General features: G+C 65.9%; 45 protein-coding genes (2 of these 45 cut by a window edge). 15 read left to right on the top strand and 30 right to left on the bottom strand.

Going from position 1 to position 57,671, the window contains the following annotated elements; translation table 11 throughout:
- The 11 genes from WS78_RS30945 to WS78_RS30890 form a co-directional block, all read right to left on the bottom strand.
- Window positions 1-1,906 carry the 5' portion of a fimbria/pilus outer membrane usher protein gene (locus tag WS78_RS30945; RefSeq protein WP_226377329.1) on the bottom strand. The gene continues 695 nt to the left of window position 1, outside the view, so the window shows 1,906 of its 2,601 coding nt (coding positions 1-1,906); the start codon lies at window positions 1,904-1,906; its stop codon lies off the left edge, out of view.
- Between the two features lie 179 nt (window positions 1,907-2,085).
- Complete coding sequence (locus WS78_RS30940; protein WP_038747563.1) at window positions 2,086-2,820, bottom strand: fimbrial biogenesis chaperone; 735 nt, start codon at window positions 2,818-2,820, stop codon at window positions 2,086-2,088.
- 127 nt (window positions 2,821-2,947) lie between these two features.
- Entirely contained in the window at window positions 2,948-3,475 is a 528-nt protein-coding gene (locus WS78_RS30935; RefSeq protein WP_038747437.1) for a fimbrial protein, read from the bottom strand.
- Window positions 3,476-3,690: 215 nt separating this feature from the next.
- Window positions 3,691-3,948, bottom strand: coding sequence for a hypothetical protein (locus WS78_RS30930; protein ID WP_038747434.1), 258 nt, complete (start codon window positions 3,946-3,948; stop codon window positions 3,691-3,693).
- A gap of 119 nt (window positions 3,949-4,067) precedes the next feature.
- Window positions 4,068-4,382 carry a hypothetical protein gene (locus WS78_RS30925; protein WP_038747431.1) on the bottom strand — a complete coding sequence of 105 codons (315 nt, stop codon included), beginning with the start codon at window positions 4,380-4,382 and terminating at the stop codon, window positions 4,068-4,070.
- A 131-nt stretch (window positions 4,383-4,513) separates the two neighbouring features.
- Complete coding sequence (locus WS78_RS30920) at window positions 4,514-6,649, bottom strand: peptidase domain-containing ABC transporter (RefSeq protein WP_038747428.1); 2,136 nt, start codon at window positions 6,647-6,649, stop codon at window positions 4,514-4,516.
- Between the two features lie 66 nt (window positions 6,650-6,715).
- On the bottom strand, window positions 6,716-7,975 hold the full coding sequence (locus WS78_RS30915) for an HlyD family secretion protein (RefSeq protein WP_059576945.1): 1,260 nt from the start codon (window positions 7,973-7,975) through the stop codon (window positions 6,716-6,718).
- A gap of 35 nt (window positions 7,976-8,010) precedes the next feature.
- A complete protein-coding gene (locus WS78_RS30910) occupies window positions 8,011-9,363 on the bottom strand; it encodes a TolC family outer membrane protein (RefSeq protein WP_226377262.1) in 1,353 nt (450 codons plus the stop codon).
- Between the two features lie 125 nt (window positions 9,364-9,488).
- Complete coding sequence (locus tag WS78_RS30905) at window positions 9,489-10,175, bottom strand: response regulator transcription factor (RefSeq protein WP_197419374.1); 687 nt, start codon at window positions 10,173-10,175, stop codon at window positions 9,489-9,491.
- Window positions 10,176-10,922: 747 nt separating this feature from the next.
- The gene (locus WS78_RS30895) at window positions 10,923-14,648 is read right to left on the bottom strand and encodes an ATP-binding protein (RefSeq protein WP_059576952.1); all 3,726 of its coding nucleotides are present in this window, start codon (window positions 14,646-14,648) and stop codon (window positions 10,923-10,925) included.
- A 32-nt stretch (window positions 14,649-14,680) separates the two neighbouring features.
- Window positions 14,681-15,307, bottom strand: coding sequence for a response regulator (locus WS78_RS30890; protein ID WP_059576955.1), 627 nt, complete (start codon window positions 15,305-15,307; stop codon window positions 14,681-14,683).
- A gap of 403 nt (window positions 15,308-15,710) precedes the next feature.
- Between WS78_RS30890 and WS78_RS36640 the strand changes: the two genes are divergently transcribed.
- A complete protein-coding gene (locus tag WS78_RS36640; RefSeq protein ID WP_157131166.1) occupies window positions 15,711-17,216 on the top strand; it encodes a hypothetical protein in 1,506 nt (501 codons plus the stop codon).
- 198 nt (window positions 17,217-17,414) lie between these two features.
- Here WS78_RS36640 and WS78_RS30880 read toward each other — a convergent pair whose 3' ends face one another.
- The 12 genes from WS78_RS30880 to WS78_RS30825 all read right to left on the bottom strand — a co-directional run bounded on the left by WS78_RS30880 (window position 17,415) and on the right by WS78_RS30825 (window position 35,720).
- The gene (locus tag WS78_RS30880; RefSeq protein ID WP_052145062.1) at window positions 17,415-18,161 is read right to left on the bottom strand and encodes an EAL domain-containing protein; all 747 of its coding nucleotides are present in this window, start codon (window positions 18,159-18,161) and stop codon (window positions 17,415-17,417) included.
- 374 nt (window positions 18,162-18,535) lie between these two features.
- A complete protein-coding gene (locus WS78_RS30875) occupies window positions 18,536-21,784 on the bottom strand; it encodes a hybrid sensor histidine kinase/response regulator (protein WP_059576968.1) in 3,249 nt (1,082 codons plus the stop codon).
- Window positions 21,784-22,449, bottom strand: a complete 666-nt coding sequence (locus WS78_RS30870) for a response regulator transcription factor (protein ID WP_038747402.1) — start codon at window positions 22,447-22,449, stop codon at window positions 21,784-21,786. Before WS78_RS30870 ends, WS78_RS30875 begins: the two co-directional genes overlap by 1 nt.
- Before the next feature lie 198 nt (window positions 22,450-22,647).
- Window positions 22,648-23,061, bottom strand: coding sequence for a hypothetical protein (locus WS78_RS30865; RefSeq protein WP_038747557.1), 414 nt, complete (start codon window positions 23,059-23,061; stop codon window positions 22,648-22,650).
- An 885-nt stretch (window positions 23,062-23,946) separates the two neighbouring features.
- A complete protein-coding gene (locus WS78_RS36635; protein WP_156437378.1) occupies window positions 23,947-24,987 on the bottom strand; it encodes a hypothetical protein in 1,041 nt (346 codons plus the stop codon).
- Window positions 24,988-25,174: 187 nt separating this feature from the next.
- Window positions 25,175-28,804 carry a YadA-like family protein gene (locus WS78_RS30860; RefSeq protein WP_059576973.1) on the bottom strand — a complete coding sequence of 1,210 codons (3,630 nt, stop codon included), beginning with the start codon at window positions 28,802-28,804 and terminating at the stop codon, window positions 25,175-25,177.
- A gap of 557 nt (window positions 28,805-29,361) precedes the next feature.
- Window positions 29,362-30,048 carry an OmpA family protein gene (locus tag WS78_RS30855; protein ID WP_063889433.1) on the bottom strand — a complete coding sequence of 229 codons (687 nt, stop codon included), beginning with the start codon at window positions 30,046-30,048 and terminating at the stop codon, window positions 29,362-29,364.
- A 49-nt stretch (window positions 30,049-30,097) separates the two neighbouring features.
- Entirely contained in the window at window positions 30,098-30,358 is a 261-nt protein-coding gene (locus WS78_RS30850) for a hypothetical protein (protein WP_038754894.1), read from the bottom strand.
- A gap of 444 nt (window positions 30,359-30,802) precedes the next feature.
- Window positions 30,803-31,783 (bottom strand): fimbrial protein, encoded by a 981-nt coding sequence (locus WS78_RS36630; RefSeq protein WP_059576976.1) that lies wholly within the window; start codon window positions 31,781-31,783, stop codon window positions 30,803-30,805.
- Window positions 31,774-34,260, bottom strand: coding sequence for a fimbria/pilus outer membrane usher protein (locus WS78_RS30840; protein ID WP_059576980.1), 2,487 nt, complete (start codon window positions 34,258-34,260; stop codon window positions 31,774-31,776). The genes WS78_RS36630 and WS78_RS30840 overlap by 10 nt, the downstream gene beginning before the upstream one ends.
- Before the next feature lie 57 nt (window positions 34,261-34,317).
- Window positions 34,318-35,088 carry a fimbrial biogenesis chaperone gene (locus WS78_RS30835; protein ID WP_059576983.1) on the bottom strand — a complete coding sequence of 257 codons (771 nt, stop codon included), beginning with the start codon at window positions 35,086-35,088 and terminating at the stop codon, window positions 34,318-34,320.
- Window positions 35,089-35,189: 101 nt separating this feature from the next.
- Window positions 35,190-35,720 carry a fimbrial protein gene (locus WS78_RS30825; protein WP_052145213.1) on the bottom strand — a complete coding sequence of 177 codons (531 nt, stop codon included), beginning with the start codon at window positions 35,718-35,720 and terminating at the stop codon, window positions 35,190-35,192.
- Window positions 35,721-36,419: 699 nt separating this feature from the next.
- Between WS78_RS30825 and WS78_RS30820 the strand changes: the two genes are divergently transcribed.
- Complete coding sequence (locus WS78_RS30820; protein ID WP_156432504.1) at window positions 36,420-38,345, top strand: kelch repeat-containing protein; 1,926 nt, start codon at window positions 36,420-36,422, stop codon at window positions 38,343-38,345.
- 406 nt (window positions 38,346-38,751) lie between these two features.
- Here WS78_RS30820 and WS78_RS36625 read toward each other — a convergent pair whose 3' ends face one another.
- Window positions 38,752-39,147 carry a hypothetical protein gene (locus WS78_RS36625; protein ID WP_156437494.1) on the bottom strand — a complete coding sequence of 132 codons (396 nt, stop codon included), beginning with the start codon at window positions 39,145-39,147 and terminating at the stop codon, window positions 38,752-38,754.
- Window positions 39,148-39,358: 211 nt separating this feature from the next.
- On the opposite strand from WS78_RS36625, the gene WS78_RS30815 reads away from it, so the two are divergent.
- Together WS78_RS30815 and WS78_RS30810 are read left to right on the top strand one after the other, a co-directional pair.
- Window positions 39,359-40,063 (top strand): PadR family transcriptional regulator, encoded by a 705-nt coding sequence (locus WS78_RS30815; RefSeq protein ID WP_038754909.1) that lies wholly within the window; start codon window positions 39,359-39,361, stop codon window positions 40,061-40,063.
- A 38-nt stretch (window positions 40,064-40,101) separates the two neighbouring features.
- The gene (locus tag WS78_RS30810; RefSeq protein ID WP_038754911.1) at window positions 40,102-40,929 is read left to right on the top strand and encodes a siderophore-interacting protein; all 828 of its coding nucleotides are present in this window, start codon (window positions 40,102-40,104) and stop codon (window positions 40,927-40,929) included.
- A gap of 229 nt (window positions 40,930-41,158) precedes the next feature.
- Here the strand turns inward: WS78_RS30810 and WS78_RS36620 are convergent, their stop codons facing one another.
- A complete protein-coding gene (locus tag WS78_RS36620; protein WP_156437495.1) occupies window positions 41,159-41,392 on the bottom strand; it encodes a hypothetical protein in 234 nt (77 codons plus the stop codon).
- Between the two features lie 362 nt (window positions 41,393-41,754).
- Here WS78_RS36620 and WS78_RS30800 point away from each other — a divergent pair, with 362 nt between their 5' ends.
- On the top strand, window positions 41,755-41,991 hold the full coding sequence (locus WS78_RS30800) for a hypothetical protein (protein ID WP_059576999.1): 237 nt from the start codon (window positions 41,755-41,757) through the stop codon (window positions 41,989-41,991).
- A gap of 22 nt (window positions 41,992-42,013) precedes the next feature.
- On the opposite strand, the gene WS78_RS30795 is transcribed toward WS78_RS30800, so the two are convergent.
- Window positions 42,014-42,610, bottom strand: a complete 597-nt coding sequence (locus tag WS78_RS30795) for an undecaprenyl-diphosphatase (RefSeq protein WP_038754915.1) — start codon at window positions 42,608-42,610, stop codon at window positions 42,014-42,016.
- A gap of 475 nt (window positions 42,611-43,085) precedes the next feature.
- On the opposite strand from WS78_RS30795, the gene WS78_RS30790 reads away from it, so the two are divergent.
- From WS78_RS30790 to WS78_RS30755, 8 genes are all read left to right on the top strand, one after another.
- Complete coding sequence (locus tag WS78_RS30790) at window positions 43,086-43,826, top strand: acetoacetate decarboxylase (RefSeq protein ID WP_038754918.1); 741 nt, start codon at window positions 43,086-43,088, stop codon at window positions 43,824-43,826.
- Between the two features lie 46 nt (window positions 43,827-43,872).
- Window positions 43,873-44,658 carry a 3-hydroxybutyrate dehydrogenase gene (locus tag WS78_RS30785; RefSeq protein WP_060820302.1) on the top strand — a complete coding sequence of 262 codons (786 nt, stop codon included), beginning with the start codon at window positions 43,873-43,875 and terminating at the stop codon, window positions 44,656-44,658.
- Entirely contained in the window at window positions 44,655-45,905 is a 1,251-nt protein-coding gene (locus WS78_RS30780; protein ID WP_059578405.1) for a DUF3734 domain-containing protein, read from the top strand. The genes WS78_RS30785 and WS78_RS30780 overlap by 4 nt, the downstream gene beginning before the upstream one ends.
- 64 nt (window positions 45,906-45,969) lie before the next feature.
- Window positions 45,970-46,434: a hypothetical protein gene (locus WS78_RS30775; RefSeq protein ID WP_059578409.1), complete on the top strand. Its 465-nt coding sequence runs from the start codon at window positions 45,970-45,972 to the stop codon at window positions 46,432-46,434.
- Between the two features lie 190 nt (window positions 46,435-46,624).
- The gene (locus WS78_RS30770) at window positions 46,625-47,485 is read left to right on the top strand and encodes a GNAT family N-acetyltransferase (protein ID WP_059578412.1); all 861 of its coding nucleotides are present in this window, start codon (window positions 46,625-46,627) and stop codon (window positions 47,483-47,485) included.
- A gap of 32 nt (window positions 47,486-47,517) precedes the next feature.
- A complete protein-coding gene (locus WS78_RS30765; RefSeq protein ID WP_059578416.1) occupies window positions 47,518-48,444 on the top strand; it encodes a 2-hydroxyacid dehydrogenase in 927 nt (308 codons plus the stop codon).
- A gap of 535 nt (window positions 48,445-48,979) precedes the next feature.
- Window positions 48,980-50,380 (top strand): aminotransferase class III-fold pyridoxal phosphate-dependent enzyme, encoded by a 1,401-nt coding sequence (locus tag WS78_RS30760; protein WP_059578419.1) that lies wholly within the window; start codon window positions 48,980-48,982, stop codon window positions 50,378-50,380.
- Window positions 50,381-50,530: 150 nt separating this feature from the next.
- Entirely contained in the window at window positions 50,531-51,025 is a 495-nt protein-coding gene (locus WS78_RS30755; protein WP_442854599.1) for an Lrp/AsnC family transcriptional regulator, read from the top strand.
- A 219-nt stretch (window positions 51,026-51,244) separates the two neighbouring features.
- On the opposite strand, the gene WS78_RS30750 is transcribed toward WS78_RS30755, so the two are convergent.
- From WS78_RS30750 to WS78_RS30735, 4 genes are all read right to left on the bottom strand, one after another.
- Window positions 51,245-52,093 (bottom strand): PhzF family phenazine biosynthesis protein, encoded by an 849-nt coding sequence (locus WS78_RS30750; RefSeq protein ID WP_081990079.1) that lies wholly within the window; start codon window positions 52,091-52,093, stop codon window positions 51,245-51,247.
- A gap of 64 nt (window positions 52,094-52,157) precedes the next feature.
- Entirely contained in the window at window positions 52,158-52,784 is a 627-nt protein-coding gene (locus WS78_RS30745; RefSeq protein ID WP_059578423.1) for a glutathione S-transferase family protein, read from the bottom strand.
- Window positions 52,785-52,923: 139 nt separating this feature from the next.
- Window positions 52,924-53,601 (bottom strand): methyltransferase family protein, encoded by a 678-nt coding sequence (locus tag WS78_RS30740; protein ID WP_059578426.1) that lies wholly within the window; start codon window positions 53,599-53,601, stop codon window positions 52,924-52,926.
- 471 nt (window positions 53,602-54,072) lie between these two features.
- Window positions 54,073-54,990 carry a LysR substrate-binding domain-containing protein gene (locus WS78_RS30735; RefSeq protein WP_038754599.1) on the bottom strand — a complete coding sequence of 306 codons (918 nt, stop codon included), beginning with the start codon at window positions 54,988-54,990 and terminating at the stop codon, window positions 54,073-54,075.
- Between the two features lie 114 nt (window positions 54,991-55,104).
- Between WS78_RS30735 and WS78_RS30730 the strand changes: the two genes are divergently transcribed.
- Both WS78_RS30730 and WS78_RS30725 read left to right on the top strand, forming a co-directional pair.
- Window positions 55,105-56,250 carry a tartrate dehydrogenase gene (locus WS78_RS30730; protein ID WP_269434505.1) on the top strand — a complete coding sequence of 382 codons (1,146 nt, stop codon included), beginning with the start codon at window positions 55,105-55,107 and terminating at the stop codon, window positions 56,248-56,250.
- A 56-nt stretch (window positions 56,251-56,306) separates the two neighbouring features.
- On the top strand, window positions 56,307-57,671 hold the 5' portion of the coding sequence (locus WS78_RS30725) for an NAD-dependent succinate-semialdehyde dehydrogenase (protein WP_038754606.1). The gene runs 108 nt beyond the window's last position; 1,365 of the gene's 1,473 nt are visible here — the first part of the coding sequence; its start codon is at window positions 56,307-56,309; the stop codon falls past the right edge of the window.

Here is a 57,671-nt window from a genome sequence, read left to right as displayed (position 1 = left end):
TGTAGTGCGAGCGGTACAGCACCGACCCGTTGGCGCCGACGTCGCGGCTCGAATTGCGCGTCACGCCGACGCTGTAATCGAGCGAGCTGTCTTTCAGCGCGGTGCCGTTGACGGTGGAACGCACGCTGGTGCCGTCCGATCCGTTGGTCACCGCCATGTTGAGCGTCGGCGCGCGCGACTTGCCGCCGAGCGGCACCGACAGCGACAGCATGTAGAGGTTTTCCATCCGCCCAAGCGACGTGCGGCTGCGGCTGATCGAAGCCGTATAGCCGAGCGCGCGAAAATTGTTGCTGTAGCCGATCTGGAACTGGGTATCGCTGCCCGAACGGTCCCAGAAGTTCTGGCTGTAGCCGCTGACGTAGAGATTGCCGGCACGCGAGCCGAAGCCCTGGCTTGCCGTGACCGACAGGCGATTGCGCGGCCTGCTCGTCACCCACGAGGTATCGCTCAGCGTGCCGCGCCGCGCCTGATCGCTGTATTGCAGCGCGTTTTGCAGGTCCATGTAGCCCGACGACGAGAAGCGGTACGCCGCCACCGACAAATTGCTGTTGGTGGCGGTGATCAGCTTGCTGTACGTCGCACGCACGCTGGTGCCGTTGCGCCTGAAGCCGGCGGCCGACGCCCACGACTTGGTCACGTCGAGCGCGAAGGCGCCCAAGGGCGTGCTGAACGCGCCGCCCGCGAGCACGGCCCCATAGTCGTTCGTGACCTGGGCTCCCGCATACGCGGTGAAGCTGTTGGACAAGCCTCGCTGCACGGTTGCCTGAATCACCCTCGGCAGATAGCTCAACCCGCCGTACCGCACCATACCGGCGACCACGCTGTAGCGCGTCCTGCCGGGGCGCAGCAGTTGCGCGACCGACGCGTAAGGCACCTTGAACTGCTGCACGCGGCCGTCCGCCTCCGTCACCGTGACGTCGAGGTTGCCGCCGTAGCCGGTGGGGTACAGATCGTCGATCACGAATTCGCCCGGCGCAACCGAGGTCTCGTACAGCACCGCGTCGCCCTGGCGCACCGTCACGCGCGCGTTGGTTTGCGCGATGCCGCGCACGACCGGCGCGTATCCGCGCATCGACTCCGGCCACATCTGATCGTCGGTGGCGAGCTGCACGCCGCGGAACGCGAAGGTGTCGAAGATTTCGCCGCTGGTATTGGATTCGCCCAACGTCACGCGCGCCTTCAGCGGCGTGATGTCGCGCTGCACGTAGGTCCGGATCGAGCTGTAGCGTGAAGGTTCGCGTTCGCGCCACTGGTAGGAGCCGCTATGGCGAAACATCCAGCCGCCGACGTTGAAGCCGGCATTGATGCCGACGTAAGCCGACTGCTGCGTCAGGTTGCCGGATTCGCTGCGGTAAAAGGTGGCGTTGTAGCCCAGCATGCCCGCCGTGACGCCCGAATCCCACAGCGCCGGATCGACGTAGCCTCGCGCATGGCGGCGTATCAACGCCTGCGGCAGGCTGACGTCGAGACGCAGCTCCGCTGTGTCGAGGCTGGCGCGCGCATCGTCGGACAGCGCCTCGATGCTGACGCAGCCGGCCGCGTCGGCCAGCCGCGCGAGCGTGTCCGCGGGCACCTGTGCGGGGTCGATGGCCAGGCGGTCGAACAGCGTGCGCGACACGCAGACGCGCGCGGCGCCGCCGTCGGAGCCTTCGGAGCCGTCGCCCTGCTTGACGGTAACGGTTTCTCGGCCGATGAAGCGATCCGCCACGTAGACGTCCACGCGGTACTCGCCGGGCAGCAGCGGATTACCGTTGGCGAACCGGGACAAATCGACGGTCTCGCCCGAACCGGAGCGCAGGAAATTCTGATCGAAGCTCGCGCTGGCGAGCGTCGCCGTCGGCTCGCGCCGCGGCGCGGAAGCGGATGCGCCATCGCTCGCGGCCGACGCACACTGCGCCACGCTCATGCTGGCCAGCAACGCCGCTGCGGGAAGTGGTTTGAGAACCGGCAGGCGCGCGCGAGCGCGCCCCGCCCTCGCACGGGCCGAGTGATTGATATCCATGGTGACTGAAGGTTGAAGTGCGTCGCGCCGGGCGCCGCCGCCGGCTGTGGGGCAAGGCGCGGCGCGGAGCGAAACCGGGGGTGTCAGGGCGTGCCGAGGGTGCTTTCGCCGCGCGCAATGCCGCCGTAGTCGGTGATATAGCCGAACGCCACGCGCGCCTTCTCGAGCTGTGCCGGAAGCGACGAGGCGAAACGGAACAGATGGGTCGCGCCCGGCGCGATCATCGCCCCCTCGCCGGCAATGACGGATTTGCCTTCGGGGCCGATCTCGACCGTCGCGATATTGACGTAGTAAGCGCTGGGATTGCTCGCCAAGACGCCTTGAACGCGCCCGTTGCCGTCGCGCTGCACCTGCCATCGCACCTGTTGCGCGGCGGCCATCGCCCCTTCGTCGGTCAACGCCGCGGGCCGCAGGAATATCTTGACGCGCGAACGGATGGCGAGCTGCATCAGGTTTTCACCTTCGACGGCCTTCGGCCTGGGCGGAATGTCGAGCACGTTCAGCCAGTAGAGCGATTCCTTGTCCTCGGGCACGTCGTCGCCGAGAAAGGAGAGCCGCAACGTCTGCCCCTTGCCGGGTTCGACGCGGGAAATCGGCGGCGTGATGACGAACGGCGCGTCCGCCTTGTCGGGCGTCGCCGTCGTGTCGCCGCGATCGACCCATGCCTGAACCAGTGCGGGCTGATCGCCCCGATTGTTCATGCGCACGGACACTTCGCGCCGCCCCTCGGGATAGATCACGCGCGTGCCGAACAGAACGATGTTGGCTGCCGCCTCGGTGCTGACGACAAGGGCAAGGGAAAGGACGAAGAGATGCAACCGCGAGCGGCCGCGCTTCGGCGTTCTGAATGAGAGCATAGTGAATTCCAGCCTACGAAGGAGGGCTGGAATAGCCCCCCTTGCCGTAAAAGGCTCCATGCAGACGACGGAGCCTCGCCGACGGTGCTTACAGATAGTCGATCGAGTAGGTCACCGAAGTTTGAACGTCACCCGCGGTGGCGGCGCCGGTCGCGTAGTACTGAGCGCCGTAGACCAGCGTTGCCGCGCCGTCCGTCAGAGCGGAAGCGGCATTGCTGCGCTGCGACTCGTCGCCCGCTTGCAGCACGACGCCGTCCGCGTTCAGCAGTTGAACCTGCACTTGCGTGGCGGAACCGTTGTTGTTCAGGTTGCCGCTCGTGGCGTCGACGTTCGGGCCCGCCTCGAAGAAGGCGCGGACTTGCGTGGCGTCGCCGGAGCACTCGCTCAGCGCGATCGTGAAGTTGGTCGCGCCCGCCGTGCTGCCCTTCGTGCTCAGCGTGCTTGCCGACACCGTCGGAAGCTGAACGGTGGCGTCCTGGTTACCGCCGTTCACGCTGATCGTGCAGGTCTGCGCCTCGATTGCGCCATTGAACGTGATGGTGCCGTCCGATGCGTGAGCGGCCATGGGCAGTGCGAGAGCGGCGGAAAGAATGCCGAAGGCGATTTTCTGGTTCATTCGATTTACGTTTTCCGTTTGATTGAACAGGGTTTGATCGTTGTCGCGCCATGCGTGGCATTGCGGACAACGATTCATTCTGTTCCATTATTCGGAGTCCTTAAATCGCAAAACGTCCAAATACGCAACGCAGAAGACAGCGGCGGCGACAGCGTCATGCCCCCTCGCGCTCGCGTGCCGCGGCGCGAGGGGGACGATGCGGACAGGCCGTCGGATCAGCGACGTGCGAGCGACAGCAAGCCCGCGCCGATGCCGCCGGCGAGCAGTACGCCGCCGACGAGCAGCGCCGCGGCAACCTTGCCGAAGGTGTCGCCCAATCCGGCCGCGCCGCCCGTCAACTCCGGCGGCTCCCTCACGGTGAGCTCGGCGTTCGACGCCGGACGAAACATCGCCATGATCGAGCTCGTCGTGATATCCGACCAGCTCCACGCGCCTGCGACGTTCGCCGTTTCCATGTAGTTGAGTTCGCGCATTTTCAGCTCCTTCGTTAGCGTCGGATCGTCTGGACTCCGACGTTGTGACACGGAGCCGTCTCGTCCCCGGCACTTGGCGTGCAGCGGTCGCGCCGCGCGGGACAAGACGGCCGCCGGATTTACTTCAGTGCCGGATAGGTCGGATCGAGCAGGCTGTTCATGTTCTCGTTGAACCACGACGCCGTCGGGGCCCAGTCGTTCATGAGGCCGTAAATGGCGCCGCCCACGAGGCCGACGATCGCACCGGCGATTGCACCGACGCCGGCCGAAATGATGCCCGCGCCCACGATGCCGCCCGTGCTGCCGCCCGTCACGCCGCCCTTGAAGAAGCCCGTGCCGAAGCCCGTGAGCGCACCGAGAACGCTGGCACCCAGACTCGACCAGAAGCCTGCGCCGGCGACATGCTCCAGTTCCATCACGGTCAGTTCACGCATTGAAATACTCCTTTTGAAATAGTGGATTGGCGAACAAAGAAAGGCCGGTTCGCCGGCGGCTCGAATCGTCAGCGGGCTCGTCGGTCGCGCGCCGATGCGCACCGATGCGCGACGCGCGTCCGACGCGCGCCTCACCGCGTCGCGACGGGCAACGGTACGAACGCGGCGCGCCCGTTTTCCAGCAGTAAGGCCCGCTGCGCGCTGCGGATGGTTTCGGGGCGATGGGCGATCAGGATGCGCGTGATCGGCATCGCGCTGACGGCCTCGTTGATCGCGAGTTCGCGTGCGACGTCGAGATGGCTCGTGGCCTCGTCCAGCACCAGAATGTCCGGACGCCGATACAGCGCGCGCGCCAGCAGCACACGCTGACACTGCCCGCCCGACAGGGACGATCCCATGTCCCCCACCAGGCTCTGATAGCCCATGGGCATCGCGGCGATGTCGTCGTGGATCTGCGCGAGCCGCGCCGCGTCCTCGATCCGCGCCAGATCCGGTTCGAGATCGAAGAAGCCGATGTTGTCCGCGATCGAGCCCGCGAAGAGAATGTCGTCCTGCATCACGCAACCGATGCGGTCGCGGTAGTGCTGCAAGCCGATGTGGCGAATGTCGACGCCATCCACCGCGATCGTGCCCTCCTGAGGTTCGAGCAGCCCCAGCAGCAGCTTGGCCAGCGTGGTCTTCCCCTGCCCCGAGGGGCCGACGATGGCCACCGATTCGCCGGCGGCGATATCGAACGAGCAGCCGTCGAGCACCCACGGTTCGCCTTCCGCGTAGCGATAGCGCAAATTGCGAACGGAGATCGCGGGCGGCGCATCCCGTTGCGTGCTCGGCATGTGCGCGACGCTCCCTTCCATGTCGGCCTCGACATCCGTCAGCACGATATCGGCGAGGCGCTCGCCGTACAGCCGCAGCATGCGGAAATCGATCAGCGCGTCGATCAGGCCGGAGCCGCGTCCGATGAACTGATCCGCAAAGCTGATGTAGGCCACCAGCATGCCGGCGGAGAAGCTGCCGTCGATGACCTGCTGCGCGGCCAGCCACACGAGCGCGACCCGGCCCATACCGGAAACCAGTCCGTGAACGGCGGAGAAACCGATGGACAAGCGCTGGATCGCGATTCCCTTGTTCGCGGTCTCGACCATCGCATTGGCGTAGATCGCCACGCGCTCGTCCTGCTTGTTGGCGAGCTTGATGGCTTGAACGCCGCGGATCGATTCCAGCAATTGAGTCTCGGTCCGCGCCGCGTAGACGATCTGGTCTTCGTTGGCCTGCCGGAACGGACGGTACGCGACGGCGCGCAGCAGCGCGTATGCGGCGAACAGCGCGATCACGAGCCAGGTCAGCGTGCGGTTGTAGACGAACAGCATGCCCAGCGTGACGACGGCCATCACGCCGTCGAGCAAGGTGCCGACGAAACGCGAGGTCAGCGTGCTCTGGATCGTGCCCACCGCACCGAAGCGCGACACCACGTCGCCGATATGGCGCTGCTCGAAATACGTCATCGGCAACCGCAGCAGATGCGCGCAGACATTGGCGCTCCATTGCACGCTGAGCAGGCTCGAGAACCATGTCACGACCCACGAGCGCAGCGCCGTGATGGCGGTCTGGAACAGCGCCACCATCGCGAAGCCGATGCCGAGCAGCGTCAGGAGATCGCGATCGGACGAAACCAGCACGTGATCCATCACCCACTGCATGTAGAACGGCGTCAGGATGCCGAACAACTCCAGCGCGACGGACAAGGTCAGCACCTGGACGAATGCCGAGCGCACGCCGAGCACGCTGCCGATCAGCCGCAGCATCGAAATCGATTCGCGCTCGCGCTTGCGTTCGAACGCGGCGGTCGGCAGCAATTCCAGCGCGACGCCGGTGAAGCAGCGCGAGACTTCGTCCATCGGCACCTTGCGCGCGCCGCGCGCGGGATCATGGATGACGATGTGATCGCGCTCGACGCGCTTGAGCACCACGAAATGGCTCATCTCCCAATGCAGGATGCAGGGCCGCCGCAGTTGGCCGAGCTCGCCCAGCTCGAGCCGCAGCGCGCGCGACGCCAGCCCGAGGCGCTGGGCTATGCGCATCACGTCGCCGAGCGTGGCGCCCTTGAGCGACGTGGTGAAGCGCTGACGCAGATGCATCATGTCGATATCGTGGCCGAAGAATCCCGCCACCATTCCCACGCAAGCAAGCCCGCATTCGGCCGCTTGCGTTTGCAGGATCACTGGCAGCCGGCGTCCCCAGCCAAAGCGCAAGGCATTCAGAATACTCATCGTTCGGATTTCAGTGCCGGCATGCGCGCCGCGAGCGGCAAGCCGGTGGTTCGTGACAGTTCGGTTTCAGGCGCTCGCGCGACGGCCGAGCGCGTAGATCGGCTCCAGCACCCATTCGATCAGCGTGCGACGGTCGAGCAGGAGATCGGCATCGAGCGCCATGCCGGGACGCAGGCGCTCCGTGCGGTCGTAGACCGCGATGTCCTGACGATCCAGCGCGACGGTCAGCCGGTAGTGCTGCTCCTGCACGTTCGGTTGGCCCGTCAACGCCGCGACTTCCTGCGGCGACAGCGCGCTGCGCGACACGCCCGACACCCGGCCGAATTGCTGGCCGAATTTCTGGTAGGGATAAGCCTCGTAGCGCAGCACCACGGTCTGCCCCGGATGAATGAAGCCGATGGCGCGGCTCGGCACCATCAGTTGCGCTTCGAGCTTGCCGTCGGCGGGCAGCACCGACACCGCGGTCTGTCCGGCGCTGACGATCTGGCCGACCTTGAACAGCATCGCCCCCACCACGCCGTCGGCCGGTGCGCGCAGCACGACGGAGCGGCGCGCTTCGTTCTCGACGATGGCCTGTTCGGTTTCCGCCAGCTTGCGTCCGGTTTCGTTGCGCTGCTGCCGTGCATTCAGCGGCTGCTCGCGCAACTGCTGTCGCACCTGGATCAACTGGCCCTGCACGTCGAGCCGCGCGCGCACGGAATCCTGCAGGCGAGCCTCCGCGTCGAGCACGCTGGCTTCCTGCTGATCGACCTGCGAATTCGACGCATAGCCTTGAGTTCGCATCATCGCCAGCTTCTCGAGCTGGCTGCGGGCGAGCTCCACCTGGCGCACGCGGTGCGCGTGCTGCAGTTGAAGTTCGCGCAGTTGGCCCTCCAATGTCGCCGCGCGATCCTTCAGCCCGCGAATCGCTTCGTCGGCCAGCACCGTCTGGCCGCTCAGATCGCTCCGGAGCCGCTCGCGCTGCGTCTCGAGCTGGGTGCGAACCATCTCGCGGGCGTCGCCCAACGAAGTCGTCACCTCAGCCGACACCGTGACTAGCGGCTCGCCTGCGCGCACGCGCTGGCCTTCGCGGGCCTCGATCTTTTCCACCGTGCCGGTGACGGGCGGGCTGACATTGAGCACGCCGGCGGTGGGCACGATCTGCCCCATCACGCGTTCGCGCTTCGTATACGTGCCGAGCGCCATGAACGCCGCGACGGAAACGGCGATGACCGCCACGATGGCGATGAGCAACCAGCGGTAAGGCGGCGAGTACAGCGCAACCGTGCCGATCAGCTTGCCCTTGCCGGCTTCGAGCGCCTCGGGGCGAAACAGTGAGTCAGACATGACAATCCATCAATGAAACCTCGGGCCGCATGCGCCTAGCCGACGGTCAAACATCCAAATTCGTTCAGGTCGTCCTGAGCGATCGTGCCCAGCACGGCCGACAATTTCAGCCGCGCGGTGATATAGCGAAAGCGCGCATCGGCAAGATCCCGCGCCGCCTCGAAATACTTCTGCTGCGCCGTCAGCTCGTCGACATTGGTGCGCAGCCCGACTTCGCGGCCGTAATGCGTCGACTCGACGCGGCTGCGCGCGGATTCCACCGCGCGCTGCTGCGCCCTGAGCTTGGCCGCGCCGTTGACGATGCCGAGGAACGCGGCGCGCGCATCCTGGCGCGCGCGCCGGCGCGCATCCTCGAACTGATCGCGGCGCTGCGCGCGGCGGCTGTACGCTTCGCGCGACGTGGCCACCGCCGCGCCGCCGGCGAACAGCGGGATCGTCACCGTGATGCCGATCATCGACGTTCGCGTTTTCGACGTCGTGCCGAACAGCTCGTCGAGCGCGTTGCCGTTCTGCGCGCGGCTCCAGTTGCCGCCGTAGCTGCCCTGAAGGTTCACCACCGGCAAATGGCTCGCGCGCGCCGTCGTCACGTCGGCCTGCGCCTCGTCGAGCTGGAACGCGGCCGCGCGGACTTCGAGGTTGTCCTCTTCCGCACGCGCGAGCATCGGCTCCAGTTCGGCCATCGAAGGCGGCGAGCGACATACGCCGGCAAGCGGATCGACGTCGGCCGCACGCAGGCCGGTCAGCCGCTCGTATGCGCCGCCGGCGGTTTCGAGATCGTTGAGCGCACCGATCTCGCGCGCCTGCGCGTCGTCGTAATTGGCCTGAGCCTCGTCGACGTCGGTCCGGGTGCCCTCACCGATGTTCAGCGCGAGGCGCGCACGCTCGAGCTGCTGACCGAAGGTCTCCTTGGCCGCGCGCGTGGCCTGCAGCACCTCGCGCTGATACAGGATCTCGAAGAACGCATCGGAAACGTTGCTCACGAGCTGCTGCTGCGCGCTGGCGAGCTCCACCTCCGCCCCGCTCGCCTGCGCGGCGCCGCGCTGGTAGTCGGCATAGCGGCCGAGGTCGAACAGCGGCTGCGTCAGCGTGATCGCGTAGTAATGGCGCCGCACGCCGGCTGCGTACGACGCGCTCGGCTGATCCTGGCGCGTATACGCGCCCTCGAGCTGCACCTTCGGCAGCAGCCCGGCGAGCCCTTCCCAACGCTTCTGCGCGCCGGCCCGCTCGCCGTGACGCGCGGCCGAGATCGCCGCATCGAACGTGCGCGCGGCCGCCACGGCCTGCGGCAGCGTCGTCGCATGCGCGCTCGGCGCCGGTGCGGCGAACGCGAACCACAGCAGCGCCCAGCGCCCGCGCGGCAAGAAACGCGAAACGGCGGCGGCGCTCATGCCTGCGTCGGCATCGCTCGAAGCACGCAGTCTGAACGTCGCTGCGCGCGGTGAAAATCGCAATTCGTCCATTTTTTCGGATGCCGATGTGCCGCGTCGCGCCGCCGCGGCGTTCGGAGTCGCTTTCATGTCAATCCGTTTTCAGTGGCGTAGCGGATCAGGTCCGCCGTGGAATGGATGCCGAGCTTGCGCATCGCGGTGGATTTCTGCGATGCGACGGTGCTGACCGATCGCCGGTACTGCAACGCGATCTCCGACAACGAAAGCCCGGTCGCCGTCAGACGCACGACGTCGAGCTCCTTTTGCGTCAGGTTGCAATTGCGCATGTGCGCGGACTGGCCGTCTTCGATGTTCCTGCGCATGACCGGCGACAAATGGCGCGTCGCTCCCGCGTGGACGTGCATGCAGGCGCGGATGATTTCGTGCGCCGGATCGGCCTTGCCGACCAGCGCCCGCGCGCCGAGCTGCATCGCCTTCGTCAATATCGCGGCGTTGCTCTGCGCGGTCAGGACGATCACTCTGCTGCGCGGCGCCGCCGCGCGCACCGCGCGCAGCAGTGCCAGGCCGTCGTATGAGCCGCCTTGCGCGGGCATGGTGAGATCGGTCAGCACCAGATGAGTCGGCTCGCGAGTCAACGCGGAAAGGAGTTCGCGCCCGCTGCTGCACACGTGCCGCAATTGCAGCAACGGCTGCGGTTCGACGAGCAGCTTGATCGAGTGCAGGACGATCGGATGATCGTCGGCGATCGATAGCGTGATGCCTGCCATGTGAGATCCCGGATGAAGGAACGTGTGAGTCGTGCCGCCGGCCAATACGGGGCCGGCGTGAAATGAGCGGTTGTCCCACATGCCCGTCGATGTCGGCGCAGGTGCTGAATGGCTCGGACGTTATTCTTTTCTTCAGGCCCGTCGCACGCGATAGGCCGCGTCGGAAGACGCGATGACGCTTTTCCGAGAACGGCATCGGAATTTTCCGGGGCGTCGCCGGGCTCGGGTCAAGGCCGTCCTGCCCGCACGGCTCGATGGAATCTGTTCGGATCTGCCCGGCTGGCGGGCCGCCGTGCGACGGCGTTCAATGGAGAAATCGATTGTCGTCACGCGGAGCGGCCAGCCGGACCTCGCCCGGAAATCCGGATGGAGCGACAACGCTCCAGGCTGCAGGCTCGCGATATGCGCGGCGAGGCCGCGCGCGAGGCCGGCACGTTGCCGATTGCGTCGGGCGCAGGCGCGTTCGTCGCCGAACTTCGCAGCGCCGGCCGAATCGCATCGAACGTGGTTTCGTCACGCGACGCGCGGCGGCGCGCCGCGACGATCTCGCGCAAACGCGATTGCTGCACGCGATCGTCGCGATCGTCGCGACCGGTTCGCGCATTCGGGTATGAAGGATCGTGTGGCGATTCGATGCGATTCGATGCAATACGCGGCGAACACGACGTGCCGCTCGCCGCCGATTCATGATTGCAGCGCGACGAACGAAGCGAGCAACGCGGCGCGCTGCATTGAGCCTTCGGTCGATGCAGCCGCGGCGTCAGATCGGCGTCCTGCCCTGCGCAGGCCCTTTCATGCGATCGCGCGCTGCCGCAATGCGCGCAGATGCGCATGCAAGACGGCACACAGCGCGACGACGCGCGCGGCGTGCGCCCTCGATGCCGCCGTGTCGTCCTCTCGCAGACGCTGCTCCAGTTGGACGCAGCCATGCTCGAGTTCCGCCGCGCCCACGATCTGCGAACTGCCCTTGATGCGATGCGCGGTCCGGATCGCGGTTTCGACGTCGCCGTTGTCCATCGCCTGCTGCAAGGCCCGGATATCGGCGTCGTTGCTCCGCACGAGCGTGTCGATCAACGCGTTGCGCGCGTCGATGTCGTTGCCGGCGATCGCATACAGCGCGTGGCGCGCGGCAAGCGCCATCGCATCGGATGTCGGGTCCGCGGCCGCTTCCGCGGCGCGGGGGGCGACGAGCACCGCACCGCGAAGATGTGCATCGAATGCATGCGCCAGATCCAGCAGGCCGACCGGCTTGGCCAGGAACGCGGTCATGCCCGCGGACAACGCCTGCTCATGCGCTTCGGCGCGCGCGTCGGCGCTGCATCCGAAGATCGGCAAATCACGCCATCGCTCGTCCGCTCGCACCGCGGCGGTGAAGGCATAGCCGCTCATGCGCGACATCGAGCAATCGGTGAGGATCACGTCCACCGTTTCCCGTTCCAGCAGTTCGAGCGCCTGCTCGCCGTCGCCGGCCTCGAACGTTTCCTCGAAGCCTAGCGCGTGCAGCTGGCGCACCAGCAGCATGCGGTTCGGCGCGTGGTCGTCGACCACGAGCGCGCGCAGCTTGCGCGCCCAGTCTCGCGGTGTTGGCAGCGCCGGCGGCATTGCATCGTCCGACGACGCTCGCATCAGCGGAATCGAAACGCGCACCTGCGTGCCTTCGCCGAACTCGCTCTCCAGCGCGATCCGGCCGCGCATCTGAGCCACCAGCGTACCGCAGATCCAGAGCCCGAGGCCGGAGCCGTCGAGGCCGGCCCCGGCGCCCGTCACCTGCTCAAAAGGCTGAAATAGCCGGGCCTGGTCTTCCGCGCGTATTCCCACGCCGGTGTCGCGCACGACGATCTCGAGCGTCCCGCGGGAATCGTCGCGAGATTGCCATCGCAGGCTCAGGCTGATGCCGCCGCGGTCAGTGAACTTCAGTGCATTGCCCAGCAGATTGCCGATCACCTGACGCACCCGCAAGCCATCCATTTGCAGCGTCTGCGGCACGCCGGGATCGATTTCGGCGTTCAGCGCCAGGCCTTTTTCCGCGCAGAGCCGCCGATACATCAACAACAGCCGCTCGACGCAGCTCACGACGCAGGTCGGCCGGGGATCGAGCTGAAGCTGCCCCGACTCGGCCCTGGACGTGTCGAGCAAATCGTTGATGAGGCGCAGCAGCGACTGCGCGGTTTCGCGCACCGTCCAGATCGTGTCCCGGTTCGGCGCGCCTGGAAGGCCGAGCTCCAGTTCGAGCAAGCCGAGAATCGCGTTCATCGGCGTACGGATTTCGTGGCTGATTGTCGCGAGAAACGCGCTCTTGGCCCGGTTCGCGGTCTCCGCTTCGAGCGTCGCCTGCTTCAGCGCGCGCTCGGTCTGCTTGCGAAGCGTGATGTCGATCCAGCCGCCGAGCACGGCGCCGGCGCCCGAGCTCGAACACCCGAGCGGAACCGTCCAGACGAACAGATCCGAATCGCCGCCGTTGTCCGCCAAGGTTCTGTCGACGAATTGCGCCCGGCGCTCCGTCAGCGTGGCCTGAAACAATTCATCGAGCATCGCGTTCAATGCCTGTTGCCGGAGGGTCGACGCAGGCAGCGCGTCGGCGTCGACGAGCGCATCCCGCGGCAACCCGTAGGCCTCGGCGAAGGATGCATTGCAGCTGACCACGCGCCCGTCCGCCTGGCGCAGGTAGACCGCGAAGGGCAAAGCGTTGATCAGCGCATCCTGCAATGCGATCCTCTCGCGCAGCTCGCGCGCGCGGCGTCGCTGGCCGTAGCGAATCGCGCCGAGCGCGGCCGCGCTCAAGCTCAGCACGACGGACAGCGCCGTGAGCGCCTTGACGACCCGCTGCCGCTGCATGGTGGACCAACCGGCGATCACGTTGGTCGGGCGGTAGCGCATCCGGTCGCGCCGCAAGGCGTCGAGATCCTCCGGCGGCGTTGCCTGAAACACCTTGTCGAGAATGCCGAGCAACAGCTCGTTGTCGCGCCGCACCGCCATCGCAATGCTGGTGACCGACTCGTTGACCGTCGTCACCGCCTTCACCAGCCTCGCGAGCTCGTACTGCGCGATGAAATAGTTGGCGGTGGTGCCGGGCAGGGAAATCGCATCGACGCTGCCGTCGAGAAGCATGCGGAACAGCGTCGGGATATCGCGTGCCTCGACGAGCTGCGGCTCGCCGATGAGCGGTTCCGGATTGAACCGCTGGAACCCGCGCGTCTCGGGCATGATGCCGATACGCTTGCCGCCAAGATGCGCGGTGCTGGTGATAGCGCCATCGCCCGCGCGCACGAGGATGACCCAGAGCGTCTGCGCATACGGCGCGGTCGATGTCATCCAGTTCTCGCGTGCGTCGCCGATCGCGACGTTCGGCAGCAAATCGACCCTGCCGTCCGCGAGCGCCGCGAGGCATTCCCGCTGAGTGCCGAAGGACACGGGCTGGAAACTCAGCCCGGTGCGCTCGCCGATCAAGTCCATGACGTCGACGCCCAGGCCCGTGATTTTTCCGCGGCCGCTCTCGACGAACATATAGGGCGGCAGATCGATCGCGCTCGCATAGCGAATGGTGCGATGCGTCCTCACGTACTCGCGCTCCTCCTCCGTCAGCACGAGGTCTCGACGGATCTTGAAATGATTCGCCGAACCGAACCAGCGTCGCTGGATTTCGCCGGCCGTGCGAATCGGAATGGCTCGCAGCGCCGCGTTGATATGGTTGATCAGGTCCGTGTCCGCGGCGCGGGCGGCGAACACGAACGGCGGCGCGTCCACGTCGGCGAAATTGGTGATCGACAGCGGCAACTGCAATTGGTCGATCAGGTAGTTCGCTTCGGTGGCCTGGCCGATGAACGCGTCGGCCGTGCGATAGGCCACCGCTTGCAGCGCGCCGAGCGCCGTCGGATAGGCCGTGATCTTTTCGTGCCGGTAGCGGGCGCGAAAAGCCGCGTTGCCGAAATCGTCCGCCGTCACGGCATAGCTTTCCGGCGGCGCCGACGCGGATTCCATCCGGCCTTTTTCTCCGAGCACACGCACTTCGACCCGCCGGTCCGTGAAGTACGGGCGCGACCGAAGCAGGTGCCGATCGGCGTCCAGCCGAACGCCGCCGACGAGATCGACCGAGCCGCTCATCAACGCGGCTCGAGCCTGCGCGCGCGTATCGAACATCCAGATCTCGAAGCGAAGCCCGCCGGCATGCTGGATGACGTGGAGATAATCCGCGGTCACGCCTTCGTACAGGTCGCGATCGCGATACAGGTTGTACGGGACGCCGCCGTCGCGCGCGACCGCCACCCGCACCGTCCTCGGCAAATGCGGTCGGCTCCGATCACCGGGCTCCGCGGACAAGTGCCGATTGGCGTCCTCGATGCTGTGCAACTGCAGTTTGCGCGGCGGATATTCCGGGTTCGCCGTGCCCGCATGAGCGCCAACCGACGCGAAACACAAGATGGCCGACAGCCGGACGGCATTGCGGCGCCCGGCGCGGCCGATCTTCGACCAAATGCAGGATGACATCGTATTCATGTCGACGAGGCTCGCCTGCGCCATTGATCGGCGGTGCGGCTTGCCGCGAATCGTTCTCAGATCAGACCGTTCTTTTTCGCGTAATCGGCCAAGCCCACGACCGACGACACCCCGAGCTTCTCGAATATGTTGGATTTGTACGTGCTGACCGTCTTGTTGCTGATGCACAGATCCTCGCTGATCTGCCTGTTCGACGATCCGCGCGCGAGCCCGCGCAGCACCGTCAGCTCGCGATTCGTCAACCCGCCGATCCTGTTCGCGGCTTCCTGCGCTCGATCGTGGTAGAGCGCCGAAACGGCCTCGGCGGGGAAGAACAGATAGCCGGACAGGATGGTCTTCACGGCGTTGAGGATCTGGGCCATGTCGTTTCGCTTGCTCAGGAAGCCGTTGGCTCCGGCCTGGCTCGCCCGCACCGAATAGATCTTTTCGTCCATCGCGGAAAAAATCAAAACCCGGGTTTTCAGCCCTTCCGCACGAATCCGCTTCAACAAACGGAAACCGTCGCCGCCCGGGATCTCGATGTCGAGAATGGCCAACTCGATGGGGTGCTCGCGCAGGAGCGCCATCGCATCGACTGCGTTGGCCGCTTCGCGGATCGGCCCGAACTCCTGCCTTCCGGACAGCACGGTACGGATCGCCAAACCGATGGCGGGATGATCATCGACAATCAGAATGCCGGGCATCGCGGTTCCTCGGTGCGTATGCGACCACTACTGACGGCATGTGCCCTCCTGCGTGTCGGTCGAGACCGACGAGATGTCGTGAATGAAAAAAACGCGTGCCGAAGGCGCGGCCCGCCACGGCGGCCCCGAGTCATGCGGATGTTCGCGAGAGCACGAACGAAGCGGCGACAAGGGGGCGTGCCGGCGGGTATCGAGCCGCGGCACACTCGCCCTGCGTCTCGTCGTGTGGGCGGACCGGAGCGCCAAAACTGCAGCAACCGGCCGAAAGCCACGCCGCCGCTGCCGCGATCACGTGCCGGTATTGGGCCAGGGCCTTTTCACGCTGATAACGGGCTTGCGAACGTGCCGTGCCGGAAGCGTCGGCACGGCGCGTATCGCGCGGCTCCATGGCGAACGCCGATGAATGATGGCGCGGGAAATCAGTTGCCGCGTAATGCACGGGAAGCTGCCGAACGCGACGGCCCGCAACCCGCAACGCACGCCCATCTGCGCTCATGCGCTCGCGGACGAATCGCGCGGCATCCGCGCGTTTCCCGTCGATGGCGCCCAAGCACGCACGAAACGCAACGCGCCCGACACGCCGCGCCGTCGCGGCAATCGGCGAAATCGCGCAACGCACCCGCATCGCCTATCCGGATTCGACTGTACCGATCGCGAATCGACCGTTGAATCAGAGTTCTTAGAAATTTCGGCCCCACGGGCACGACGCGCGCGGCCGACGAGTCCGACGACAGCCAACGCGACAGCCAACGACGAAATCGCGAACGCGCGGCGACATGGAAGCCGCGTCTCTAACAATTGCGATTTCCGCGGTAAGAAAAGAAAGGCAATGTCTGTTCATGGGTTCGCGCTCGGCACGGCCGCGTTCGTCGAGCGGCGTCGAGCGCGTGCGCGTCGGGCAACGCGCCGCGTCGCCGGCGAGCGGCCGGGCAACGCATCCGCCTCTCCGAGCTGCGCCGGCGTGGGGTCGGGCGGCCGACGCGCGGGGCAGCCGGTCGCCACTCCGCTTTCGTCGACACCGGACGAGCCGGCTCGTGCCGATTGCAAACGGCACGCCGTCGCACCACGCACCGCCGAGGACATCGGCGCGAACGCAAGCCCGGCCTTCGGCGGAAACGTCCGACATCGGCGGGAGCGAATCCGCCGTTCAACCGTATGGAGTAAGGACAGGAAAATGAGCACGGACCTCATCGAACGTTCGCCGGTCGCGCCATTGCGCCCATCCATCGCATGCGAACTCGCAGGCAGGCTCGACGGCATTCGAGCGGCCGGGAGGCCCCGCGTTGGGTCAGCCCCGGCCCCGTATCGCCTTGTCAGCGACATCGCGCCGCGCGCGGGCCGCTTCGATCACGCGACGCCGCACTTCCTGCAAGCGCGGGAACACGCGCCGGTGCCGGATGCGCCGTTGCCGAGCGGCCGGATCTTCGAAGCTCGGATGCGGCGAGCGACCGCGCGGCGCGCCTTGTCGTACGATGCGCACGCGGCGTGCTCGTGCGCGCTTTCGTCGCGGCCCGCATGCGTTGCGTTGCGCGCGCCGAGCGGCGTATTCGGCGGCGATCCGGCGCGAGCCGACCTCGACGCGGCCCTCGACGCGCCGCCCAGGGCCGCCGCGATGTCCGTGTCCGGTCCCGAAGGACCGCTCGCGCGGCAACGGCGACGATGTCGCGCGGCGGCGCTGACGCGGCATCCGGATTCCACGCGGCTCGCCGCGCGCGACCAGGCGCGCGACAAAGTCGAATCGCCCAGCCTTTGCGCTCGCCGTGCGCGAGACGCGGCATTCGGGCTCGCATGCCGGGCGCTGCCGGCAAAGCGGCTGCCCGCGCCGTCCAGCCCGAAGAACGTCCGCGCGTGTCACGCGCGCATTGCCGAGCCGACCGAGGCGCTCTCGGGCCGCGCGAGAACGGCATGAGCGCCGTTCGCCACGACCCGCGCAGACATCGGCGCGCCGGAGTGCGGCGCGAATCGCGCCGGCCGCGTCTGACGGCAGCCCTTGCGTCGGCGCTCGCGCAGCGGATTCGGAACCTGGCCCGCAACGGTGGCCGGCCTGTCTGCCGGCGCGCCCGATCGCGATCGGCGCGATGAAACGCAAACGGCCTCGCTCGCCGCGTCAGAACGGCGGCTCGCGCAGATTCAGTTGCGACAGCGCTCTCGGATTCACGCGCTCGTGCCAGTCTTGCGCGCGCATCGGCTTGAACAGATAGGCGCCCTGCAGCTCGATATCGCGATATCGACGCAGTAGCTCCAACTGGCGCCCGTTTGCGACGCCGGACACCGTCAACGAGAAACCCAGATCGTGCGCGAGCCGCGAGACGCTTGACAATATCGCCTCCGCGGTCGGCGAACCAGGCAGACGCTCGGTGAACGATGCGCCGAACTTGACGCCTGTGACGGGCAGCACCATCAACGTCGACATCGCCGTGTGATGCGCCCCGAAATCGCTGAGCACGATGCCGTATCCTTTCTGCCTCAACCGCTTCAGGCGATCGAGAAGACTCAGCGATTCCTCCGGCGCCGACATTTCCGGCACTTCGAGCGTCAACTGGCTGCTCGAGATGTCAAATTCCGCAATCGATTGCGCGAGCCGCTCGAACACGCTTTCGGCGCACAACTGGGCGCCCGAGAACCGCATCGACAGCGCCGACACACCGCCGCCCTCGTGCTTCCAGCGCGCGAGTTGCCGGCAGGCCTCGCCCACGGCGTGGCCGGCGATCCGGGGCGCTGCGCCCAGCCGGTCCGCGACGGCGTACACGACGCGCTGAGGCAGCGCCCCCCAATCCGGATGATCCCATCGTATCGTCGCTTCGGCGCCGGTCACGGCCCCCGAACGGACGGAAACGATCGGCTGATAATCCATGACGAGCTCTCCGGCCTCGAGCGCTCGCTCGAGATCGGCCTCATCCAACGGAAGTCCCTTTTCGTGTTCCCGGGCAAAGAATGCACCCCTACGACGCGTGATGCCCGTTTCCATATCATTCTCCCAAAGACGCCGCCGTCGCGGCGGCGTCCGTCGCGGCTTCGCGCCCGCCGGAAGGCGGCCTCGCAGCACGACGCCGACGCCCGCCGGTCCGATCGCCCTCAAATCTTCAGGAAACGTTAAATCATGTCGAGCGTGAAGAGAATCACAAATCTTCGAATCCGAGCCTGAACCCGCAGCAAAGCGCGAAACTCGGCGCGGAGCCTTCCCGCAGGGGAGCGCCCCCCGATCCGGCAGGCCCCGGCGTTCGACGATCATTCGTTCGTCAGCGCCGCGACCATCCGCTCGAGCGCATCCCGAATGGCCAACGCCTGCAGCTCGATCTCGCGATTCCACTCGCCGGCTTCGCGCACGTAGCTCCGAAGCTCCTGGCATTGCTCATGCAGCGCGGAAGGCCCGAGAACGGCGATGCCGCCCGACACGCCGTGAAGCCATCGTCTCAGTTTCGGCAGCGCGCGTTCGTGCAGGATCGCGTCGAATTCCGCGATTTCTCCACCGGTCTGCGCGACGAACACCCGCGCATACGCGGCCGGCACGTTGGGGACGTCGGGCAGATCGTCCTGCGCGTCGTCTTGCGCGCGCTCGCCTGTCTGCGCGCTGCAACACGCGCGAACGACCGTCTCGAGCCCTTCCAGCGGAACCGGCTTCGCGAGGTAGTCGGTAAAGCCGCGCGCCCGGCCGTCCGCGACGTCTTCAGGACGCGCGCTCGCGCTCACCGCGTACACCGGCATCGTCATGCCGAGCTTCCTCATCTCGGCGAGCAACTGGAAGCCGTCCATCACCGGCATGTCGATGTCGGTCATCACGGCGTCCACCGGCTCCTTCGACAGCAGCGCGAGCGCCTCCTCGCCGTTCTTCGCCTCGATGACCCGCACGCCGAGCGTCGTGAGCTGATCGAACAGAAGGCTGCGATTGAGAAGATTGTCTTCGACGATCAGCACCGTGATTCCCGCCTCCGCCCCTCGGGGCGCTTGCCCGGCATCGACGAGCGCCGTGCGGCCGGCGGCGAGCATCTGCGCCGCGGATTTCACCCCCGCAAGGCTATATATGCTGATTTCCACGCCGCCGCCGTCGCGCCGTCTCGGCACGAGCGGCCCCGTCTGCCCGACCCACACGATCGAATCCGGCCTTTTCCACCACGCCCGCACTTCGGCCGGCGCGAATTCGTCGGTGGCCATCAGGAAGTCGTGCGCATGCTCGTCGATCGGATCGGCGGGATTCGCGAAGGCAGTCACGGCCGTGACGCCCGGGTCGAACAGATTGGTCAGCCATTCGAGGTTTTCCTGTGCACGGCCGAGCACGGCGACGCGGCGATACGGAAGCGTCCAGTACGCGTTGCTCGAATCGCCCTCCGATGCGTCGAGCGGCAGGGACACCGCGATGCGGGTTCCCACGCCGACCGTGCTTTCCAGATCGATGCGCCCCTTCATCAGCTCGCAAAGGCGCGCGCAGATCGACAAGCCGAGGCCGGTGCCGCGCGCCTGCCTCAGCCGGTTGCTGTCTCCCTGCGTAAAGGGCAGGAAGAGCCGGTGCTTCAGGTCATCCGGAATGCCGATGCCGGAGTCCGTCACGCTGATTTCGAGCTCGCCGGCATGCCAGCCGGCGCGCAGCACGATCTTGCCCGACGGGGTGAACTTCAGCGCATTGCTCAGCAGATTGTTCACGATCTGCGATACCCGGACGGGATCGAAGTAAAGCCGCGCGGGCAGGCTTCGCTCGAACACCACGTAGAACTTCAACCCCTGCTGCGTCGCGAGCGGCGCATGCGAGAGCGCCAACCGGTCGAGCAGATCGGCGATGTTCGACCACTCCTCCATGAGGCTCAGCTCGCCGACGTCGATCTTCGAGAAATCGAGGACGTCGTTGACGATCTGCATCAAACCGCGAGCCGACGTCTCCATCGCCTTCACGCGCGCCTGCTGCTCCGGCGCGAGCGGCCCGCGCGCGATCAGCTCGATGTTGCCCACGAGCGACGACAGGGGCGTGCGGATTTCGTGGCTCATCGACGCGAAGAACGCCACCTTCGCCTTGGCCGCCGCGTCGCTCGTCAGCTTCGCCTCGCGCAGCAGGATTTCCGCCTGGTGGTGCGCCGTCATGTCCGTGATCGCGCAAAAGAACACCTCCCGCGCGTTCAGCGTCGCGGGTGCGTACGTGATTTCGATGTGGACGGCGGAATGCCCGGCGCGCGACAGCGTGAACGGGAACTGGAAAATGCGCGCGTCGTCCGATTGGGTGTCCTGCGTAGCCAGCGACGATTCGAATGCGTTCTGCAGCTCCTGCGGCAAATGCCGGTCCGAGAGCCGCAAGCCGAGCATCGTGCGCGCGATCGGATTGGCGACGACGATTTCCAGCGTCGTGCGCTGCACGATGCACAACCCGACCGGTGTCGCATGAACCAGCAGATGGTTGAGCATTTCGCTTTCGAGCGCTCGCGACGCCTCCTCGTAGATGCGCGTCAGAAACCGGTAGTTCCAGTATCGGAACGCGACGAGCAGCAACACGATCAGAACGAGCGTCGCGCCGCCGACGAGACCCAGTTCGTACTGCATCGACTGCAGTTGCAGATCGAGCGGAAGCAGATACATCATGTGCCCGAAACCGGAGAACGGCGCCGGGCGGCGAAGCGCCCATCCGAAGCCGGGAATCCAGTGGTACAGGCCGTCCTGTCTTGCGGCGAGCCGCTCGTCGACCTTGCGGACCATTTCCGAGTCGTCCGCGTTCACGAGCGGCACGCCGTCCGCGTCCACGATGACCGGCTGCTGAACGCGGCCGGCGCGCTCGATCGGAGAAGCGAGGCTGTGCAGGTCCACGCTGGTCAGGACGAGCGCGTAAAGCCTGTCGTCCTTTAACACGACGGACGCGCCGATCATGTGCAACTCCTCGCCGCTCGCCCCGCTTCCGATCGCGAACCAGAGAATCTGCTTCTTGCGCGCGGCGTCGAGCGGATCAAGGCCGCGCTTTCTGTACCGCTCGAGCACGGCCGAAACGAGCTCGGACGGGGTGCTGGCGCGAAGTGCGCTCAAGTCGCCCGCGGGAAACAGATATCCGTAGCCGACCGAACTGTCGGCCGTCACCATTTCGACGCTCGGCGTCTGCCCCGAGTTGGCCAGCAACTGCACCGTGTAATCGCAGCTCTCGCGCAGGATCGTGTCGTCGCGGGCGTTGTGGGCCATCGGCGTGCACGCGTTCGGCGCCGGCGCGCTCAGCGCCGAAGGCGCGCCGTTCATTCGAAGCTGCAGCACGAGGCTCGCCGTCGTCAACATCATGCGGCGCTGCAGGAAAGCGTCGACCACTTCCTTTTCGTGGATGCGCGCGGATTGCTCCTCCTGCCGGAAAGCCGTCTGAAACAATCCGGTGACGGTCATGGCCGCGATACTGATGGCCGCCGAGACGAGCAGCACGATGACGGTCGCGAAGACCCGGCGCTCGCGCTTCAAATTGGACTCGAGCGAATGGAACTTTCTCAGCGGCGATCCCTCGAGTTCTTGCATGAGTCTTTGCATCAGAGCAGTCCTTGCTCTCGGGCGCAGTTGATGAGATCGACGTTGGTGTCCACATGGAGCTTGCGCATCGCCGAACGCTTCTGCGTCGAGACCGTCCCCAGCGAGCGATTCAGCGTCCGGGCGATGTCCGTCAGCGACATGCCGCCCGTGAACAGCCGCACGACCTCGAGCTCCTTCGGCGTCAATGCATTGAACGCCGCTTCGCCGGGCCTGATGCTGCCGGCGACGGCGAGGCGGTGCGCCATGCCGGGAGACAACGACTGGCCGGCGCCGCGCGCGACGTTGAGGCACACGCGCCCGAGCTCGGTGATCTCCTCCTCCTTGCCGACGAGCCCCGCCACGCCCATGCGGCACAGCTGGCTGATCACGCCGCTATTGGTCAACATCGTGAAAACGATGATGGGCGTGCGCTCGTACGCCCTCATCAGGTGAGAGATCAGGCGCAAGCCGTCCTTGTCGTCATCCGCCTGATGCATCGCGAAATCGGTGACGACGAGATTGACCTCCTGCTCCCGCATCGCGGACAGCAGCGCGTCGCCCGACGAGACCGACGCCACCACCCGAAAGCCCGGCAGCGAGTTGACGTAGTCCGTCACCGCGCGGAGAACGATCGGATGATCGTCAGCCACGACGACACTTCTTGTATGCAGGGCAACGTTGGACATGGCGGCTCCGAAAAAAGCGGAAAGCGCGGAAGCGGCGCGCGAATGATGTCCGGCGCGCCGTCATGCGCATTCCATGCAACACGATATCGAATGCCTGCTTTCCTGCCTATGCTTCGCGAGCACGATTCGCCCGAACGCCGCACATCGACTTCGAGTCACGAACGCGTCCGTTCGGTATTCGAGTTTCCATTGCGCCTTTCATTTTTCATACAGCAGCGCTTCGTGCGAATACGCTCGTTCCGTCCGCCGGGGCAGCCGTTCGGCTTCGTCCGCTTCGCGCATGAGCGGGCAATTCGTGTTGTAACAGCTTACCCGAAACGCGCCGACCCGCCCTGACTTAAACATGCAATGAACCGTCTTCACGCCGTCGAATCCCACCGGAATCGGCGAATCCTCGTCCGCCTGCTGATCCGCGCAGCACGGGGCCGTCTTCGCATCGTGTTCGTGCCGCTGCCAACGCGATATCCGCACCGTCACGAAAACGAAAAACCCGATGCCGATCAACATGGCTTCAATGAGCAACGCAAAAGCCACGATCAACCATCCGGTCAAGATATCGACGTACCAAAGCGACAGCAGGAGTACGCAAAACGCGACGAAAACGACCGGCACCAGAAAAAGAATCCATTGCGAAATCTGATCCCACGAGTCCTCGGATCGCGCATGCGAGCGAGTCGTCCATTCAATCGACGTCGTCTGCTCCATCAAGTAAATCTCCCATCGACCTCGCCGCGAAAGCCGAGCGGCGCAATTGCCCAATACGATCCTGACCCAGAGAAAAAAGCATCCGCTCGTTGAATCGAACGGGAATTAACATGATTTGAAAATTCACGGATCTTCACGTCGGGATTTCGCGAAGATAGACACGCATCCGGGCCGAAAAAAAATAGCGTTCCGAAAAAAGCGCCGCGAGCGGCGATCGATGCGCGCCGGGCCGAACGCTTCCGCGGGAAGCGGCCGATTCGCGCATCGCAAGAAGACGCGCTCCCCGGAGCGCGCCAATTCTGGAGTCCGAACGCCGCGCGATTCGCGATCGAACTTTCGAATGAGCGTGCGTGCGACAGAATGGCGTCCGCCCCGAAAACGGTCGTGCCGGCGCCGACATCTCGTTGTCGTTCGACGGCCGCATCCGGATCAACGTATCGCTATTCTCTTGATCGGATGCGTCGCATGCGTCTCATGCGGCCGCCTTGCTGCGGCCGATATCCATTTTTATGCAAACGAGCATTCGACGAACATCAAAAAAGTTAGAATTTCTGCCCGGACGACCCAGGCGCGAACCGGCCGACTTGTATACGGCATGGCGGCACATCCCATGCTTTGCATCCCTGACGTTCCGTCAACTGGCCGCTCCGGCTGCGCGTGTTCGCCCTGTTGTCTCGCCGCGCGCGTGCGACGCGCATGATCGATGCCGCGGAATTCGCCGACGACCCCGCCAATTCCGCCAATTCCGCCGAAACCGGCGCAAACAGAGCGCGCGCCGCTCGGCTCGTCCGTTCACGGACCTTCGTATAACGAAACGATTGCGCCGGGATAAGCGCACGCGTTGTCTTGGCGGCCCGATGCGAGGGGCTGCCCGGGAAACGGCGCGCGATTCGACGATCGTGTCCGAGCCGAGCGCCGTGAAGCGCGCAGGTGCGCCGTAGCGCCGCCTTTGCAATCGAAGTTGCGACGTCGGCATCCGCGGTTCCCGATCAGGTGCGAGATCAGGTGCGGATCGTGCGACAGCAGGCAATCACCGGGGAACGCGTCGAAATCGACATCGCTCTGTGCGCTTTCCCATTGGCGGGCGACGATCGAATCGACGCGGGACGCGACGGCACGGCATGCCGGATGAGTTCCTCCGAACGACGCGAGGCCGTGGCTTGGCTTGGCGACATCGAGCGAGCATGCGAAAGTCCGCGAATTCAGGATGAAGCGCGTTGCAGACGTTGACCGCTTCCAGCATGTTCGGATACGCGTGATGTGCGCGCTCGCAGCCGCGCATCGAAGCGAAGCGCGCCTTGCCTGCGCCCATGCCGTGCATCGAAGATGCCGGCGCACCAACGCCGGCGTTGACGCGCCGATCCCTATGAACCGAGTTGTTCCGGCGAAACGGATCGACAGCGGCAAGGATCGTGCGGCGGCGCGTTCGGAGTCGCCGGCGAATCGCACGGGGCGCACGATCGCTCGGCCGACGAGCCGGCAGGCTTGCTTGATGTCACTGTCGGGATAGCGGTAATCGGCCGATCTTGTCCGCTCGGCGTTGCGAATCGGCGAATAGCCGCTGCACAGCAGGCCGAGCGCCGCGCGGTTGAGCGCACCGCATCTTTCGGCATCGATCGTCGCAACGAAAGGAAGGCACGGGCGGACGCTGCGAGAAAGCCCGCGTTCCGGCGCAGGCCATCCTGCCGGATACCCGCATGTCCGTGTCGACCGAGATACTGAAGCGCGGCTGCTGCATTTCGCAGCATGCGTGCGCCGTTTATTGATCCACGCACCCGCAAGCACGGCGGCGGCGCATCCCGGCAGGCCCGCACATTCGAAGAGCAGCGCCATCCGACACGTGTCGGCTCGGGCGGCTTGCTCTGCCCGAACGAAGCCGATTACGCGCACGGCTTCGCACGAAGCGAGCAACGACGAACGTCGTAAAAAAAAATGGGCCGCCGCATGCGTGCATGCGACGGCCCGAACCACGCCCCGCGGGCCGGGCGTCGAGCGCCGGCGCGCGGGGAGCGCTACGCGATTACCACTGATACGACATGCCGGCGCCCCACACGTAGTTGCTGCCGCTGTAGCTCACGCCCGTCTTCACCTTGATGTTCTGGGTGATACGAGCGGTCGCGCCGAGCGCGGACGCCTGATAGCCCTTGAAGTTGGCCGTGCCTACGCCCACGGCCAGCGTCTTGCCCGGGTCCACGTCCGGAATCATCGTCAACGCGGTGGCGGCCGCGATGCCGGAATAGGCGTCGCGCGAGAGCGTATCGATCTGGCTTTGCATGCCGGTCATCTGATTCTGGATGCCCGACACGGCGCTGTTCAACTGGCCGACGTTGACGGCGTCCGTCGCATTGACGCCGGCCGCGACGTTGGTGATCCTGCGCTCGTTGCCCGCGGAACCGACCGACACCGTATTGGCCTCCGACGCAACGGAACCCGTGCCAAGCGCGACCGAATTCGATCCCGACGCCATCGCGCCCTGACCGACGGCGACACTGTCCGTACCCGTCGCGCTCGAGTTCGTGCCGTACGCCGAGCTGTTCGCGCCCGACGCCGTCGCACCGGCGCCCGTCGCGACGCTGTTGTCGCCCGACGCAACCGCGTTTCCGCCCAGCGCCGTGCTCGAATCGCCGGTGGCGGAAGCATTCGCGCCGGCAGCGGTGCTCGTCGTACCGGAAGCAACCGTGTTGACGCCGAGGGCCGTGCTGCTGTCGCCGGCTGCCGCCGCGTTCTCACCGAACGCCGAGCTGCTGTTGCCGGATGCGGTCGAGTTCGCGCCGTTGGCGGTGCTGTTATCGCCCGACGCGGTTGCGTTTGCGCCATTGGCCGTGCTGCTCGTGCCCGACGCCGACGCGTTGTTGCCCGTCGCCGTCGCGCTGTCGCCGGTAGCCGCGGCGTTTTCGCCCGTTGCCGTCGCGCCCGCGCCGGATGCGGTCGAGTTCGCGCCGTTGGCGGTGCTGTTTTCACCCGTCGCCGATGCGTTCGTGCCGTTGGCCGTGCTGTTGTCGCCCGACGCGGTCGAGTTCGCACCATTCGCCGTGCTGTTGCTGCCCGACGCGGTCGAATCCGTGCCGGTCGCCGTGCTGTTCTCGCCCGTCGCCGATGCGTTCGTACCGTTGGCCGTGCTGTTGTCGCCCGACGCAGTCGAGTTCGCACCGTTGGCCGTGCTGTTGCTACCCGACGCGGTCGAATCCGTGCCGGTCGCCGTGCTGTTCTCGCCCGTCGCCGACGCGTTCGTGCCGTTGGCCGTGCTGTTGCTACCCGACGCGGTCGAATCCGTGCCGGTCGCCGTGCTGTTTTCACCCGTCGCCGATGCGTTCGTACCGTTGGCCGTGCTGTTGCTGCCCGACGCGGTCGAATCCGTACCCGTTGCCGTGCTGTTCTCGCCCGTCGCCGATGCGTTCGTACCGTTGGCCGTGCTGTTGTCGCCCGACGCAGTCGAGTTCGCACCGTTGGCCGTGCTGTTGCTACCCGACGCGGTCGAATCCGTGCCGGTCGCCGTGCTGTTTTCACCCGTCGCCGATGCGTTCGTACCGTTGGCCGTGCTGTTGCTGCCCGACGCGGTCGAATCCGTACCCGTTGCCGTGCTGTTCTCGCCCGTCGCCGATGCGTTCGTACCGTTGGCCGTGCTGTTGTCGCCCGACGCAGTCGAGTTCGCACCATTCGCCGTGCTGTTGCTGCCCGACGCGGCCGAATCCGTGCCGGTCGCCGTGCTGTTATCGCCCGTCGCCGACGCATTCGTGCCGCTCGCCGTGCTGTTGTCGCCCGACGCGGTCGAGTTCGCACCATTCGCCGTGCTGTTGCTACCCGACGCGGTCGAATCCGTGCCGGTTGCCGTGCTGTTATCGCCCGTCGCCGACGCATTCGTGCCGCTCGCCGTGCTGTTGTCGCCCGACGCGGTCGAGTTCGCACCATTCGCCGTGCTGTTGCTACCCGACGCGGTCGAATCCGTGCCGGTTGCCGTGCTGTTATCGCCCGTCGCCGACGCATTCGTGCCGCTCGCCGTGCTGTTGTCGCCCGACGCGGTCGAGTTCGCACCATTCGCCGTGCTGTTGCTACCCGACGCGGCCGAATCCGTGCCGGTCGCCGTGCTGTTATCGCCCGTCGCCGACGCATTCGTGCCGTTGGCCGTGCTGTTGTCACCCGACGCGGTCGAGTTCGCACCATTCGCCGTGCTGTTGTCGCCCGACGCGGTCGAATCCGTGCCGGTTGCCGTGCTGTTATCGCCCGTCGCCGACGCATTCGTGCCGCTCGCCGTGCTGTTGTCGCCCGACGCGGTCGAATTCGAACCATTGGCCGTGCTGTTCGTCCCCGACGCGGTCGCGTTGTCGCCGCTCGCGGTGCTGTTGTCGCCCGAAGCGGTTCCCGTGTTCGCCGCGACGCTGCCTTGCAGATCCGACACCGACGTGCTGAGCGACGAGACTTGCGACGTCAGCAGACTGTACTGTTGCGAGAAATCCTGCTGGAGCGTGTAGAGCTGCGAACCGTTCACCGCATCCGTGCTGGTTGCCGAAATCGCGCCCGCCGCCACGTTCGTCAGGAGGACCGGCGTCGTGGCGCCCACGCCGCCGAAGGTGATCGTGGATTTCGACGAATCATCGTAGGACACGACATTCTCCATCGACGTCTGCAAGCCGGCCAGATTCGCGTTGACCGTGCCGAGGCTCGTCGACAGCGACGTCACATCGTCTGCAGTGCCGAGCAGCGAAGTCGACAGCGACGCGATGCCGCTATCAGCGGTGGAAAGCCCCGTCGACGCGCTCGTCGACAGCGACGTCAGATCGCTCGCCGCGCCGAGCAGCGACGTCGACAGCGACGCGATGCCGCTATCAGCGGTGGAAAGCCCCGTCGACGCGCTCGTCGACAGCGACGTCAGCTGGCTGACGTTCACCGCATCCGTATCGTTGACGCCGGCGGCAACGCCCGTCAGCGTGCGCGCACCCTGGCCTCCCGCGAAATTCACCGTCAGGCCCGGCGAATTGGCGCCGACACTGATCGCTCCGGTCGCTGAATCTTGCGCCACGACGCCCACGCCGACCGAAAGAAGGCTCGTCGAAATCGAAGCGATGCTCGTTGCCGTCGAGGTCGAAAGCGAAGTGATGCTGGTTGCCGTCGAGGTCGACAACGAGGTCAACTGGGACATGTTGACTGCATCGGTCGAATTCACACCGGCAGCAAGGCCACTGAGCAATACGCCGCCGGTCGCATTCGACATCGTCAACACGTTGCCGTTCACGCCGCCCGTCCGGAAATAAATGCTGCCCGCACTGCCGTCGAGAACGATCTGCGTGTCGTCCGCGGTCATCCCCATCCAGTTCGTCGAGCCACCCGCGACCATGCCATTGATCCAACCGGCCGAATTACAACCGTTCCCGGTTATAAGGCCCCCGCTGCCGGCAACATTGTTTTTACCGCCGTTGTACGTCAAGCACAGACCGGTGTTATTCGCAGCCATTGCCTCGCCGGCAAACGGCCCGACAACGCCCATCGCAACCAGCGATGCAGCGCCCAGCAGCGACAGCTTGAGCACTTTTTTCAGTCCGCCGGCGGATTCCACGACGCTCGAAGCGCGACCACCGCGCCCCACTGCGTGCTCCGACGCCGCAACCCACGTACGCGTCTCTTCGCACCATACCGTTTTGAAAATCTTGTTCATGAGATATTCCCCAATATATTAATTTCGTACTGCTATACGAATAAATTGATTAGAAAACGCCGACTTGGGTATGCGACTGCTCGCTTGAATGAACGGCGCAGATAAAACCAACCGAAGTTGCGGAGTGAATTTCGGATGTCTTTTAAATCCGAACGACGTCTTTTCCGAACTACCGATTCTGATCATCAAGATACAGATTCGAGTCTTCCGGATACATCTCAATAGTTCGAAATAAACGGCGGGGCACGTGAAGATGCCGAGCGCCGTTCTTCATGTGCGACGTGTCGTCACACCGAATTCCCATTCGTATAACGAAATATCGAATCGGAATGCGACCCTCAACGAGTGCGGATCACTGTTTTGGCATTCTTCGCGACGAACGGCCGCACATGCAGCGCCGGCGCATTTGGAGAACGTCCGCATCGGTGAAATAAAGGGCCACGCACGAACACTGCCCGTACGCCGCACGAACGCCTGATGCACGACGCCGACGAATTCGCATTCGCATGAAAGCCGCCGCGCAAACCGCCGATGCGTCGAAGCGTCGACGTTCGCCGTTATTCCCTTTCCAGAATGATTTCGACGCGTCGGTTTTGTGCGCGTCCGTCGTCGGTCGCATTCGACGCAACCGGATTCGACTTGCCGAATCCATTCACGACCACGCGATCCGCCAGCAATCCACGCTCGCGCAGATAGTCGGCAACGGTGCGCGCGCGGCGAGCTGAAAGCGCATTGTTGTACGCATCCGAACCGATGGCATCGGTGTAGCCGGACACCAGCACGACGCGAAACCGCTTGCCCTTCGCTTGGCGAATGACATCGTCCAACGCGCGCTTGCCAAGCAGTTTGAGGTCGGCGCGATCGAAATCGAATAGCGCGTCGCCATGAAACAGCACCTTCTCCGGCGGCTGGACAGGCGGCGGCACAATCGCAGCCGGCGGTTGAGGCTTGATCGGCGGTCGGGGCTTGACTGGCGCATCGCAACGAAACACCAGCCGGTCCGGCGTACGGCCAATCGGCCCGATCGTCTCGAGAACGTGCAAGGACGGCGATCCGGGCTGGATCTCACAAAGCTCCCGAGCCTTCTTCAAGCACGATCCGGTTTCAACAAAAAGGCCCGTGCATTCGACTTCAAACTGCTTCCCTGCGGCATCACCGACCGGACGCGCATTCACCGTCGGACCGGAATAGACGGTACACCCCGCAAGCGCCGACAGCGCAATAACAATGATGAGATTTTTCATGTTCTACTAAATGATTTTTATGTTCGATCCAATGGCGTCACGTCGCGCGTCAACGCGCCGCCCGAGACGCCTCGCACATAAAGGTGACGGCAGCCGGCTCCTGAGGGCCGATCTTCACGACGTGCGACGCTTCGCAAACTTCCGCCGCGCGTTGCCTGCAGGCCTCCATTCCGCCGAACAACCCGGAACACGTCACCCGATACCGCTGAATGCCGTCTTCCGCCCTGATCGAGTAGATATTGGTTCGAGACGTGGAGAAGGACGAACAACCTGCAAGAGCTGTAACGAGCAACAGCACGATAAATTTCATGACGAGTCTGCAATTCGATGGACGAGATCGGTCAAAGCGGAGACGCACGTCCCGCGCGCATTGACCGGATGGAGACATGTACGCGCCAAAATGTGTCCCGGCCGCGGAACGCGGGCTTGCGCAACCGTGTTTCGCCCGTAAGATTAGCGGCGGGCAATTCGATCGGATATCGAAGTTCTACGAATATGGCGAGGCATTTCCGGCGCCGCTTAGGCCGCTTCCGTTCCGGAGCGAACGAGAAATCGAATGGAAATCCGGACCGTCGGTTCACCGCACCTATCCGCGCTACCGGCGAAGCGCGATGCCGACGCTTGCCTCGCCATCGCCCTCACCGTGCGAGCGTGCGCCCGCGCCTCAGCAGGAGTATCGGCAACGAATCGGGCGACAGCCGGTTGCGCCCGCAAACGGACGCGCACGCTGAATCTTCCGCCGCCGCGGCATGAATCACTTGTAGCTGATGGTGAACGTCGCGATGCCGTTCGCCGCGCCCGGCGTGATGACGCTGCCGGTCTGGTAATAGCGCGCCGTCATCGGAATCGCCAGCGTTGTGCCTGCGGTCGCGCTGCCGGCATCGAGTTCGGAACCGAACGTCACCGGCGAGCCGTTCATCAGCAGTTGAATGCCGACGCCGGTCGCCGCCGCCTCGCTTTGCGTGATCGCCAGAACGCCGGGCGCGCCGGAACTGTCTGCCGTCGCGGAAAACGTCAGCGCGACGTTGTACGTGCCGGACGGCTGAGTGCACGTGAGGCCGATGCTGAAATTCCGGTCCGCAAAGGAGGAGCCGATCCCCGTGAAGCGGTCGACGCGCACGTCGCCGAGGGGAACGGTCATGCTGCGCGATCCCGTATCGATGTCGCAGGTATAGGAAACGAACGAAATGCTGGCTAGACCGCGAATGTAATGCGAACCTTTCTTGTTGTTCGTATTACTGTCCAAATAGAAGGCCGGCATGTCCGCCGCGCTGACAACGCCTTGCGCGGGCGTCGCGCCCGTCTTCCTCAATTCCAGGCCGACAGTTCCGCTCGCATAGCCGGCCTTGCCGCCGAGATCGACGACCAGCGGGCTCTTGATTTGCTGCGCAGTGTTTCCGCCCTGCCCCTCGTAGGTCAGCCAGAAGGTCAGCCCGTATTGCTGAAGCGTCGAGCTCAAGTCGGTGCGCCAAACATAAATATTGCTGGTGTCGATCCAACCCAACGTGCAATACGTGCTGAAGCCGATACTGCTCTGGCTCCACAACACTGTCCCGATCGGCGCATCGGACGCGACCGCGATGGCCGGAAGCGTGACGAGCGTCTTGTCGCCTTCGCAAGTCGCCGCGCGCGCACCCATCGGCAGTGCGGCGGCGGCAATCCATAAGCAGCACGCCACCCTGCGCATGCGAAAGAAACCAAGCGGCCGCACGAGCGATTCCCGTTTCAATTGCATGTCGCCTCCACGGCCGGATACGCGCCGGCCGGCGCTTGCTCGGGCAGCGTGTAGTTCACGTGGCATCGATTCTGCCGCTCCGCGCCCCAGCGAACGAAAAAGCGCCCCTCGATATCCGGCAATCCGGCCACGAACGTCTCGCCGTCCATCCCTACGACGCCGAGCGCCTGCCCCTCGTCGTTTTCGGCCGTCGCCCCCTGCGGAGGAGATGAGCCGTCCGGGCGCGTCAGTGCGAACATCGCCCGGAAGCCGACGACCGAATCGAAGTGGGCTTGAACGACCGCGGCGCGAGTCGGCACCACCTCGCTCACCGGATTGCGGATTTCCACATCCTGCGGCATGCGGCGCGGGTCGATGACGATGCGATTGACGCGGTATGGATTCAGACGCGGAATCACCGCTTCGCCGGCCCGATTCGTGCTCACGCCAGGATGCATTTCGAAGTGGATTCCACTCACGTTCGGAACTCCCACGACCGCCACGGTATCGCCGAGCGGCTGCGTGAATAGCAGTCCCGTCCCGTGCCACAGCATTCCACCCGCCGCCGTGAGCGCGGCCTGCGAATATCCGCGACCGCTGCCGACCGATGCGCCGTAGCGGCCAAACGGCGCAAGGTAACTCGCCGATGCCGTTCCGCTTACGTCCGACTGGTTCGAATGCGCGACGCCGACGCTGTAATTCAGTTGCTGATCGCTGCTGCCGCCGCCAACCGTCACCTGTTGATTGAAGTGATTCTCGTTGTTTCGGCTTGCGAAGTACGTGACATTCGTGCCGCTGCTCGTCGCACGCGCTCTCGCGCCGCCGAACAGCGCTTCCAGCGGCATCGACAGCGACAACGACACGTTCCAGCTCGACGGCACGCCGTTTCCTTTACTGTACGTGGAATAAAGTCCGTAGCTGGCGCGGCCCCAATTGCCGTTGTAACCGAGTTGATACACCGTGCTGCGCGCCGCACTGCCCCAGTATGTCTGCAGGACCACGCTCGCGTACATCGAGCCTAAGCGGCCCAGACGCTGATTCACGTTGCCTTCCAGGCGTTGGCGTTTCGCGCCGAGCGCGGCCGGTTCGCTGCCGTCGCGCAATTGCACCGCATCGGCGAAGCTGCGATAACCCGCAGTGGAATAACGATACGCAAGCAATCGGAAATCCGTACCCCAACCGCCCACCGCCTTCGCGTAAAGCACGCGAAACGCCTGTCCGGATACCGTACTGCTGTCGGCCATATCGATCGCGCTTCGCGCGTGCGTCACGTCGAACGACACAGCGCCGACGGTGCCGAGATTCTTGCCGATTCCGACCAACACCGATTGATACATGCCGGCCTCGATGACACCGCCATACAACGAGAATTCGCCCGGCAAGCCGCGTGCGAGCGTCGCCATCGCGAAATTCGGATGGGAGCCCGAAATGCCGTCGCGATATTGGCCCGCCGTGACGTTGTAGCGCCACGAGCCGTCGCGCAACAGCATGGGCACCGCGGAGTAGGGTTGCGTAAATGTCGTGACATGCCCGTCGGCCTCGGTGATCGTCACGTCCAGATTGCCCGACGACGATGTCGGATAGAGATCGTCGATCGTGAACGGCCCGGGTGGCACGTAGGCGCTGTAGATGACGAAGCCGTTCTGCTTGATCGTCACCTGCGCATTGGTCTGTGCGACGCCGTGCACAGTCGGGGCATAACCCCGCAGGCTATCGGGCAGCATGGTTTCGTCGGTATTGATCTGTACGCCGCGAAACTGGAAGCCGTCGAAAATGTTGGACGGCGTCGTGCCTTCGCCGGCCATCAGCCGGCTGTTCCAGCCTTGGATATCGCGCTGCACGAACGTGTTGATGATCTGAAAGCGGTCTCGTCCGTCGAGCCCGCGCAGAAACGACGACGTATGCGACAACCGCCAGGCGCCCAGATTGATGCCGCCGCGAAGGCCCGCGTACAGCGTCGTTCGCGAATTGGCGGACGCGTAGTTGCCGCCCGCATATTGCGCGGCACTCAGTTGGTAGTCGAGCAGCGCGGCGTTGATGCCCTGATCCCAGCGAGCCGGATCTACCGATCCGCGCGCACGTCGCTTCAATGCGGCTTGAGGCACCGTCACGTTTAGACGCAGTTGATGGCTGTCGAACGCGACGCGCGCGTCGGGAACGCTGTCGACGATATCGACGCAAGCGTCCTCACGAGCCTGCGCCAGCCTCGGAAGCACGGCGACGTTGACGCCCCACTCGTCGAACATCCGGGCGGTCAGGCAAGGAACCGCGTCCTCCCGGCTTTCGGGCACGAACTCGATGTCACGCCTGTCGATTGCCTCGTCGTTGACGAAGATCGACACCAGATAAACGCCCGGCAGTACGCGATTCGACGTCGCGTACACGGAAAGGTCCGCCCCGCCCCTGCCGCCGCCCAGTTCGAGAAAGGCGGGATCGAACTCGAACGCTTGCTCGCCACGGACGACGGACGAAAGCGCGGTCAGCGCGGCGGCCAGCACGATCGCTCGTATGCGCAAGAAGCCGACGTCGGCACCCCGATGCCGAGCCATCGCAGCTTATTGCGGTGGCGCGTCCGGCGTTCCGGCTGGTTGCGCGGTCACCTCCGTCGCCTGGGTGACGGCGCCGTAATCGTTGATCGTCGTATAGCTGAACTTGACCGGACCGACATGCGAGATCGCCCTGAGAGGAATCGGGACAATCAGCTCGCTCTTGGGGTTCACCATGTCCGCGTTGATGCTTGCGTTCTGCGCGGCCTGGATTTCGATGGTCGAGAAGGTCACGTGATACGGCGTCGGATTGCTGACCTTCAACGCCGCGCCCTGCCCGATCGGGCTCGGCACGACCGACCATTTGAGTTGCGGCGGCGCATCGGCCGCGCTGCCGCGCAAACCGGCAGGCCGGTAAAAGAGCTTGATGCGCGTGAGGACCGCGATCTTCAGCGTGTTGACGTCCGCCTTGCGCTTCTGCGTGGGCGGGATTTCCTTCACGTTGAGCCAGTAGACGGATTCGGCGTCCTGCGGCAAACCTGCACCCCGTTTCACGTAGCGCACGCTCACACGCTGCTCCTTGCCGCCGTCCAGACGAAAGAGCGGCGGCGTGACCGTAAACGGCATGCGCCGGGTGTTCCCGTTTCCGTCATCGACGAAGATCTGAATCACATACGGCGTCTCGCCTTTATTGCGCACCGCAACCGACGTATCGCGCGCGTCGGCTTTTGCATCGAACACCACGCGCGTACCGCCGACCTGAATGCCGGCATACGCTTCGACGCCGCCCAACGCGAGGGCGGCAGCAAAAGCGGCGTGACAAATGATAGACAGGCGCATATCTCGTCTCTCCCCGAAAAATTAACTGGCCTAGGTGCCGCGTCGGTGAAATCCGCCCTCGATGCGCGCGATTGCGCGCGCACGGAAGGAGGCGGCGTCCGCTACTTGTACGTCAGCGCAAACACGGCGGTGGCGTTCGCCGCGCCGCCCGTCACGGTTGCCGATGTCGCGATATAGCGCGCTGCGAAGTTGAACGTGTTGTCACCCTCGGCGATCGTGTATTCCTTGCTGCTCGTGCCGATGCTGATCGGCGTGCCCGTGTCGTCGACGAGCTGGAGCGCGACGCCGCCCGCCCCGCCGACGGTCGTTTGCAGCGCCTCGGGATTGGCCGTGTCCGTGGTGCCCGTGAACAGCACCGTCGCCCCCGACGTCGACGCACCGCAATTCTTGAGGACAATCTTGAACGCCGTGGTGCCGGTGGTCGATCCCACGCCGCTGAAGTCGTTCGCAAAGACCTTCGCCATGGTGACGGCGCTGCTGGTGGCGGTCGTATCGATTTCGCACGGGACATCGGTGATGCTACCGGTGAAATTGATCGTACCGGTCGTGGCAGTTTGCGAATAAGCCGCGCCGACGGAGAGCATCGACAGCAGAACGGCCACTACCCCGCGTTGCATTCGTTTTGCTTTCATCTCGGTTCCATCCGAAAGGGATAGGTGAAACTATCTTAAGAGACACAATTCTTTACGTCACCATTTTTCACGAACAAACACTTCAATGCGAGTTGCCCTTATCCGAACGGCAGGCATCGCGCAAATTTCACTTGCATTTATCGGAATGCCAGTATTTGGGATTTATTTTCCCAATCAATTACATGATCCTTACGAAATAAATTCTTTCGCACCGAAATGGCGCACACGCGATCCACGCATTCGAATCTACAAAGCGCGGCACAGCGCCTGAAGAGTGCGCGTCGATTCACCGACGACTCTCGAATCGACGGATGCACTCCCCTTTCCCTCCAACAGCAGGACGTCGCCATCCAAACAAAAATCTCGCAGAGCAAGGCCGGAGCACGGGTTCATGCTCGATCCCGAGCCGTCGGAACCACCATTTGATCCGACGCGACGCACATCCCTTTCACCGCATGGCCAGGCTGATTAAACCAGTGCGCATCGCCCAGCGATAAACAAGATCAATTAAAGACGATGCTCGAAAACATTTTGACAATAACGATCGATCGCGCAACGACGATTCATGCGTCACGGCATCAATTGATCATACCATTGCAGTCAACAATTTTTATTGATGTTTCTTGGCATTGTTAATAATCTTTCACGAGTTGTCCAGGAACCCGAATCAGTAGCCGATTCCTTTGGCGCGAGGCAATCATGACCCGTGGAAACGCCCTTCATGTGCTGGCTCTGCTGCTGATGGCATTTCTTGCTGCGTGCAGCGGCAGCGATCTCGATTCAACTGCCCAACCGCCCGCCGGCCTGAATTACAGCGTTCCGGTGGTCGTCTATGACAAGGGGACGCCGATCATTCCCAATTCGCCGCACAGCAGCGGCGGCTCCATCACGAAGTACGGCGTATCGCCCGCGCTGCCCAGCGGGCTTGCGCTCGATCCCGCAACCGGCGTGATCGCCGGCACCCCGTCCATCGTCGCCCCCGTGACGATTTACGTCGTCACGGGCAGCAACAGCGCCGGCAGCGTGACGGCGCGTGTGCAAATCGAAGTGGAGGACGGCATCGCGGCACCGGACAGCCTCAGCTATCCGGACAATCCGGTCATCTATACGACCGGCGTACAGATCAGCCCGAATACGCCGACGACTTCGGGTGGCGAGATCACGCAGTACGCCGTCGAGCCCGCGCTGCCGGCGGGTCTGACGCTGGACCCGCAGACGGGCGTCATCAGCGGCACGCCGGCCGCCGTGACCGCGCCGGCGAACTACACCATCACCGGCAGCAATAGCGCGGGAAGCGCGCAAGCGCAGGTCAACATCCAAGTACAGGCTCAGACTGCCCCGCCGACGAGTTTGACGTATTCGGACCCGGCGCCGGTGTACGTGGCCGGGCGCGTGATTGCGCAGGACGTCCCGGAACTCGCGGGCGGCGCCGCGACCGCGTATTCGGTGTCGCCAGCCCTGCCGGCCGGCTTGAGCGTCGACGCACAGACCGGGGTGATCAGCGGCACCCCTCAAAACGCGCAGCCCCAAACAGCCTATGCCGTCACCGCCAGCAACAGCGCGGGCAGCGTGACGGCGCAGGTTGCAATCACCCTTACCGCCACCGGACAGTGGCTATCCGTCGATGATCTGACTCAGGCGCGTTACGCCCACACCGCAACGCTGCTACCCAACGGCAAAGTGCTCGTTACGGGCGGCGCCAACAACTTGGGCGTCCCATTGTCGTCAACGGAGTTGTACGATCCGGCGAGCAACACGTGGGCGGCCGGCGCAGGCATGACTCAAGCGCGCAGCGCGCACACCGCGACGCTGCTGCCCAACGGCAAGGTGCTGGCCGCGGGCGGAGCCGGCATCCTGTTTTCCGGCGAAGTGTACGATCCCGCCAGCGATACGTGGACGCCCGTCGTCGCTGCCGTCACCACCACAGACGTGCGCAGCGCACATACCGCAACGCTGTTGCCCAACGGCAAGGTGCTGATCGCGGGCGGCGTGGACGACTTCGGCAGCGCACTGGCCTCGGCAAGAATATACGATCCCGTCAGTAACGGATGGACGAGCGCCGCCAGCATGAATCAGGCGCGCCGCGCACATACCGCGACGCTGCTGCCCAACGGCAAGGTGCTGGTGGCGGGCGGAGCCGGCATCCTGTTTTCCGGCGAAGTGTACGATCCCGCCAGCGATACGTGGACGCCCGTCGTCGCTGCCGTCACCACCACAGACGTGCGCAGCGCACATACCGCAACGCTGTTGCCCAACGGCAAGGTGCTGATCGCCGGCGGCGTGGACGGCAGCGGCAGCGCACTGTCGACGACAAAAATATACGATCCCGTCAGTAACGGATGGACGAGCGCCGCCAGCATGAATCAGGCGCGCAGCGCACACACCGCGACGCTGCTGTCCAACGGCAAAGTGCTGGTGGCGGGCGGGCGAGGCAACGCCCTGTCTTCTGCCGAGATTTACGACCCGAACAACGATACGTGGACGGCGGTTGCCAGTATGAATCAGGGCCGCGCCGTCTACGCCGCAACGCTGTTGTCTGACGGCCGAGTGCTTGTCGAGGGCGGGCACGGCAGCGTCGCCGGCTTCCTCGGCGCCCTTTCTTCGACAGAGGCATATATGCCCTGACGCAACGAAACGAGCGCTGCGGACGACGTGCCATTGATTAGGACAGCGATCGTACGGCACATCGTGCGCGCGAGGCATTCTTGCGTGAGGCCACGGGTACGCGCCAAGCCCGCCATGCCGGCGACTTTCTCATTGCACGCATCTGGATCGCACCCGATACGGCGGCGGCTTTATCGCCTGCCGCAGCCACACGCCAGCCAACGCCATGCCCCCTCCAACACGATGGCGGCGCTACAGCGGCTCGCCGAGCAGCAGCAAGGCGTGAGCGCCACGAATACGGGCAGGAAATTCATGAAGCGGCTGGCTCGGCGTGGAGCGCTCAGGCGCACGCCCGTCATCCACGGAGACGGCGCGAGGATCGACACCGCAAGCGCCGCATACGGCACCGGCGACAGCTTCTCGAAGGTCATTGGCGACGAAGGCGCGAGCCGATACCACGGCAAAGGGAACATGACGGCAAACCCGGCCTGCGCGGCGAGCGATTGCCAGATGGGCAACGGCAGGCCCGGCGTCTCGGCGGCACGACGCACGTGGCATGCGCAATCTTCGCCGCGAGCATCAAGGCATCCCCCGTGCGAGTCCCGCTTTGGAGCAGGCTCGCGGGATCACCATGGCTGGTCAGCACAACCGGCCCGATGATCGGCAGGAGGCCGCCCACCGACACCCCGACCGTCAGCGTCTCGCTCGCGAACACGAGGCTCAGCAACGCCGGCACCAGCGGCATGATCGCGATGATGATGCGCACGTTGGTTGCGGAAGCCGACTTCCCGGCAATGTCCGCCACGCCTTGGTAGGCCACCATGTTGAGGATCGCGCGCTCAAACCAGGCGAAAGGCGATCGATTCAATAATTCGACAGCTCTCGTCGAATGCCACGAAGAAGCCGCCTTCCTTTGCACACCGGCCCCAAAGAACCTCTGATCGGCCTCACCATCCGCCCCCATAAAATCCCGTTGACTTTATATCTTTCGATATATATCTTTCGATACATCTAAAGACGTAAAGGAGACGGCGATGCGCCACGCTCACCTGTTTTCGCGCCGCGATTGCGGCATGCATGCCTCGTCCGGCCCCGGTCCGCTCGAGATGTTCCGCCACATGATCGGCGGCCATCGCCGCGGCGGCGGCCGGCACGGCTTCGGTCCATTCGGCGGCTTCGGCGGCGGCCCGGGCGGTTTCAGCGGCTTCGGCGGGGACGATGCGATGCCGCGCGGCCGTCAATTCAGCGCCGACGACCTGCAGTTGCTGCTGCTCGCGCTGCTCGCCGAACAGCCGAGCCACGGCTACGAGCTGATCAAGGCGCTCGACACGCGCTCGAGCGGCTTCTACGCGCCGAGCCCCGGCATGGTGTATCCGGCGCTCACGTACCTCGAAGAGCTCGGCTACGTGACCGTGCAGGCCGAAGGCAACCGCAAGCGCTACGCGCTCGCCGATGCGGGCCGCGCGCATCTCGACGCGCAGCGCGAGCGCGTCGACCTGCTGTTCGCGAAGCTCGCGCATCTCGGCCGCAAAATGGAGTTCATGCGCCGCGCATTCGCCGGCGAAACGCCCGCCGCCGAAGACGACACGCACGGCTGGCTGCCGGAATTCGTCGACGCGCGGATGGCGCTCAAGCAAGCGCTCTTTCGCAAAAGCGGCGCCGACGCCGACGAGCAGCGCCGCATTGCGGCGATCCTGCGGCGCGCCGTCGCCGACATCGAAGGCCGGACCGAGGGCTGATCGCGCCGCGTCCGGTTTATCAAGGAGAACCAATCGATATGACCCAACCGACTACCGAGCGCGCCGTCGTTCGCGTGCGCCATACGCTGAAATTCCGCCTGTTGCAGGTCAAGCGCGTTGCCAAGGTGACGCCGCATTTGATGCGCGTGACGCTGACGGGCGACGAACTCGACGATTTCGAATCGGCGTCGTTCGACGATCACGTGAAGGTCTTCTTCCCGCCGCCCGGCGAAGACGCGCCCGCACGCCCCGAATTCGGCCCGAACGGCATCGTGTTTCCCGAAGACAAGCCGCGCCCCGTCGCGCGCGATTTCACGCCGCGCCGATACGATCGCGCCGCGCGCGAGCTCGATCTCGATTTCGTGCTGCATCATCCGGGGCCCGCGTCGCAATGGGCCGCGCAGGCGCGCGTCGGACAGACGCTCGGCATCGGCGGTCCGCGCGGTTCATTCGTGATCCCGAAGGATTTCGACTGGCATCTGCTGATCGGCGACGACACCGCGCTGCCCGCCGTCGCACGGCGACTCGAGGAATTGCCGGCCGGGACGCGCGTCGCCGCGGTGCTGGAAGTGGCCGATCCGTCGGCGCAGATCGAATTCGCGACCGAGGCGAACCTGTACGTCATGTGGCGTCATCGCGACGATGCGGCGAATGGCGAGCGAGGCGCGAGCCGGTTGGTCGACGCGTTGCGGGAACTGCCGCTGCCGGCCGGCGACGGCTACGTGTGGGCGGCCGGCGAAGCGGCCGCGATGCGCGGCGTGCGCGAGCACCTGTGCCGCGAGCGCGGCGTCGCGAAATCGCGGATTCGCGCGTCCGCTTACTGGAAGCACGGCGCGGTTGCGGTGCACGAATCGCTCGAAGACTGATGCGCCAAGCGAGCCTAAAACGCGGCGCACGCGTTCGACTCGCGACAACGGTGTAGCGACGCGCATCGCATGCCAGCGCCACACCCGCTTCGAGCGCATGCGCTCGAAGCGCGCGGCGTTCGTTGCCGACACGCACGCCTCTCTTGTCACGCCTGAATCATCGCGCCACGCATCGATCGGCGCGACGGCATGCGCGCACGCATGCGACCGCCGAGGGCGGAAAACGCCCTCACGCGGCGCAGGTCATCGCGTCGCGTTTTCGTATGAACTGCATCGCATCCGCATCGCCGCCGCCGCGCCGGCCTATCCCGAAATAGCCGCGCTTGGCGGCGCTCGCCATGCGCCGATCGCGGCGCACGCTTTTCGTTCGAACTGAATCATGCAACCGCGCGGTTCGAACCCGTCCGCATCGCGCCGCCAAACCGCGCCGCACATCCCGGCGCGCCCGATTGGCGTCGACCAAGCCATTTCGTTCGTTTCGCGGCCGATTTCCCGCAGATGAATGCCGCACCGGCATCCGCCGGCGCGCACGCGTTTGCATTCCGTCGATCGCCTTTCGGTGCGCGGACATCGGCGCAATCGCGTCTCTACACGCACGGAGTTGCATCCGCGCCGCCGGTGTTCTATACCTATCTCGACGGCATGCGGCCCGTGCGGCGAAGCCGTCGCGGCACGCAACGGCGTATTTCATGGGGCACAGAGCGGCCCGCGCCGCCGTGGCCGGATATCGAGACAAGCACGACGCGTCGCGGCGCCTGCGCGCGTCGAATGACAAAAGGAAAAGATCGCGCGATTCGCGCGTCGTCACCCGGATACGCGACCACCATGACTCGCCGCCACACCCACGCAGGCATCCCGAGAACCCTCAGAATCGTCGGCTATTGCGGGCTCGGCGCGATCGCGATCGCGCTGTTCGTCGCGATGTGCGCGATCCTCAAGGACAGCGCGCTCGATCGCGAAGCCGCGCGCCAGATGCACAACGAGAACGTCGAACTGCACGGCGGCGCCGATGTCGAGTCCGGCTCGGCGAACGACGCCGCCCAAACGAGAGCGCCCGGTTAGTTCGGATTCCCGTCGATTGTCGTCAATCGACGCGGATCGAGCGCTCGTGCAATCGCGTGAACGCGACAGCGTGCACCGATTCGCCGACGCGCTCGAGCAGCGCCGTCACCGGGCGGCCGTACAGATGCGCGGCGAGCGCACCGGCGGTTCCGACGAGCGCGCCGCCCGCGATATCGAGCGGCCAGTGCACGCCGACATAGATGCGCCCCCAGCCGACCACCGCCGCGATGACGGCGAGCACGACGCCCGCCGCGCGCGTCGCGCCGGCGACGAGCAGGCCCGCCGCGACGCTGCAGACGAAGGTCGCGTGATCGCTCGGGAACGAACCGTCGGGCGCATGCGGAATCAATTGCGTGCCGATGCCGAGCGCGAACGGCCGCGGCGAATACCAGAAGTGGCCGATCACCTGCGCGAGCGCGAGCGCGACGCATGCGCCGACGCCCGCTTCGATCGCCTGGCGACGCGTCGCACGCGCGCCCATCACCCAGGTCAGCAGCAGCAGCGCGGGCACCGCGTAGACGAGCCAGTCGGCGGCGAACACGCCGAAGCGAACGGCGGCGAGATGCGGCGCAGAACCCGCATTGAGCGCGGAAAAAACAGCGAGATTGAAGTTTTGCATGGGGTTGAAACGGTAGCGAATCGAACGACGCCGGGTCACCGGTCCGCACGATGCTAGGACGCGCACGCTTAAGGAAGGCTTAACCCGAAGCGCCGCAAGATCGAGATCGAAAGGAAAATCGAAAATTCTACAACGCAATTCTTCGAGAACGGTCGCTCCCCAAAAGTTCAATCGAACGCGCCGCGCGTCGCGACACGCTGCATCGGGCCGACGTTCACACCCGTTTCACGGGCCCCGTAAATGCTCACCATTGCCCCCGAAAAGCCTCACCTTTCGCCGGAGCGGAACCGGGAGCGAACCGTCTTCCTCGCCCGCCGATACGCGTTCGTTACTGCCTCTGCAACACTGTCAATATTTGTCATTTCGTTGCCGCGATTTCCGCAATAATCTTTTCCAGTTGCGGCATCGCACAATCGATTCGCAGAGGCATACGATATCGGCACCCCGACCACGAAGCGATCAACAAGGAGTCCGCATGAAGCCCAGCCAAGTCCGATCGAATGCATTCGCGATGCCGCTCACGAGCCCCGCGTTTCCGATGGGCCCCTACCGTTTCGTCAATCGGGAATTCCTGATCATTACCTACCGCACCGATATCGACCGCCTCCGCGAAATCGTGCCCGAGCCGCTCGAAGTGAAGGAGCCGCTCGTCCATTACGAATTCATCCGCATGCCGGATTCGACGGGCTTCGGCGATTACACCGAGAGCGGCCAGGTGATCCCCGTCGAGTACAACGGCCAGCCGGGCGGCTACACGCTCGCGATGTATCTGAACGATCACCCGCCGATCGCGGGCGGCCGCGAATTGTGGGGATTCCCGAAGAAACTCGCGCAGCCGACGCTCGAGACGCACATCGACACGCTGCTCGGCACGCTCGACTACGGCCCCGTGCGCGTCGCGACGGGCACGATGGGCTACAAGCATCGGGAGCTCGATCTCGAAGAGCAGGCGAAACGCCTCGCGGGCGCGAACTTCCTGCTGAAGATCATTCCACACGTCGACGGCTCGGCGCGCGTGTGCGAGCTCGTGCGCTACTACCTGCAGGACATCAAGATGAAAGGCGCATGGACGGGCCCCGCGTCGCTGCAGCTCGCGCCGCACGCGCTCGCGCCCGTCGCCGATCTGCCGGTGCTCGAGATCGTCGAGGCGCGGCACCTGCTCGCCGATTTGACGCTCGGCCTCGGCGAAGTCGTCTACGATTACCTCGCGCAGTGACGCGAGCCGCATCCTTCCCTACTTCTTTCTCGACAGGAATTCGATCATGAGCAATCTGAATGGCAAAACTGCAGTCGTGACGGGCGCGGCAAGCGGCATCGGCAAGGAAATCGCGCTGGAGCTCGCGCGTGCGGGCGCGGCGGTCGCGATCGCCGATCTGAATCAGGACGGCGCGAACGCGGTGGCCGAGCAGATCAAGCAGGCGGGCGGCAAGGCGATCGGCGTCGCGATGGACGTGACCAACGAGGACGCGGTCAACGCCGGCATCGACAAGGTTGCCGAGACGTTCGGCTCGGTCGACATTCTGGTGTCGAACGCGGGCATCCAGATCGTCAATCCGATCGAGAACTACGCGTTCGCCGACTGGAAGAAGATGCAGGCGATTCACGTCGACGGCGCGTTCCTCACGACGAAGGCCGCGCTCAAGCACATGTACCGGGACGATCGCGGCGGCGTCGTGATCTATATGGGCTCGGTGCATTCGCACGAGGCGTCGCCGCTGAAGTCGGCGTACGTGACGGCGAAGCACGGGCTGCTGGGGCTTGCGCGCGTGCTGGCGAAGGAAGGCGCGAAGCACAACGTGCGCTCGCACGTGGTGTGTCCGGGCTTCGTGCGCACGCCGCTCGTCGACAAGCAGATTCCGGAGCAGGCGAAAGAGCTCGGGATCAGCGAGGAGGAAGTGGTGAAGAAGGTGATGCTCGGGCAGACGGTCGACGGGGTGTTCACGACCGTCGAGGACGTCGCGAAGACGGTGCTGTTTCTGTCGGCGTTCCCGAGCGCGGCGCTCACCGGCCAGTCGTTTGTCGTCAGCCACGGCTGGTTCATGCAATGAAGCCGCGCGCCCGCACCGAAAAGCAGGCCGTCGATCCGGCGGATCTGCACAACGAAGCAAGCGTGCCGAATGCGCTCGAGCAAGAGCACGCGCACACGCACACGCCGTTCCATGATTTGCCGTACGAAACGATCGCGCTCGTGCTGCAAGGCGGCGGCGCGCTCGGCGCGTATCAAGCGGGCGTGTTCGAAGGGCTGCACGAAGCGGGCATTCCGCTCAACTGGATCGCCGGCATCTCGATCGGCGCGCTGAACACGGCGCTGATCGCGGGCAATCCGCCCGAACGGCGCGTCGAGCGGCTGCGCGAGTTCTGGAACACGATCTGCCAGCCCGCGTTCTTCCCCGCGCTGCCGGCCATGTTCGAATCCGCGCTCTTCAACAGCCACGAATACGTGCGCACGTTCTTCACCGCGAGCCAGGCGGCGAGCGCGGTCGTGCAGGGACAGCGCGGCTTCTTCGTGCCGCGCTTCCCGCCGCCGCTGCCGGGCTCGACGCATCCGCCGGAAAAGGTCAGCTATTACGACACGTCCGCGCTGCGCTCGACGCTCCTGAAGCTGTGCGACTTCGACCGGATCAATTCGGGCGAGACGCGCGTGTCGGTCGGCGCGGTGAACGTCGGTACGGGCAACTTCATCTACTTCGACAACGCGAAGACGACGCTGCGCCCCGAGCATTTCATGGCGTCGGGCGCGCTGCCGCCCGCATTTCCGCCCGTCGAGATCGACGGCGAGTTCTACTGGGACGGCGGCATCGTGTCGAACACGCCGCTGATGGAAGTGCTGCGCGCGTCGCCGCGACGCGACACGCTCGCGTTCCAGGTCGACCTGTGGAGCGCGCGCGGGCCGCTGCCCGAATCGATGAACGACGTGACCGAGCGCACGAAGGACGTTCAGTATTCGAGCCGCACGCGCCTCATCACCGACACGCTGCAGCGCGAGCAGCGCTTTCGCAACGTACTGCGCCGCGTGCTCGATCAGGTGCCCGAGGAAATGCGCAAGAACGATCCGTGGTGCCAGCAGGCCGAGACGCTGTCGTGCGGCAAGCGCTACAACGTTCAGCATCTGATCTATCAGCAGAAGGCGTACGAGCAGCACTACAAGGACTATCAGTTCGGCGCGTCGACGATGCGCGACCACTGGTCCGCGGGCCTCGCGGACATCCGCAAGACGCTCGCCGTGAAGAACGGCCTTGCGCTGCCGGACAACGACGCAGGCTTCGTCACGCACGACATTCACCGGATTCGGTGAGGCTCCCCGCTCGCGGCCGGCGCGCGCCGGCCGCGTCTTTCGTTTTCTCGCTCGCCGCTTCGCCATGCCGATTTTCATCGTCCTGTTCGCGCTCGCCGCCTTGATCTGGGGCGCGGTCTACACGTTTCATGCGATCGCCGCGCGCTTCGGCGACGCCATGGCGATCGGCGCCGCCGTCGTCGCGACCGCCGCGATCGCGGCGGCGGTCGCGCACTGGGCCCGGCGGCGGCGCGACGTCGCGCCGAACGCGCGAGAGGACGGCTGGACCCACGTGCTGCAGCGCGCATGGGGCGATCTGCGCATATCGGCGACGAAGGGGCTGCTGTGGCTGTCGCAGGACGGCGACGCCGGCCGCTACACGCTCACCGATCTGAGCGGCTGCCGCGCGCAGACGCTCGACGGCCGCTGGTATCTCGTCGTCGCCGTGCGCGACGAGCGGCGCGCCGAGTGGAAGCTGCCGATGGACGACAAGCGCGACGCGCAGCGCTGGGCGCGCGTGCTGACGCTCGCGAAGCGGCAGCGTCTGTAACGGGCCGGCCGCGCGCGACGGCCGGCGGTCGATCGTCGCCGCACGGAGCGCACAATCGGGGTCGAAATCCCCGTATCGGCAATCCGCGGAGCGAACGCGCCCGCGCCGCCGAAAACAAGCGGATCGTCCTATCCGCCCGCCGGCGCGCCTGCCACAGTAGCGGCGTCAGACTTTCGAACCGGAGTTCAGCGTGGCCGAAACCAACGCCTCCCGCACGCTCGCCTTTCGCCCGTTTACCCAGGACGACATCGACACTGCCCAGCGCCTGTCCAGTTGCTTTCAGTGGCCGCATCGCGTCGACGACTGGCGCTTCGTCGCGAAGCTCGGCAGCGGCTTCGTCGCGCAAGACGGCAGCGGCGTGATCGGCACCGCGCTCGGCTGGCGCTACGGCCGCGAGCACGCGTCGCTCGGCATGGTGATCGTCGCGCCGGACCAGCAGGGCCGCGGCATCGGCCGCGAGCTGCTCGCGCGGATCGTCGACGATCTCGGCGAGCGCACGCTGTTCCTGCACGCGACGCCCGCCGGCAAGCCGCTCTACGCGAAGTTCGGCTTCAAGCCGACCGGCATCACCGAGCAGCACCAGGGCGCCGCGTTTCATCCGCCGCTGATTTCGCTGCCGCCCGGCGAGCGCCTGCGTCCGATCGGCGTCAACGACACGGCGCGCCTCGGCGCGCTCGCATCGCGCGCGTGCGGCTACGACCGCAGCGCCGTGATCGACGCGTTGCTCGACGTCGCGAGCGGCATCGCGCTCGATCGCGACGGCGAGCTGCTCGGCTTCGCGCTGTTCCGCCGCTTCGGCCGCGGCCATGCGATCGGGCCGGTGATCGCGCCGGACACGCTGCGCGCGCAGGCGCTGATCAGCCACTGGCTCGCGCTGCACGCCGGCATGTTCGTGCGAATCGACGTGCCCGGCGACAGCGGCCTGTCCGACTGGCTCGAAGAGCTCGGGCTGCGGCGCGTCGACTCGGTCGTCGCGATGGTGCGCGGCGCGGCGCCCCAGCGCGATCCTGCGCTGCGGCAGTTCGCGATCGTCAATCAGGCGCTCGGCTGATTGCGCTCGGCCGCGATCGCCCGCTTCATGCGATGACCTTCGTCTACAAGGCCGATCCGGCGCGCGGCGCGCAGTGGGCGCGCCTTTTCGCGGAAAAAGCGCCTGATGTCCCGTTCCGTCTGTGGCCCGACATCGGCGATCCGTCCGCCGTCCGCTATCTGGCCGCGTGGCAGCCGCCCGACGCTCCGCTGCGGCTGATGCCGAATCTCGAAGTCGTGTTCTCGGTCGGCGCGGGCGTCGATCAGTTCGATCTGTCCTGCGTGCCCGCGCACGTCCCGGTCGTGAGGATGATCGAGCCGGGGATCGTCGAGGGGATGGTCGAATACGTGATGCAGGCCGTGCTGACGATTCATCGCGACATGTTCGACTACGCGGCGCTGCAGCGCATGCAGGTGTGGCGAGCGAAGCCGGTGCGCGCCGCCGCGTCGCGGCGCGTCGGCGTGCTCGGCCTCGGCATGCTCGGGCAGGCGGTGCTCGACGCGCTGCGCCGCTTCGGCTTTCCGTGCGCGGGCTGGAGCCGCTCGCCGCGCACGCTGGAGGGCGTCGACTGCTACGCGGGCGAAACGGGGCTCGCCGCGCTGCTCGCGCGCTCGGACATCCTCGTGTGCCTGCTGCCGCTCACGCCCGAAACGCGCGGGCTGCTCGACATGCCGTTGTTCGACGCGCTGCCGGACGGCGCGTCGCTGATCCACATCGGCCGCGGCCCGCAGCTCGTCGAAGCGGCGCTCCTCGACTCGCTCTCATCGGGCAAGCTCGACAGCGCGATCGTCGACGTGACGGACCCGGAGCCGCTGCCGGCGGGACACCCTTTCTGGACGCATCCGCGCATCCGGATCACGCCGCACATCGCGAGCGCGACGCGGCCCGACACGGCGGTCGACGCGGTGCTCGCGAATCTCGCGCGGCATCGCGCGGGGGAGCCGATGGTGGGCGTCGTCGATCGCGCGCGCGGCTATTAGGCGGTTGTCGGGCGGTTGTCGGCGGATATCGGGCGGGGCCGATGAGCGCTTGCCGGGTGCGATGCGCGGCGATGGGGCTCGGCGCGTGTTCGTGCGCGCTTGCACTTGCACTTGCACTTGCACTTGCACTTGCACTTGCACTTGCACTTGCATGCGCAGAAGCAAAGACAAAGACAAAGACACCGTACCTTCCCCATCGCGTGCGAAGCAACGCGCGCGTGCGTGACTGAAAACACCGCGTTCGAATTCGGCACCACGCATCATCAGCCAATCCGACATTCCGCGCCCCAAACGCGCACGCCGGCGCGCACGATCCACGGCGACACGCCATGCGGCCGAAACAGCCCGCGCCCGCACGCGGCGCGCCGTTCCCGAACGCACGGAATCCGCCGCGCCCGACGCAGCAGAAAATGCCGTCCCGCCCCGTCGAAACGCCGCATCCGTACGCTTGCGCGCCGCAATTGGACGCGCGCGTAAATCGTCCGATCGGTAGCATGGCCTCACACGTCCTGTTCGAACGAGAGCCTGCACCGCCATGATCATTCCATCGCTGATCGAAGCCGATCGTCGGCATCTGATCCATCCCGTCGTCAGCTACCGCGCGCACGAGGCGCGCGGCGTCACCGTGCTCGATTCCGCCGACGGCGTGTTCCTGCGCGACGCCGAAGGCAACGAACTCCTCGACGCGTTCTCCGGCCTCTGGTGCGTGAACGTCGGCTATGGCCGCGACAGCATCGTCAAGGCCGCGGCCGAGCAGATGGCGCGCCTGCCGTATGCGACCGCGTATTTCCACTTCGGCTCCGCGCCCGCGATCAAGCTCGCCGAGAAGCTGACCGCGCTCGCGCCGAAGTCGCTCGCACGCGTCTACTTCACGCTCGGCGGCTCGGACGCCGTCGATTCCGCGCTGCGCTTCATCACGCATTACTTCAACGCGACGGGCCGTCCGCAGAAGAAGCACGTGATCGCGCTCGAGCGCGGCTATCACGGCTCGTCGTCGATCGGAGCCGGGCTCACCGCGCTCGCGACGTTCCATCGCCACTTCGACGTGCCGCAGCCGACCCAGCATCACATCGAATCGCCGTACGCATACCGCCATCCGGCAGGCCACGACGATGCGGCGCTGATCGCCGCGTCGGTCGCGGCGCTCGAGGCGAAAGTCGCCGAGCTGGGGGCCGAGCGCGTCGCCGCGTTCTTCTGCGAGCCGGTGCAGGGCTCGGGCGGCGTGATCGTGCCGCCCTTCGGCTGGCTCAAGGCGATGCGCGACGCGTGCTCGCGGCTCGGCATCCTGTTCGTCGCCGACGAAGTCATCACCGGCTTCGGCCGCACCGGCCCGCTCTTCGCGTGCGAGGCCGAGGGCGTCGAGCCCGATCTGATGACGGTCGCGAAGGGGCTGACGGCGGGCTACGCGCCGATGGGCGCGGTGCTGATGTCCGACGAGATCTATCGGGGAATCGCCGACGGCGGCGCCGCCGACGCCGCGATCGGCCACGGCCACACGTATTCCGCGCACCCGGTGAGCGCGGCGATCGCGCTCGAAGTGCTGCGCCTCTATCACGAAGGCGGGCTGCTCGAAAACGGCATCGCGCATGCGCCGCGCTTCGCGCGCGAGCTCGACGCGCTGCGCGCGCATCCGCTCGTCGGCGATGCGCGTTCGCGCGGGCTGCTCGGCGCGCTCGAGCTCGTCGCCGACAAGGCGAGCAAGGCGCGCTTCGATCCGTCGCTCAATCTGCCCGAACGGATCGCGGCGGCGGCGTACCGCAACCGCGTCGTGTTCCGCGCGTTCGGCGACGGCATCCTCGGCTTCGCGCCCGCGCTCAGCTACACGGCGGACGATTTCGACTTGCTGTTCGCGCGGCTGCGCGCGACGCTCGACGAAGTGTCCGCGCAAACCGACGTGCGGCGCGCGCTCGACGCAGCGCACGCGCGAGCCGCGTGACGCGCTCCCACGTCAAGCCGGGAAGCCACGCCGGGAAGCCACGCCGGGAATCCGGAGCCCGGCGGACACGTGGGAAAACGCTGCCTTGTGGCCGCAATTTTGTGACCGTAAAGTAACCGTACGTTTACTCTTCATTCTTCCGACGCCGTGATGATGGGCGACTGCAAGCTGGACAAGATCGATCTGCGGATACTCGCGCAGCTGCAAAAGCGCGGCCGCATCACCAACGTGGAGTTGGCGGATGCGGTCGGCCTGTCGCCGAGCCCGTGCCTGATACGGGTCAAGCGCCTGGAGAAAGCGGGCTACATCGCCGGCTACGGCGCGGACATTCAGCTCGAAAAGCTCGGCGACGTGCAGATCGTGTTCACCGAAGTCACGCTCGCCGACCACCGCCGCGAGGACTTCGACCGCTTCGTCGCGGCGATCCGCAACGTCGACGAGATCGTCGAATGCCACCTCGCGAGCGGCGGGTACGACTATCTGCTGAAATTCGTCACGCGCAGCGTGAGCCACTATCAGACGATCATCGAAGGGCTGCTCGAACGGAACATCGGCATCGAAAAGTACTTCAGCTACGTGATCATCAAATCGCCGTTCGTGAAGCGGCACTATCCGCTCGAAGCGCTGTTCGCCGATCGGCATTGACGCGGCGGAACGCCCGTTTCGCGGGCGACATAGGAGAGCGGGCGGCCGGTTTCGGACGCCTTCGCGGCGGCTCCCGAAAAATCTCACCTTTGGGCGGAAAGCGCGCCGAAGCGGGCTGAAGCAGCCGTCGGCGCGCTCGCCGGACGCGCGGCGGCGGTGGTTGTCTCAAGCCGTCGGACCGAACGGCAGCGGCATTCGCATCCGCGCCGCCGCCGTTCGTCAGAACGTCACGCGCCCCTCGAGATAGAACACGCACGATCCTTCGAGCTCGACGCGCTCGCCGTTCAGCCGGCAGCGCACGTCGCCGCCGCGCGGCGACGCCTGATGCGCGCGAAACGCGGTCTTGCCGAGCCGCGCCGCCCAGTACGGCGCGAGCGCGCAATGCGCGCTGCCCGTCACCGGATCTTCCGGCACGCCCTTCGCCGGCGCGAAATAGCGGCTGACGAAATCGTAGTCGCCGCCGTCCGCGGCCGTCACGATCACGCCGCTGCGATCCAGCGCCGCAAGCGCGGCCATGTCCGGATTCAGCGCGCGCACCGCCTGCGCGCTCGCGAGCCGCGCCAGATACACGTGCGCGTTCGCATGCACGTCTTCGAGCGCGCCTGCGCCGAGCGCGTCGGCGAGCCGTGCATGTGCACGCGCGTCGCTCGGCGCGGTCGGCCGGGCGGGGAAATCCATCCGGTAGCCGTCCGGCGTGCGTTCGACGGTCAACGGCCCGCTCGCCGTGTCGAACACGACGCGCTCGCGCGCGGGCTCGACCCGCTCCATCACGACGGCGGCGCTCGCGAGCGTCGCGTGCCCGCAAAGCGGCACCTCGATGCGCGGCGTGAACCAGCGCAGCCGATAGCCGGACGCGTGCGGCACGGCGAACGCCGTTTCCGCCAGATTGTTCTCTGCCGCGATCGCCTGCATCGTCGCGTCGTCGGGAAAGCGATCGAGCAGCACGACGGCCGCGGGATTGCCCGCGAAACGGCGATTCGCGAACGCGTCGACTTGATAGATGGGCGCCGAGATCGGCCGGTCGGCCGCGCGATCGGCATGCGCGCTTGCCGTGGTCGCTGCGTTCATCGCGTTCTTCGTTCGGGTCTTGGCGATCGGTGGATCGAAGGTGAGCTCACGGCGGCGCCGACGCTCACGGCAAACCGTTGGCGCAATGCTCGGCGAAGCCCGCTCGCGCGGCGAGCCGCGCGAAATACGCGGACACCGCCGCGAAATCGGGCTTGTCGTCGAACGGCGTGCGCAGCCACCGGTTGACCGACAAGCCGATCGCGACGTCGGCGAGCGTGTAGTCGGAGCCGGCGACGTACGCGCCCGTCGCGTCGAGCCGCGCGTTCAGGATCGCCATGTGCCGCGTCCAGCTCTCGCACGACGCGCGGATCTGGCCCTGATCCCGATGGCTCGGCTCGTTGCGCACGATCGCGAAGAACGCGTAGCTCCACGCGCGGTTCAGCGCGGTCGTCTGCCAGTCGAGCCATTGATCGACGCGCGCCCGCGCGTGCGGCTCGGCCGGATACAAATGCGCGCCGCCGTACCGGTTCGCCAGATAGCGGATGATCGCGTTCGATTCCCAGAGCACGAAATCGCCGTCCACGAGCACCGGCACGAGGCCGTTCGGGTTCAGCGCTTGGAATTCGGGCGTCTGCGTCGACCGGAATCCCGCACCCCAGTCTTCGCGTTCGAACCCGAGCTGCAATTCGGCGCACGTCCACATCACCTTGCGGACGTTGATCGACGGCGCCTTGCCGAGCACTTTCAGCATCACGGACCACCTCGTTCGACGATGATTCGGACGATTGTAGAAGCGCGAGCGCGACGCCGACAGGTACGGTTCGCTGCGTATCGACCGATGCGCCTGCCCGCCGCGTGCCGGCGCTCTCGCGGCGACGCCGCGCCACCCGTCACCAGACGCGCGGCAAAAGCCGCCAGCGCACGCGTTCGCAATACGCGCGATAGCCGTCGAGGTGCACGCTCAGGTAGCGTTCCTCGTCGACGAGCCGCGCGACGACGCCCGCCGCGAGCACTGCGGCGAACGGCCAGGCCCAGGCCGACTGGGCGGCGATCGGGCTCCCGAAAAATATCACCATTGCGCCGGAATACATCGGGTGCCGGACGAAGCGATACGGGCCGGACGAGATCACCGTCTGCTCCTGCTTCACCTCGACGATGCTCGACGCGAAGCGGTTCTCGCGCAGCACGGCGAAGCAGATCGCGAGGCCCGCGATCACGAGCGCGTTGCCGAGCGCGACCGCGCCCCAATCGACGGGCGTGCGCGCGACGCGCCATTCAGCGCCCATCGCGACGACGAGCCCGACGCTCGCGACGCTGACGACGCCGAGAATGATCTTCTGGCTGAGCTCGCGCTCGGCGCGCACGCCGACGCGCATCCGGCTCTCGACGAGCGCCGGATCGCGCTTGAGGAAATAGAGGGTGAGCACGGTCGTCGAGCCGGAGAACACGAGCCAGTAGATCCAGCCCTGCCAGTAGCGCAGCGAGCCCGCCGGCGCGAAGATCAGCACGGCGAGCATCGCGACGAAACGCGCCTGCGCGCCGAGCGCGCGCTTCGACAGCGAGTCCATTGCGGGGGCCTCCTTTTGGGGCGGGGGATGTCGATGGGCGGGCCGGTGTGTTTCGTATGGTTTGTGGTTTGTGGTTTGTGGTTTGTGGTTTGTGGTTTGCGTCGTCGGTCATGCGCATCCGTCGTCCAACCGTCCAGCCGTACGTCTGCGACCGCCGTGCGCACAAGCATGCACGATGCGTCGTGCGTCGTACAACGCGCTTTGATTTGCGCGTCGATGTCGCGTACGGACGAAATGGCCCGTTAGTTGCGGAACTGTCGGTGATTTCAAACCGAGCCCCGACTGTCGATCAAAAATCGGGGTTCGTTGTCCGCCGATCACTGCGCGCCGGCCGACGACGCTCGGCTCTCGCCGCATTCCACGCACGGTTCGCGGTTGGCGGTTGGCGGTTGGCGGTTGGCGGTTCGCCGTTCGCCGTTCGCCGTTCGCCGTTCGCCGTTCGCCGTTCGCCGTTCGCCGTTCGCCGGACGATTATCCGCCGTTCGCGCGCTCGTTCAGGTGCGCGAACGCGTCCGCGAGAAAATCCACGCACACGCGCACCTTCGCCGACGCCGCAAGCCGCGCCGGATAGACCGCCCACACGTTCGCCGGCTGGATCGCGTCGGGCAGCACGCGCTTGAGCGCGCCGCTCGCGAGCAGCGGCCCCGCTTCCCAGATCGAGCGCAGCACGATCCCGCGGCCGGCGAGCGCCCACTGCACGGCGACCTCGCCGTGATTCGTCGACAGCGCGCCGCCCACCTTCACCGTCGATGTCTCGCCTCGCACCGTGAGCCGCCATACGCCGAACGGATGATCGCGCTCCTTGATCGCGAGGCATTGATGCGCGGCGAGATCCGCGAGCTGGCGCGGCATGCCGTATCGCGCGAGATACGCAGGCGAAGCGCACAGCACCCGGTAATTCGTCGCGAGCCGCTTCGCGATCAGGTGATCGGCGATCTCGTCGCCGATCCGGATGTCGAGATCGAAGCCTTCGCCCACGACGTCGATGAGCCGGTCGAACAGATCGAGCCGCACGTTGAGCTGCGGATAGCGCTCGTTGAACTCGAGCAGTGCGGGCGCGAGCACGTGCCGGCCAAAGCCGAAGCTGCTCGAAATCCGCAGCGTGCCGCGCGGGACGCTGCGGGTCGTCGAGACGTCCTCGACGAGATGGTCGACGTCGTCGAGGATCTTCTCGGTCCATGCGTAGACGCGCTCGCCCGCCTCCGTCACCCCGACGCGGCGCGTCGAGCGGTGCAAAAGCCGCGTGCCGAGCTGCTTTTCGAGCAGCGCGACGCGCTTGCTGACATACGCCGGCGACACCGCGAGCTGCTCGGCGGCCGCGCTGAAGCTCGCGAGCCGCACGACGATGCTGAACACGCGCAGGTCGTCGAGATTCGGCGAATTATTCACGATGCGTGGAAAGTCGATTAACCGGATGGCCGATTTTAATCCTTCCAGAAATAAATAGAATGCGTAAATCGACGACGGCGCGCGTCCCGAGCTACCGCGCCCGTCACACCGCCCATGCCGCCCGCGCCCGGCCCAGCCGACGCGCGCGGCTCGACACGAGACGAGGAATCCAGCATGAACGACAAGGCGTACAAGATCGCCGTCATCCCCGGCGACGGAATCGGCGTGGAAGTGATGCCCGAAGGGCTGCGCGCGCTCGACGCGGTGAGCCGCCGCTTCGGCTTGCGCTTCGAATACCAGCCGATCGAATGGGCGAGCTGCGAGTACTACGCGAAGCACGGCCAGATGATGCCGGACGACTGGAAAACGCAACTTTCCAGCATGGACGCGCTGCTGTTCGGCGCGGTCGGATGGCCCGACACGGTGCCCGATCACGTCTCGCTGTGGGGGTCGCTGCTGAAATTCCGCCGCGAATTCGACCAGTACGTGAACCTGCGCCCCGCGCGCCTGTTCGACGGCGTGCCGTGCCCGCTCGCCGGCCGCAAGGCGGGCGACATCGATTTCATGATCGTCCGCGAGAACACGGAAGGCGAGTATTCGGCCGTCGGCGGCGTGATGTTCGAGGGCACCGACCGCGAATTCGCCGTCCAGCAGGCGGTGTTCACGCGGCTCGGCACCGAGCGCGTGATGAAGTTCGCGTTCGAGCTCGCGCGGCGCCGCGCGAAGCGGCTCACCGTCGCGACGAAGAGCAACGGCATCGCGATCAGCATGCCGTGGTGGGACGCGCGCGCCGCTGAGATGGCCGCGCACTATCCGGACATCGCGTGGGACAAGCAGCACATCGACATCCTGTGCGCCCGCTTCGTGATGCAGCCGGACCGCTTCGACGTCGTCGTCGCGTCGAATCTGTTCGGCGACATCCTGTCCGACCTCGGCCCCGCGTGCACCGGCACGATCGGCATCGCGCCGTCTGCGAACCTGAACCCGGAGCGCAACTTTCCGTCGCTGTTCGAGCCGGTGCACGGCTCCGCGCCGGACATCGCGGGCAAGCACGTCGCGAATCCGATCGCGATGATCTGGTCGGCCGCGATGATGATCGACTTCCTCGGCGAAGGCGCCGGCCGCGCCCGCGAAGCGCACGACGCGATCGTCGCCGCGATCGAGCACGTGCTGAAGCACGGCCCGCGCACGCGCGACCTGGGCGGCCAGGCGTCGACGAGCGAAGTCGGCGACGCGATCGTCGCGCACCTGCTCGGCTGATCGCCTTCGATCGCCGCGCGCCGTTTCAACCGCATCGTTTCGTCAGGATTCGCACCATGCCGCTCACGCTGTCCCGCACCGAACTCCTCCGCACCGGCAACCTGATCGACGGCGAATGGCGCCCCGCCGCGTCGGGCAGCCGCTATGCCGTGTCCGATCCGGCCGCGCTCGACGTGATCTCCGAAGCCGCCGACAGCGGCGCCGACGACGCGCGGGCCGCCACCGACGCCGCCGCCCGCGCGCTGCCCGCGTGGCGCGCGACGCCCGCGCGCGAACGCGCCGCGATCCTGCGCGCGTGGCACGCGGCGATCGTCTGGCACACCGAAGACCTCGCGCGCCTGATGTCGCGCGAGCAAGGCAAGCCGCTCGCCGAGGCGCTCGGCGAAGTCGCGTACGGCGCGTCGTACGTGCAGTGGTTCGCCGAGGAAGCGACGCGAGCGTACGGCGACGTCATCCCGCAGCAGCACCACGGCAAGCGGATGAGCGTGGTGAAGGAGCCGATCGGCATCGTCGCGGCGATCACGCCGTGGAACTTTCCGCTCGCGATGATCGCGCGCAAGATCGCGCCGGCGCTCGCGGCGGGCTGCACGGTCGTCGCGAAGCCGGCGGAGGACACGCCGCTCACCGCGCTCGCGCTCGCGTTCCTCGCGATGGAAGCCGGCGTGCCGCCCGGCGTGCTGAACATGATCTCGGCGTCGCGCGAGCGCGGCGTCGAAGCGGTCGGCGACTGGCTCGCCGATTCGCGCGTGCGCAAGATCACGTTCACCGGCTCGACGCCCGTCGGCAAGTTCCTCGCGCGCGAATCGGCGGCGACGCTGAAGAAGCTGTCGCTCGAACTCGGCGGCAACGCGCCGTTCATCGTGTTCGACGACGCCGATCTCGACGCGGCCGTCGGCGGCCTGATGGCCGCGAAATTCCGCAACGGCGGGCAGACCTGCGTGTGTCCGAATCGCGTGTACGTGCAGGAAGGCGTGTACGACGCGTTCGCGGCGCGCGTCGCCGAGCGGGTGGGCGCGCTGCGCGTCGCGCCGGCGACCGATTCCGCCGCGCAGATCGGCCCGATGATCAACGCGCGCGCGGTCGACAAGATCGCGCGCCACGTCGACGACGCGGTGACGCGCGGCGCGCGCGTGCTGACGGGCGGCCGGCGTCTCGCCGAGATCGGCCCGCACTTCTATGCGCCGACCGTGCTCGCCGACGCCGCGCCCGGCATGCAGCTTTGCGGCGAGGAGACGTTCGGACCGGTAGTTGCGTTGTTCCGATTCTCGACCGAAGACGAAGCCATCGCCGCAGCGAACGACACGCCGTACGGCCTCGCCGCCTACTTCTACACGCAGAACGTGCGGCGGATCGCGCGCGTGTCGTCGCGGCTCGAGGCCGGCGTCGTCGGTGTCAACGAAGGTGCGCTCGCGAGCGAGGCC

The organism is Burkholderia savannae, from assembly GCF_001524445.2.
GTDB classification, from domain to species: Bacteria; Pseudomonadota; Gammaproteobacteria; order Burkholderiales; family Burkholderiaceae; genus Burkholderia; species Burkholderia savannae.
This window is presented reverse-complemented; position numbering and strand designations above follow the sequence as displayed.

Excerpts from the sequence above, each read along its gene's own strand:
- WS78_RS30935 (WP_038747437.1), bottom strand. The coding sequence starts at position 3,475 with ATGAACCAGAAAATCGCCTTCGGCATTCTTTCCGCCGCTCTCGCACTG.
- WS78_RS30930 (WP_038747434.1), bottom strand. The coding sequence starts at position 3,948 with ATGCGCGAACTCAACTACATGGAAACGGCGAACGTCGCAGGCGCGTGG.
- WS78_RS30925 (WP_038747431.1), bottom strand. The coding sequence starts at position 4,382 with ATGCGTGAACTGACCGTGATGGAACTGGAGCATGTCGCCGGCGCAGGC.
- WS78_RS30920 (WP_038747428.1), bottom strand. The coding sequence starts at position 6,649 with ATGAGTATTCTGAATGCCTTGCGCTTTGGCTGGGGACGCCGGCTGCCA.
- WS78_RS30915 (WP_059576945.1), bottom strand. The coding sequence starts at position 7,975 with ATGTCTGACTCACTGTTTCGCCCCGAGGCGCTCGAAGCCGGCAAGGGC.
- WS78_RS30910 (WP_226377262.1), bottom strand. The coding sequence starts at position 9,363 with ATGAGCGCCGCCGCCGTTTCGCGTTTCTTGCCGCGCGGGCGCTGGGCG.
- WS78_RS30895 (WP_059576952.1), bottom strand. The coding sequence starts at position 14,648 with ATGGCGCAGGCGAGCCTCGTCGACATGAATACGATGTCATCCTGCATT.
- WS78_RS30890 (WP_059576955.1), bottom strand. The coding sequence starts at position 15,307 with ATGCCCGGCATTCTGATTGTCGATGATCATCCCGCCATCGGTTTGGCG.
- WS78_RS36640 (WP_157131166.1), top strand. The coding sequence starts at position 15,711 with ATGATGGCGCGGGAAATCAGTTGCCGCGTAATGCACGGGAAGCTGCCG.
- WS78_RS30880 (WP_052145062.1), bottom strand. The coding sequence starts at position 18,161 with ATGGATTATCAGCCGATCGTTTCCGTCCGTTCGGGGGCCGTGACCGGC.
- WS78_RS30875 (WP_059576968.1), bottom strand. The coding sequence starts at position 21,784 with ATGCAAAGACTCATGCAAGAACTCGAGGGATCGCCGCTGAGAAAGTTC.
- WS78_RS30870 (WP_038747402.1), bottom strand. The coding sequence starts at position 22,449 with ATGTCCAACGTTGCCCTGCATACAAGAAGTGTCGTCGTGGCTGACGAT.
- WS78_RS36635 (WP_156437378.1), bottom strand. The coding sequence starts at position 24,987 with ATGGCGCTGCTCTTCGAATGTGCGGGCCTGCCGGGATGCGCCGCCGCC.
- WS78_RS30860 (WP_059576973.1), bottom strand. The coding sequence starts at position 28,804 with ATGAACAAGATTTTCAAAACGGTATGGTGCGAAGAGACGCGTACGTGG.
- WS78_RS30855 (WP_063889433.1), bottom strand. The coding sequence starts at position 30,048 with ATGAAAAATCTCATCATTGTTATTGCGCTGTCGGCGCTTGCGGGGTGT.
- WS78_RS30850 (WP_038754894.1), bottom strand. The coding sequence starts at position 30,358 with ATGAAATTTATCGTGCTGTTGCTCGTTACAGCTCTTGCAGGTTGTTCG.
- WS78_RS36630 (WP_059576976.1), bottom strand. The coding sequence starts at position 31,783 with ATGCAATTGAAACGGGAATCGCTCGTGCGGCCGCTTGGTTTCTTTCGC.
- WS78_RS30835 (WP_059576983.1), bottom strand. The coding sequence starts at position 35,088 with ATGCGCCTGTCTATCATTTGTCACGCCGCTTTTGCTGCCGCCCTCGCG.
- WS78_RS30825 (WP_052145213.1), bottom strand. The coding sequence starts at position 35,720 with ATGAAAGCAAAACGAATGCAACGCGGGGTAGTGGCCGTTCTGCTGTCG.
- WS78_RS30820 (WP_156432504.1), top strand. The coding sequence starts at position 36,420 with ATGACCCGTGGAAACGCCCTTCATGTGCTGGCTCTGCTGCTGATGGCA.
- WS78_RS36625 (WP_156437494.1), bottom strand. The coding sequence starts at position 39,147 with ATGGTGGCCTACCAAGGCGTGGCGGACATTGCCGGGAAGTCGGCTTCC.
- WS78_RS30815 (WP_038754909.1), top strand. The coding sequence starts at position 39,359 with ATGCGCCACGCTCACCTGTTTTCGCGCCGCGATTGCGGCATGCATGCC.
- WS78_RS30810 (WP_038754911.1), top strand. The coding sequence starts at position 40,102 with ATGACCCAACCGACTACCGAGCGCGCCGTCGTTCGCGTGCGCCATACG.
- WS78_RS30800 (WP_059576999.1), top strand. The coding sequence starts at position 41,755 with ATGACTCGCCGCCACACCCACGCAGGCATCCCGAGAACCCTCAGAATC.
- WS78_RS30795 (WP_038754915.1), bottom strand. The coding sequence starts at position 42,610 with ATGCAAAACTTCAATCTCGCTGTTTTTTCCGCGCTCAATGCGGGTTCT.
- WS78_RS30790 (WP_038754918.1), top strand. The coding sequence starts at position 43,086 with ATGAAGCCCAGCCAAGTCCGATCGAATGCATTCGCGATGCCGCTCACG.
- WS78_RS30785 (WP_060820302.1), top strand. The coding sequence starts at position 43,873 with ATGAGCAATCTGAATGGCAAAACTGCAGTCGTGACGGGCGCGGCAAGC.
- WS78_RS30780 (WP_059578405.1), top strand. The coding sequence starts at position 44,655 with ATGAAGCCGCGCGCCCGCACCGAAAAGCAGGCCGTCGATCCGGCGGAT.
- WS78_RS30775 (WP_059578409.1), top strand. The coding sequence starts at position 45,970 with ATGCCGATTTTCATCGTCCTGTTCGCGCTCGCCGCCTTGATCTGGGGC.
- WS78_RS30765 (WP_059578416.1), top strand. The coding sequence starts at position 47,518 with ATGACCTTCGTCTACAAGGCCGATCCGGCGCGCGGCGCGCAGTGGGCG.
- WS78_RS30760 (WP_059578419.1), top strand. The coding sequence starts at position 48,980 with ATGATCATTCCATCGCTGATCGAAGCCGATCGTCGGCATCTGATCCAT.
- WS78_RS30755 (WP_442854599.1), top strand. The coding sequence starts at position 50,531 with ATGATGGGCGACTGCAAGCTGGACAAGATCGATCTGCGGATACTCGCG.
- WS78_RS30750 (WP_081990079.1), bottom strand. The coding sequence starts at position 52,093 with ATGAACGCAGCGACCACGGCAAGCGCGCATGCCGATCGCGCGGCCGAC.
- WS78_RS30745 (WP_059578423.1), bottom strand. The coding sequence starts at position 52,784 with ATGCTGAAAGTGCTCGGCAAGGCGCCGTCGATCAACGTCCGCAAGGTG.
- WS78_RS30740 (WP_059578426.1), bottom strand. The coding sequence starts at position 53,601 with ATGGACTCGCTGTCGAAGCGCGCGCTCGGCGCGCAGGCGCGTTTCGTC.
- WS78_RS30730 (WP_269434505.1), top strand. The coding sequence starts at position 55,105 with ATGCCGCCCGCGCCCGGCCCAGCCGACGCGCGCGGCTCGACACGAGAC.